The organism is Bradyrhizobium sp. WSM3983, assembly GCF_000473045.1.
Lineage (GTDB): Bacteria > Pseudomonadota > Alphaproteobacteria > Rhizobiales > Xanthobacteraceae > Bradyrhizobium.
This window is the reverse complement of sequence record NZ_AXAY01000003.1, coordinates 1-55,169: the sequence shown is the minus strand read 5'-3', so window position 1 is coordinate 55,169 and position 55,169 is coordinate 1. Positions and strand designations below refer to the sequence as shown.

General features: G+C 63.7%; 55 protein-coding genes and 1 pseudogene (1 of these 56 running past the window's edge). 35 read left to right on the top strand and 21 right to left on the bottom strand.

Annotated features, from left to right (window positions below; translation table 11 throughout):
• Together YUA_RS0105380 and YUA_RS0105375 are read left to right on the top strand one after the other, a co-directional pair.
• Nucleotides 1–40: the end of a CbtA family protein gene (locus YUA_RS0105380; protein WP_027529752.1), read on the top strand. It extends 770 nt beyond the left edge of the window; 40 of the gene's 810 nt are visible here — the last part of the coding sequence; the start codon falls outside the window, past its left edge; the stop codon is at nt 38–40.
• 449 nt (nt 41–489) lie between these two features.
• Entirely contained in the window at nt 490–1,416 is a 927-nt protein-coding gene (locus YUA_RS0105375) for a DUF1259 domain-containing protein (protein WP_027529751.1), read from the top strand.
• Between the two features lie 33 nt (nt 1,417–1,449).
• Here the strand turns inward: YUA_RS0105375 and YUA_RS0105370 are convergent, their stop codons facing one another.
• The gene (locus tag YUA_RS0105370; RefSeq protein ID WP_027529750.1) at nt 1,450–2,511 is read right to left on the bottom strand and encodes a sulfite exporter TauE/SafE family protein; all 1,062 of its coding nucleotides are present in this window, start codon (nt 2,509–2,511) and stop codon (nt 1,450–1,452) included.
• Nucleotides 2,512–2,516: 5 nt separating this feature from the next.
• The gene (locus YUA_RS0105365; protein ID WP_027529749.1) at nt 2,517–2,795 is read right to left on the bottom strand and encodes a metal/formaldehyde-sensitive transcriptional repressor; all 279 of its coding nucleotides are present in this window, start codon (nt 2,793–2,795) and stop codon (nt 2,517–2,519) included.
• A 468-nt stretch (nt 2,796–3,263) separates the two neighbouring features.
• Here YUA_RS0105365 and ilvD point away from each other — a divergent pair, with 468 nt between their 5' ends.
• Together ilvD and YUA_RS0105355 are read left to right on the top strand one after the other, a co-directional pair.
• Entirely contained in the window at nt 3,264–4,988 is a 1,725-nt protein-coding gene (ilvD, locus tag YUA_RS0105360; protein WP_027529748.1) for a dihydroxy-acid dehydratase, read from the top strand.
• Nucleotides 4,975–5,799, top strand: a complete 825-nt coding sequence (locus YUA_RS0105355) for a tetratricopeptide repeat protein (RefSeq protein WP_027529747.1) — start codon at nt 4,975–4,977, stop codon at nt 5,797–5,799. Before ilvD ends, YUA_RS0105355 begins: the two co-directional genes overlap by 14 nt.
• A gap of 60 nt (nt 5,800–5,859) precedes the next feature.
• On the opposite strand, the gene xth is transcribed toward YUA_RS0105355, so the two are convergent.
• Complete coding sequence (xth, locus tag YUA_RS0105350; RefSeq protein WP_035970529.1) at nt 5,860–6,657, bottom strand: exodeoxyribonuclease III; 798 nt, start codon at nt 6,655–6,657, stop codon at nt 5,860–5,862.
• A 135-nt stretch (nt 6,658–6,792) separates the two neighbouring features.
• On the opposite strand from xth, the gene YUA_RS0105345 reads away from it, so the two are divergent.
• Entirely contained in the window at nt 6,793–9,123 is a 2,331-nt protein-coding gene (locus tag YUA_RS0105345; protein WP_027529745.1) for an ATP-binding protein, read from the top strand.
• Nucleotides 9,124–9,502: 379 nt separating this feature from the next.
• On the top strand, nt 9,503–10,534 hold the full coding sequence (locus tag YUA_RS0105340; RefSeq protein ID WP_245285109.1) for a dienelactone hydrolase family protein: 1,032 nt from the start codon (nt 9,503–9,505) through the stop codon (nt 10,532–10,534).
• A gap of 211 nt (nt 10,535–10,745) precedes the next feature.
• Here YUA_RS0105340 and YUA_RS0105335 read toward each other — a convergent pair whose 3' ends face one another.
• Nucleotides 10,746–11,648, bottom strand: a complete 903-nt coding sequence (locus YUA_RS0105335) for a hypothetical protein (RefSeq protein WP_027529743.1) — start codon at nt 11,646–11,648, stop codon at nt 10,746–10,748.
• 352 nt (nt 11,649–12,000) lie between these two features.
• Here YUA_RS0105335 and YUA_RS47855 point away from each other — a divergent pair, with 352 nt between their 5' ends.
• Nucleotides 12,001–12,633 (top strand): site-2 protease family protein, encoded by a 633-nt coding sequence (locus tag YUA_RS47855; RefSeq protein WP_198029375.1) that lies wholly within the window; start codon nt 12,001–12,003, stop codon nt 12,631–12,633.
• Between the two features lie 104 nt (nt 12,634–12,737).
• Here the strand turns inward: YUA_RS47855 and YUA_RS0105325 are convergent, their stop codons facing one another.
• Nucleotides 12,738–13,214, bottom strand: coding sequence for an Lrp/AsnC family transcriptional regulator (locus YUA_RS0105325; RefSeq protein ID WP_027529741.1), 477 nt, complete (start codon nt 13,212–13,214; stop codon nt 12,738–12,740).
• A gap of 129 nt (nt 13,215–13,343) precedes the next feature.
• Between YUA_RS0105325 and YUA_RS0105320 the strand changes: the two genes are divergently transcribed.
• Complete coding sequence (locus YUA_RS0105320) at nt 13,344–13,577, top strand: DUF6356 family protein (RefSeq protein WP_027529740.1); 234 nt, start codon at nt 13,344–13,346, stop codon at nt 13,575–13,577.
• Nucleotides 13,578–13,932: 355 nt separating this feature from the next.
• On the opposite strand, the gene erpA is transcribed toward YUA_RS0105320, so the two are convergent.
• A complete protein-coding gene (gene erpA, locus YUA_RS0105315) occupies nt 13,933–14,262 on the bottom strand; it encodes an iron-sulfur cluster insertion protein ErpA (RefSeq protein WP_027529739.1) in 330 nt (109 codons plus the stop codon).
• A gap of 136 nt (nt 14,263–14,398) precedes the next feature.
• Between erpA and YUA_RS0105310 the strand changes: the two genes are divergently transcribed.
• The 12 genes from YUA_RS0105310 to surE all read left to right on the top strand — a co-directional run bounded on the left by YUA_RS0105310 (nt 14,399) and on the right by surE (nt 25,926).
• Nucleotides 14,399–15,607 carry a deoxyguanosinetriphosphate triphosphohydrolase gene (locus tag YUA_RS0105310; RefSeq protein ID WP_027529738.1) on the top strand — a complete coding sequence of 403 codons (1,209 nt, stop codon included), beginning with the start codon at nt 14,399–14,401 and terminating at the stop codon, nt 15,605–15,607.
• Nucleotides 15,608–15,616: 9 nt separating this feature from the next.
• Nucleotides 15,617–17,407 carry an arginine--tRNA ligase gene (gene argS / locus YUA_RS0105305; protein ID WP_027529737.1) on the top strand — a complete coding sequence of 597 codons (1,791 nt, stop codon included), beginning with the start codon at nt 15,617–15,619 and terminating at the stop codon, nt 17,405–17,407.
• A 139-nt stretch (nt 17,408–17,546) separates the two neighbouring features.
• Nucleotides 17,547–19,106 carry an SPOR domain-containing protein gene (locus YUA_RS0105300; protein WP_027529736.1) on the top strand — a complete coding sequence of 520 codons (1,560 nt, stop codon included), beginning with the start codon at nt 17,547–17,549 and terminating at the stop codon, nt 19,104–19,106.
• Nucleotides 19,107–19,449: 343 nt separating this feature from the next.
• A complete protein-coding gene (locus tag YUA_RS52510) occupies nt 19,450–19,599 on the top strand; it encodes a hypothetical protein (protein WP_156947061.1) in 150 nt (49 codons plus the stop codon).
• Entirely contained in the window at nt 19,596–20,435 is an 840-nt protein-coding gene (locus tag YUA_RS0105290; protein ID WP_027529735.1) for a ScpA family protein, read from the top strand. The genes YUA_RS52510 and YUA_RS0105290 overlap by 4 nt, the downstream gene beginning before the upstream one ends.
• Before the next feature lie 21 nt (nt 20,436–20,456).
• Complete coding sequence (scpB, locus tag YUA_RS0105285) at nt 20,457–21,209, top strand: SMC-Scp complex subunit ScpB (RefSeq protein ID WP_027529734.1); 753 nt, start codon at nt 20,457–20,459, stop codon at nt 21,207–21,209.
• Between the two features lie 168 nt (nt 21,210–21,377).
• Nucleotides 21,378–21,611, top strand: coding sequence for a twin-arginine translocase TatA/TatE family subunit (locus YUA_RS0105280; RefSeq protein ID WP_027529733.1), 234 nt, complete (start codon nt 21,378–21,380; stop codon nt 21,609–21,611).
• A gap of 88 nt (nt 21,612–21,699) precedes the next feature.
• Nucleotides 21,700–22,230, top strand: a complete 531-nt coding sequence (gene tatB, locus YUA_RS0105275) for a Sec-independent protein translocase protein TatB (RefSeq protein ID WP_027529732.1) — start codon at nt 21,700–21,702, stop codon at nt 22,228–22,230.
• Nucleotides 22,227–23,039, top strand: coding sequence for a twin-arginine translocase subunit TatC (gene tatC / locus YUA_RS0105270; protein ID WP_027529731.1), 813 nt, complete (start codon nt 22,227–22,229; stop codon nt 23,037–23,039). Before tatB ends, tatC begins: the two co-directional genes overlap by 4 nt.
• A gap of 197 nt (nt 23,040–23,236) precedes the next feature.
• Entirely contained in the window at nt 23,237–24,568 is a 1,332-nt protein-coding gene (gene serS / locus YUA_RS0105265) for a serine--tRNA ligase (protein WP_027529730.1), read from the top strand.
• Nucleotides 24,569–24,662: 94 nt separating this feature from the next.
• On the top strand, nt 24,663–25,025 hold the full coding sequence (locus tag YUA_RS0105260) for a hypothetical protein (protein ID WP_027529729.1): 363 nt from the start codon (nt 24,663–24,665) through the stop codon (nt 25,023–25,025).
• A 133-nt stretch (nt 25,026–25,158) separates the two neighbouring features.
• On the top strand, nt 25,159–25,926 hold the full coding sequence (gene surE / locus YUA_RS0105255) for a 5'/3'-nucleotidase SurE (RefSeq protein ID WP_027529728.1): 768 nt from the start codon (nt 25,159–25,161) through the stop codon (nt 25,924–25,926).
• 3 nt (nt 25,927–25,929) lie between these two features.
• Here the strand turns inward: surE and YUA_RS0105250 are convergent, their stop codons facing one another.
• Nucleotides 25,930–26,301 (bottom strand): response regulator, encoded by a 372-nt coding sequence (locus YUA_RS0105250; protein ID WP_027529727.1) that lies wholly within the window; start codon nt 26,299–26,301, stop codon nt 25,930–25,932.
• Nucleotides 26,302–26,539: 238 nt separating this feature from the next.
• Between YUA_RS0105250 and YUA_RS0105245 the strand changes: the two genes are divergently transcribed.
• Nucleotides 26,540–27,190, top strand: a complete 651-nt coding sequence (locus YUA_RS0105245; RefSeq protein WP_027529726.1) for a protein-L-isoaspartate(D-aspartate) O-methyltransferase — start codon at nt 26,540–26,542, stop codon at nt 27,188–27,190.
• A 109-nt stretch (nt 27,191–27,299) separates the two neighbouring features.
• The gene (locus tag YUA_RS0105240; protein ID WP_027529725.1) at nt 27,300–28,688 is read left to right on the top strand and encodes a LysM peptidoglycan-binding domain-containing M23 family metallopeptidase; all 1,389 of its coding nucleotides are present in this window, start codon (nt 27,300–27,302) and stop codon (nt 28,686–28,688) included.
• A gap of 153 nt (nt 28,689–28,841) precedes the next feature.
• Here the strand turns inward: YUA_RS0105240 and YUA_RS0105235 are convergent, their stop codons facing one another.
• Complete coding sequence (locus YUA_RS0105235) at nt 28,842–29,858, bottom strand: ATP-binding protein (protein WP_027529724.1); 1,017 nt, start codon at nt 29,856–29,858, stop codon at nt 28,842–28,844.
• A 179-nt stretch (nt 29,859–30,037) separates the two neighbouring features.
• Here YUA_RS0105235 and yajC point away from each other — a divergent pair, with 179 nt between their 5' ends.
• The 6 genes from yajC (at nt 30,038) to YUA_RS0105205 (ending at nt 35,689) form a co-directional block, all read left to right on the top strand.
• On the top strand, nt 30,038–30,406 hold the full coding sequence (yajC, locus tag YUA_RS0105230; RefSeq protein WP_027529723.1) for a preprotein translocase subunit YajC: 369 nt from the start codon (nt 30,038–30,040) through the stop codon (nt 30,404–30,406).
• 59 nt (nt 30,407–30,465) lie between these two features.
• Complete coding sequence (secD, locus tag YUA_RS0105225) at nt 30,466–32,064, top strand: protein translocase subunit SecD (protein WP_027529722.1); 1,599 nt, start codon at nt 30,466–30,468, stop codon at nt 32,062–32,064.
• A 10-nt stretch (nt 32,065–32,074) separates the two neighbouring features.
• On the top strand, nt 32,075–33,094 hold the full coding sequence (secF, locus tag YUA_RS0105220; RefSeq protein ID WP_027529721.1) for a protein translocase subunit SecF: 1,020 nt from the start codon (nt 32,075–32,077) through the stop codon (nt 33,092–33,094).
• Between the two features lie 61 nt (nt 33,095–33,155).
• Nucleotides 33,156–33,539, top strand: a complete 384-nt coding sequence (locus YUA_RS0105215; RefSeq protein ID WP_027529720.1) for an Mth938-like domain-containing protein — start codon at nt 33,156–33,158, stop codon at nt 33,537–33,539.
• Nucleotides 33,536–34,399, top strand: a complete 864-nt coding sequence (locus tag YUA_RS0105210; protein WP_027529719.1) for a phytoene/squalene synthase family protein — start codon at nt 33,536–33,538, stop codon at nt 34,397–34,399. The genes YUA_RS0105215 and YUA_RS0105210 overlap by 4 nt, the downstream gene beginning before the upstream one ends.
• A gap of 45 nt (nt 34,400–34,444) precedes the next feature.
• Nucleotides 34,445–35,689, top strand: coding sequence for a threonine ammonia-lyase (locus tag YUA_RS0105205; protein ID WP_027529718.1), 1,245 nt, complete (start codon nt 34,445–34,447; stop codon nt 35,687–35,689).
• Between the two features lie 12 nt (nt 35,690–35,701).
• Here the strand turns inward: YUA_RS0105205 and YUA_RS0105200 are convergent, their stop codons facing one another.
• A complete protein-coding gene (locus tag YUA_RS0105200; protein ID WP_027529717.1) occupies nt 35,702–37,243 on the bottom strand; it encodes a winged helix-turn-helix domain-containing protein in 1,542 nt (513 codons plus the stop codon).
• Nucleotides 37,244–37,369: 126 nt separating this feature from the next.
• Between YUA_RS0105200 and YUA_RS0105195 the strand changes: the two genes are divergently transcribed.
• On the top strand, nt 37,370–37,831 hold the full coding sequence (locus YUA_RS0105195; protein ID WP_027529716.1) for a cupin domain-containing protein: 462 nt from the start codon (nt 37,370–37,372) through the stop codon (nt 37,829–37,831).
• Nucleotides 37,832–37,857: 26 nt separating this feature from the next.
• On the opposite strand, the gene YUA_RS0105190 is transcribed toward YUA_RS0105195, so the two are convergent.
• From YUA_RS0105190 to YUA_RS47845, 5 genes are all read right to left on the bottom strand, one after another.
• Nucleotides 37,858–39,036 (bottom strand): aminotransferase class V-fold PLP-dependent enzyme, encoded by a 1,179-nt coding sequence (locus YUA_RS0105190; RefSeq protein WP_027529715.1) that lies wholly within the window; start codon nt 39,034–39,036, stop codon nt 37,858–37,860.
• An 85-nt stretch (nt 39,037–39,121) separates the two neighbouring features.
• Entirely contained in the window at nt 39,122–39,679 is a 558-nt protein-coding gene (locus YUA_RS0105185; protein ID WP_027529714.1) for a CAP domain-containing protein, read from the bottom strand.
• A 94-nt stretch (nt 39,680–39,773) separates the two neighbouring features.
• On the bottom strand, nt 39,774–40,868 hold the full coding sequence (locus YUA_RS0105180) for a serine/threonine protein kinase (protein ID WP_027529713.1): 1,095 nt from the start codon (nt 40,866–40,868) through the stop codon (nt 39,774–39,776).
• A gap of 7 nt (nt 40,869–40,875) precedes the next feature.
• On the bottom strand, nt 40,876–42,303 hold the full coding sequence (trmFO, locus tag YUA_RS0105175; RefSeq protein WP_027529712.1) for a methylenetetrahydrofolate--tRNA-(uracil(54)-C(5))-methyltransferase (FADH(2)-oxidizing) TrmFO: 1,428 nt from the start codon (nt 42,301–42,303) through the stop codon (nt 40,876–40,878).
• Between the two features lie 126 nt (nt 42,304–42,429).
• Nucleotides 42,430–42,582, bottom strand: a complete 153-nt coding sequence (locus YUA_RS47845; RefSeq protein ID WP_007590701.1) for a DUF1127 domain-containing protein — start codon at nt 42,580–42,582, stop codon at nt 42,430–42,432.
• Nucleotides 42,583–43,190: 608 nt separating this feature from the next.
• On the opposite strand from YUA_RS47845, the gene YUA_RS0105165 reads away from it, so the two are divergent.
• On the top strand, nt 43,191–43,517 hold the full coding sequence (locus YUA_RS0105165) for a hypothetical protein (RefSeq protein ID WP_027529711.1): 327 nt from the start codon (nt 43,191–43,193) through the stop codon (nt 43,515–43,517).
• A 100-nt stretch (nt 43,518–43,617) separates the two neighbouring features.
• Here YUA_RS0105165 and YUA_RS0105160 read toward each other — a convergent pair whose 3' ends face one another.
• Complete coding sequence (locus YUA_RS0105160; RefSeq protein WP_027529710.1) at nt 43,618–44,442, bottom strand: lytic murein transglycosylase; 825 nt, start codon at nt 44,440–44,442, stop codon at nt 43,618–43,620.
• A 144-nt stretch (nt 44,443–44,586) separates the two neighbouring features.
• Nucleotides 44,587–45,489 carry a DUF2189 domain-containing protein gene (locus YUA_RS0105155; RefSeq protein ID WP_027529709.1) on the bottom strand — a complete coding sequence of 301 codons (903 nt, stop codon included), beginning with the start codon at nt 45,487–45,489 and terminating at the stop codon, nt 44,587–44,589.
• Between the two features lie 332 nt (nt 45,490–45,821).
• Between YUA_RS0105155 and YUA_RS0105150 the strand changes: the two genes are divergently transcribed.
• Nucleotides 45,822–46,241, top strand: a complete 420-nt coding sequence (locus tag YUA_RS0105150) for a DUF3597 domain-containing protein (protein WP_027529708.1) — start codon at nt 45,822–45,824, stop codon at nt 46,239–46,241.
• 54 nt (nt 46,242–46,295) lie between these two features.
• Here the strand turns inward: YUA_RS0105150 and YUA_RS0105145 are convergent, their stop codons facing one another.
• On the bottom strand, nt 46,296–46,583 hold the full coding sequence (locus tag YUA_RS0105145; RefSeq protein ID WP_027529707.1) for a GNAT family N-acetyltransferase: 288 nt from the start codon (nt 46,581–46,583) through the stop codon (nt 46,296–46,298).
• A 104-nt stretch (nt 46,584–46,687) separates the two neighbouring features.
• On the opposite strand from YUA_RS0105145, the gene YUA_RS0105140 reads away from it, so the two are divergent.
• Entirely contained in the window at nt 46,688–47,623 is a 936-nt protein-coding gene (locus tag YUA_RS0105140; RefSeq protein WP_027529706.1) for a tetratricopeptide repeat protein, read from the top strand.
• Between the two features lie 183 nt (nt 47,624–47,806).
• Nucleotides 47,807–48,205 (top strand): SPW repeat protein, encoded by a 399-nt coding sequence (locus tag YUA_RS0105135; RefSeq protein WP_027529705.1) that lies wholly within the window; start codon nt 47,807–47,809, stop codon nt 48,203–48,205.
• A gap of 49 nt (nt 48,206–48,254) precedes the next feature.
• On the opposite strand, the gene YUA_RS0105130 is transcribed toward YUA_RS0105135, so the two are convergent.
• The 3 genes and pseudogenes from YUA_RS0105130 to YUA_RS0105120 form a co-directional block, all read right to left on the bottom strand.
• Nucleotides 48,255–48,530, bottom strand: a complete 276-nt coding sequence (locus YUA_RS0105130) for a GNAT family N-acetyltransferase (RefSeq protein ID WP_027529704.1) — start codon at nt 48,528–48,530, stop codon at nt 48,255–48,257.
• Between the two features lie 11 nt (nt 48,531–48,541).
• Nucleotides 48,542–49,058 (bottom strand): annotated as a pseudogene (locus YUA_RS43515) (DUF3828 domain-containing protein).
• A gap of 91 nt (nt 49,059–49,149) precedes the next feature.
• Complete coding sequence (locus YUA_RS0105120; protein ID WP_027529703.1) at nt 49,150–49,464, bottom strand: hypothetical protein; 315 nt, start codon at nt 49,462–49,464, stop codon at nt 49,150–49,152.
• 178 nt (nt 49,465–49,642) lie between these two features.
• On the opposite strand from YUA_RS0105120, the gene YUA_RS0105115 reads away from it, so the two are divergent.
• Nucleotides 49,643–51,250, top strand: coding sequence for an acyl-CoA synthetase (locus YUA_RS0105115; protein ID WP_027529702.1), 1,608 nt, complete (start codon nt 49,643–49,645; stop codon nt 51,248–51,250).
• Nucleotides 51,251–51,259: 9 nt separating this feature from the next.
• Nucleotides 51,260–52,120: a PCC domain-containing protein gene (locus YUA_RS0105110; protein WP_027529701.1), complete on the top strand. Its 861-nt coding sequence runs from the start codon at nt 51,260–51,262 to the stop codon at nt 52,118–52,120.
• A 254-nt stretch (nt 52,121–52,374) separates the two neighbouring features.
• Here YUA_RS0105110 and YUA_RS0105105 read toward each other — a convergent pair whose 3' ends face one another.
• On the bottom strand, nt 52,375–54,444 hold the full coding sequence (locus YUA_RS0105105) for a DUF1217 domain-containing protein (protein ID WP_027529700.1): 2,070 nt from the start codon (nt 54,442–54,444) through the stop codon (nt 52,375–52,377).
• Nucleotides 54,445–55,169: the final 725 nt, after the last annotated feature.

The window sequence follows — 55,169 nt, the reverse complement described above, 5'->3', positions numbered from 1 at the left end:
GTTCGCGCGTTTCGGCCGCGGCGCAAACCAGCGCGCTTGAGACAAGCACGCCGTCGACCGCAAGCAGTTGCTCGCGGACCGCATCAGTGAAGCTTTCATCGTAGATGGCCGGTCGCGCCGCGATGCCGACGGCGGCGAGGGCTTCGAAGACGCGAACGAAGCGGCTGTTTTGTGCGGTGGGCGGGACGGGCGCAATCGATTTCGTTCCATTTGATCGATCAAATCTTTTCGAAGGGCCACGGATTGCACGCGGTTGACAGCTTGGACCTCCGGGCTTCTATTCGAGCCATCGGGGATATGCGGTCTCCCCGCGAGGCGACATGCCCAAGCATCGCGTCCTGATCACCAAGGGCGCAGCATGTCCATTTCCTACACCTCCGTTTCGTTCGACAGAGTGGCTCATTCGCCTCGCGCGGCATGCGTCGGCGCGCACGGTTGCGAATGCCTGAGCCGAAAACGGATTCGACCTGGGGCAGGAACACCAGGAGAATGACCATGCGACTACGAACAATCTGTCACGCAGCCTTCTTGCTGGCCGCTGTCGTGGGTCCAGCATCGCTCGCCGCGCAATTCGTCGCGCCGGCGCGGGCGGAAGACGTCAATTGGCAGGCGATCGACCAAACGCTCGGCCGCAAGGCCGCCGTCTCGGATGACGTTCACCGATACGGGTTTCCGCGCAGCGATCTCTCTGTGACCCTGGACGGGGTCGCGATCAAGCCGGCGCTGGCCCTCGGCGGCTGGGTGGCGTTCAAGCCTTCCCATGGCGGCGCCATGGTCATGGGCGACCTCGTGCTGCTCGAGACCGAGATCAATCCCGTGATGGCGAAGATGATCGCGAGCGGTCTCGAGATCACAGCCGTGCACAATCATCTGCTGCGTGCGAGCCCGGCGACGTTCTACATGCATGTCGCGGGACACGGGGACCCCGTCAAGCTGGCCTCTGCGATCCACGATGCACTCGCCGAGAGCAAGACTCCGCTGACCGTTGCCGCACCGGCCAATCCGCCGCCTGCCGTCGATCTCGATACAGCCAAGCTCGACCAGATCATCGGCGCGAAGGGCCAGGCCAATGGCGGCGTCTACCAATTCAACGTCAAGCGTCGCGATCCGATCACACAGGAGGGCATGCCGCTCACACCCGTCGGGGCGATGGGCGTCGCGATCGGCATCAACTTCCAGCCAACCGGCAACGGCAAGGCTGCCATCACCGGCGACTTCGTTCTGTCGGGTGACGAGGTGAACCCGGTGATTACGGCGCTGCTGGCGAATGGCATCGAGGTGACGGCGTTGCACAGCCACATGCTGGACGAGCAGCCACGGCTGTTCTTCATGCACTTCTGGGCCAATGACGACGCGGTCAAGCTCGCCAAGGGCCTGCGTGCCGCGCTCGACAAGACTGCGAGCGCGAAAGGCTAACCGGAAAAGCAGCGGATACCGCGCCGCTGCTCGTCACGAGACCAGTTCGTGCAGACCGGTCCAGCCGGTGTACAGACCGACGAAGACGATCAGGGCTGCCGAGACATAGGGCGCGCGGTGGGCGTAGCGGCTGAAGCCGCCCCAGTGTCGTTCGACGTGCCGCAGGCTGAGCGCCGCGAGAACGCCCGCCGACACCATCGTGATCGCAAGGCCGATGCCGAAGGACAGCACCAGGACAAAGCCGAGGCTGAACTGCTTCAGCTGAATACAAAGCAGCAGTACGGTGATCGCGGCGGGACAGGGGATCAGTCCGCCGGTGAGGCCGAACAGCACGATCTGCGCCGTCGTCACGTTGCGTCCCCCAAAGCGCTTGCGGATGTCGGCGGCGTGGGCGCGCGCATGAGCGTCGTCCTCTTCGCCGAGATACATGTGGTCGTGATCGTGCTCGCTAAACAGTATCTCGATGGAGTCGCCGGCAAGTGCGATACGCGCCTTGAACGCATGCGGCTCGGGAATCTCCTCGACACTTTCGAGGTATCCATCGCAAGCGGCGAACGCGAATGTCTGGGCCGTACCGTCTTCGCGGATCGTGGTCACCTCGATGTCGCGGGCTGCGGGAAGCGCGCCGGTCTCGCTCCAGATCCGCCAGTGAGGCGGCACGTCGCCTTCGAACACCTCGATCAGCAGCGGCAAGCCGGCCAACGAGATGGGGTGCGGCTCGTCGTGGTGATGATGGTCATGCTCGTGATTCTGCTCCCGCCAGGTGCGCCAGACCATCCAGCCGGCGATGCCGATGATGATGACGGCGGACGCCAGTTGCAGATAGGCCTCGCTGCGTTCGCCGGACAATTCCTGGCCGAAAGACAATCCCGCCAGCGCGATCGCCCAGACGATGGCGGTATGGGAGATGGTCGCCGACAGGCCGAGCAGCACAGCCTGGAGCACGGTTCCCCTGATGGCGATGATGAACGCGGCCATCATGGTCTTGGAATGCCCGGGCTCGAGACCGTGCAGGGCACCGAGCAGGATCGCACTGGGCACGAACATCCATGCATGCGCGCTGCTCTGCTGGAGCAGGTGAGACAGGTCGGTCATCTCGTTCACTTCAAATAGGTTCGGACGACATCGATAAGGTCGGCGGCACCCTTGGCCTTCTCCGGATCCTGTTCGTACGCTGGATCCACGACGTGATGGCGGATGTGATCTTCCAGCAGCTCGGTGGTGAGACCGCTGATCGCGCCTTTCACGGAAGCCACCAGCATCAGCACATCAGCGCAGCCGATCTCCTGCTCGAGCGCGCGTTCAACGGCCTCGAGCTGCCCCTTGATGCGCCGGACCCGGCCGACGAGCTTCGACTTGTGCTTGATTGTATGCGACATCTTAATAAGATAGGGGGGTACCCTATATTAGTCAAGGCGGCGAGAAGGCAAACGCAAAAAGACCGCAAAATCCGAATGCTTCACAAGCTCTCGAGAAAGACGGGATTAGCAGCGTCAACGCCGACTCAGTTGGGCTTGGGCGTCATCGCCCAGAAATCGGGCGCGCCGCCTTTGTCACAAAATCTCCAGTTGTGGATTGTCATCTCCGCGAGGTAATAGAGTAGGCTTTTTCGTGTCCTCTGAGCCACGATTGTGCTCTCCCGGCAACATTCCCGTGCGATTTACCCGTTATCGCAGTCCGTTCGCATCGGCGCCGCTTTTTGGCCACACCCGAACATGAATAAAATCGTTCGAATGTTTCAGGGGCTGGGCTGGTCCCTTGCAGGCGGCAGGAAATCCCAAGGTCGATTCAAATCTTGGGTCTGATGTTCCGGGTCTGACAAGGGTTAGCCAAGGAAACTGGTCGCGATGGACGCCAAGACCAACATCAAGCAGAGGCTGCCGAGCCGTCACGTGACGGAAGGTCCGACGCGCGCGCCCCATCGCTCCTATTTCTACGCCATGGGGCTGACCACCGAGCAGATCCACCAGCCCTTCGTCGGCGTTGCCTCGTGCTGGAACGAGGCCGCTCCCTGCAACATCTCGTTGATGCGCCAGGCGCAGGCGGTGAAGAAGGGCGTCGCATCCGCCGGCGGCACGCCCCGCGAATTCTGCACCATCACCGTCACCGACGGCATCGCGATGGGCCATGACGGCATGCGCTCCTCGCTGCCGTCGCGCGAATGCATCGCCGATTCCGTCGAGCTCACCGTGCGTGGCCATGCCTATGACGCCCTCGTCGGCCTTGCGGGCTGCGACAAGTCGCTGCCCGGCATGATGATGGCAATGGTCCGCCTCAACGTGCCCTCGATCTTCATTTACGGCGGCTCGATCCTGCCCGGCAATTTCCGCGGGCAGCAGGTCACCGTGCAGGACATGTTCGAGGCGGTCGGCAAGCACTCGGTCGGCGCCATGTCGGACGAGGACCTCGACGAGATCGAGCGCGTGGCGTGCCCCTCGGCGGGCGCTTGCGGCGCGCAGTTCACCGCCAACACCATGGCGACCGTCTCGGAAGCCATCGGCCTCGCGCTGCCTTACTCGGCCGGTGCCCCGGCACCGTATGAAATCCGCGACGCCTTCTGCATGACCGCGGGCGAGAAGGTGATGGACCTGATCGCCCAAAATATCCGGCCGCGCGACATCGTCACCCGTAAGGCGCTGGAGAATGCGGCCGCCGTGGTCGCGGCCTCCGGCGGCTCGACCAATGCTGCACTGCATTTGCCTGCGATAGCGCATGAGTGCGGCATCAAGTTCGATCTGTTCGACGTCGCCGAAATCTTCAAAAAGACACCATATGTCGCGGATTTGAAGCCGGGTGGCCGTTATGTCGCCAAAGACATGTTTGAAGTAGGTGGCATACCGCTTCTGATGAAGACGCTGCTCGACAACGGATTTCTTCACGGCGACTGCATTACGGTCACCGGTCGAACGATCGCCGAAAACCTCAAAAGCGTGAAATGGAATCCGCACCAGGACGTGGTGCACCCGGCAGACAAGCCCATCACCGTCACAGGCGGTGTGGTCGGTCTGAAGGGTAATTTGGCGCCAGAAGGTGCGATCGTGAAAGTCGCGGGAATGTCCAACTTGAGGTTCACCGGTCCGGCACGTTGCTTCGACCGGGAAGAGGACGCCTTCGAGGCCGTCCAGAACCGCACGTACCGCGAAGGCGAAGTCATCGTGATCCGCTACGAGGGCCCCAAGGGCGGCCCCGGCATGCGGGAGATGCTCCAGACCACTGCGGCGCTGACCGGGCAAGGCATGGGCGGCAAGATCGCGCTCATCACCGATGGCCGCTTTTCAGGCGCCACCCGCGGCTTCTGCATCGGCCATGTCGGGCCGGAAGCTGCCATCGGCGGTCCGATCGCACTGTTGCAGGATGGCGACATCATCGAGATCGACGCCGTCGCTGGGATCCTTAACGTAAAATTGAGCGACGCCGAGCTCGCCCAGCGCAAAACCAAATGGAGCCCTCGCGCGACTAATCACACGTCGGGTGCGCTCTGGAAATATGCTCAGCAGGTTGGACCAGCGGTCGATGGGGCAGTAACCCATCCAGGCGGCGCGCACGAGAAACAGTGTTATGCGGACATCTAGGCGTGCCATCGTTGCGTTTGTGTTAGGGGCTGCCGCGTTGGCCGCGCCGGCGCTCGCCTTCGACGGCGCGCCGGTCAACCCCAAGGATGCGACCATTCCGGTCGTGACCACCTTGCCCGGTGCTGCGGGCGCGGTGCGCAAGGCGGCCCCGCCGGTCGCGACCCAGGAAACCTCGCTCAGCGCCCTGCAATATGCCGCCGAGGGCGGTCATCCCATCGCGCAGTGGAAGCTCGGCCGCATGTACGCCAGTGGCGACGGCGTGGCCCAGGATGACGTCCGCGCTTTCGAATATTTCACCCGGATCGCGAACGCGCATGCCGAGGACAGCCCGTCGGCGCCGCAGGCGCAGGTCGTGGCCAACGCCTTTGTTGCGCTCGGCCGCTACTATCTGAGCGGTATCCCGAATTCGAAGATCAAGGCCGACCCGGACCGGGCGCGGGAGATGTTCTCCTATGCCGCCTCCTATTTCGGCAATGCGGATGCCCAGTACGACCTCGCCCGGCTCTATCTGAAGACGCCGGACGCCTCGCGCGAGGATTTCCGCTACGGCGCGCGCTGGCTCGGCCTCGCCGCCCAGAAGGGCCAGCACGAGGCCCAGGCGCTGCTCGGGCAGATGCTGTTCAACGGCGACCGCCTGCCGCGACAGGCCGCGCGCGGCCTGATGTGGCTCACGCTTGCGCGTGACAGCGCCGGCACCGACGAGATCTGGATCAAGGAAAACTACAATCGCGCCTTCGCCAAGGCGTCGGACGACGACCGCGCCATGTGCCTGCAAATGCTGGAACAGTGGGTGCAGGGCCGCCACGAGTAACTTCGCTCTTGTCGGGTGGGCAAAGGCGCGAATGCGCCGTGCCCACCACCTGAATGGCGGCTACGCCGCCTCCAGATCCAGATCCGCCCACACCGGCACGTGGTCCGACGGCTTCTCCCAGGACCGCACGTAGCTGTCGATGCCGACATTGGCGAGCCGATCGCCGGCCTGCGGCGACAGCAGCAGATGGTCGATGCGCAGACCCTGGTTCTTCTGCCAGGCGCCCGCCTGGTAGTCCCAGAAGGTGTAGAGCCCGGGCTCGTCGGTGACGGCCCGCAAGGCATCGGTCAGGCCGAGGCCGAGCAGGGACTGGAAGCTCTCCCGCGTCTCCGTCTTGAACAGGGCGTCCTCGGTCCAGGCCGCGGGATTGTGGACGTCGCGGGCGTGCGGAATGACGTTGAAGTCGCCTGCGAGGATCAGCGGCTCCTCGGCCTTAAGGCGCTCCTTCGAATACTCAAGAAGCCGTGACATCCATTTGAGCTTGTAGGGATATTTCTCTGTCCCGACCGGATTGCCATTGGGCAGATAAAGACAGGCGATGCGCAAAACCCCGCGCTTGAGCGTCACCACACCCTCGAGGAAGCGGGCGTGTGCATCCTCGTCGTCGCCGGCGAGTCCCGACTTGGTCTCGTCGAATTTGAGCTTGGAGAGCAGGGCGACGCCGTTGAACGTCTTCTGCCCGTGCGTCACCACGTTGTAGCCGAGCGCCTCGATCTCCAGCCGCGGGAAGGCCTCGTCGACACATTTGATTTCCTGGAGGCAGACGATGTCCGGCTGGCACTCCTTCAGCCAGGTCAGCAGGGGGTCGATCCGCTGCCGGACCGAATTCACGTTCCAGGTGGCAACTCTGATGGGCATGTCGGCGGGCTCCGGGCAGGGGCCATGGTTAGAACAAACTGCAAACGCGCCCGTCAAGGACGCCGCAAAATCTCCCACAAAATTAACCCGGCTTAAGCCGGCCCTGGGCCATTGATACCGAAAAGGTTTTTTCGAATGGGATGGCCTCACAAATCATCACAGCCCACTGAGCCGCAAGACGGCCTGATCGGCGCGTTCCTGTACTGGCTCGGCGGCTTCGAGATCGAGGACGGCCTGACCGCCGATCTCGGCGAGCGCGAGCTGCGCCGCATCCGCGCCAAGCAGATCGACGCGGTGACACGGGCAATTCCGGTGACGATGGCCGTCACCATGCTCAATGTCGCCATCGTGCTGATCCTGTTCTGGGGCAGGGGCTGGAATGATTTCCTCGCGATCTGGGGCATGACGCTTGCCGCCACCGCCTCGCTCGCGGTGCGCGCATGGCGCCGCTCGCATCAGAACCCGCCGCAGGAGGCTTCTGCGCGCGCCGCGCGGCAGATGACGCGGCAGGCATTTTTCCTCGCTGCGATCTGGGGCACGCTGCCGCTCGCGCTGTTCAGCCGGGTCGAGCCGACCAGCCAGTTGATCCTCGCCTGCCTGATGGTCGGCATGATGTCCGGCGGGGCTTTCACGCTGTCGACCTTCCCGCGCGCCGGCCTCGTCTATCTCGCGACCGTGACCATCGCCTGCACCGCCGCGCTGTTGCTGTGCGGCACCGGGCCGTATCTGGTGACCGCGGTGTTCCTGCTGCTGTTCGCGTTCTTCATGGCGCGCAACATCGTCTCGCAAGGCAATCTGTTCCTCGGCAATCTCAAGGCCCGGCTCGAGCTCGAACGCCAGACCGAAATCATCTCGCTGCTGCTGAAGGATTTTCAGGAGAACGCCAGCGACTGGCTATGGCAGACCGATGCCGAAGGGCATCTCACCGACGTGCCGCAGCGCTTCGCCGACGTCGCGCAATTGCCGCTTCAGTTGTTGAAAGGATCGCAATTCGCCGACGTGCTCGACATGCTCTGCCCCGAAGACAAGGCGGCGGCCTACGACGTCGTTGGCCTGATGGAGCACGCCGAGCCGCTGCACGAGATGAATTTGAAGGTCGTCGCGGGCGGCGAGGCGCGGCTGTGGTCGCTGACCGCGAAGCCGGCCTATGACCGCGACGGCCAGTTTCTCGGCTATCGCGGCTTCGGCCGCGACGTCACCGAGCGCTGGCGCGCGGAGAAGGCCGAGGCCGAGAGCCGCGCGAAGTCGGATTTTCTCGCGGTGATGAGCCACGAGATCCGCACGCCCATGAACGGCGTGCTCGGGCTCGCCAGCATGCTGCTCGAAACAAAGCTCGATCCGGAGCAGCGCGAGGCGGTCACCACGATCCGCGAATCCGGCGACAACCTCCAGCGCATCCTCAACGACATCCTCGACCTTTCCAAGCTTGAGGCCGGGCGCTTCGCGTTCGAGGCGATCGACTTTGCGCCGCAGATGCTGGCCGAGACGGTCGCGACCGTGGTGCGCGCAAGCGCCAAGAGCAAGGGGCTCGCGGTCAAGGTCGAGCTTGATCCGAACCTGCCGCCGACGCTGCGTGGCGACGTCGCGCGCATCCGCCAGGTGCTGCTCAATCTCGCCTCCAACGCGGTGAAGTTCACCGACCGGGGCGAGGTGACGATCAAGGCCATCTGCCGGGCGCGCCGCGATCTGCTCGCGACCGTTGAATGGACCGTGACGGACAGCGGAATCGGCATTGCACCCGAGAAGCTCGGGCAGTTGTTCTCTGACTTCGCCCAGGCCGATGCCTCGATCAGCCGCCGCTTCGGTGGCACCGGGCTGGGCCTCGCGATCTCCCGGCGCATCATCGAGCAGATGGGGGGCACCATCGGCGTCACCTCGACGCCGGGCGAGGGCTCGACCTTCCGCTTCACGCTGGTGCTGCCGTGGAGCCAGGCGCAGATGTCCAGTCAGGATTCGGGCCGCGATGAAATCGACGAGCTCAAGGCCCGCATCGCAAGCCTCGACCGGCCGCTGAAGGTGCTGGTCGCCGAGGACGACGCTGTCAACCGTATGGTTGTGAGCAAGATGCTGGGAGCCTTCGAGGTCGAGCTCCGGGTCGTCGCCGACGGCGTCGAGGCCGTCGCGGCTGTCTCCGAAGGCGATTACGACATCGTGCTGATGGACGTGCGCATGCCCGAGATGGATGGCTTAGCCGCGACCCGGGCGATCCGCGCGGAAGGCGGGCGCTTCGGCGCCTTGCCGATCATCGCACTGACCGCAAACGCATTTCCCGAAGACGTCAAGATCTGCCGCGAGGCGGGGATGTCGGACTTCCTGGCAAAGCCGCTACGGAAGCCGGCGCTGGCCGCAGCCCTGCTGCGTGGGCTGGACGGACACGTGATGACGGAGGACGCGCCGCTCCAGCCGGAGTTGATGCCGGTCGAGGTGGAGTGGACGGATGAGGAAAGGCAGATGACCGGCGCTTAAACCGCCGATCGGATCGAGAAGCTGGTCCCGCAGCCCCAGGATGGCGTCGTGTTGGGAATTTTGCGCGGAACGAGGGCCGATGAGGTCGTCGACGAAATCGAGCTAGGACGGCGAGATCGGCATTCGCCACCATATCGCTGGGCCGTACCTGCTCCGCAAAGCAGACATTGACGTGCCGACACCCCCCGCTGAAGCCGAAATGACCCGCTGCGGTCGAGCTAACCCCGGTGCACGAATACGAATTTCGCACCGCCCGGCCGGATGCTGACAATTTGGATGCGCAGTGTTAGCTTGCACCGCCATGCGCCTTATTGCCCTGCTTCTAATCTTGTTCACTGCCTCTGCCCGCGCGGGCGACGGGCAGTTAATGAGCGCGCATATGATGTTGCCTGTCGTGATATCTGGCAACAAATTGTCGCTGGAAAGTTTCGTAATACGTCCTGATCGCCCCGGCAAATTTCCTCTCGTCGTGATCACTCACGGCCAGCCGGGCATCTTTGGCGATGAATTCTTCAGTGAAATCCTCAACCGCTCTCCGGTCGGCTACAGCAAGATGGCCGTCGCCTTTGCCCAGCGAGGATATGCAGTGGTCTCGATCATGCGTCGTGGCTATGGTCGATCCGGGGGCGGGTTCTCCGAGTATTTGCGGCAGGCCTGCGACTATCTTCCCGCTGTGCGCGTTTCCGGCGAGGATATCATTGCCGCGGTCGCTTCACTGCGTAATGAGCCCTGGGTCGACGCCGAGCACGTTGTCTTGCTCGGTCATTCTGTTGGAGGGCTCTCGGTGATGGCAGTCGCCGCACAGAACACGCCGGGGGTAGTTGGCACCGTGAACTTTGATGGCGGTTGGCACAGTTTCTCAGCACCTGGCCAACCTTGCTCGCCTGATAATTTGGTCGATACAGTAGCCGCATTGGGGCGCGCGGCCCGTGTCCCGGTGCTTTGGCTCTATGCTGAGAACGATCAATCCTACGGTCCTGACTTGGCACGGCGCATGTTCGCTGCTTACAGCGCTGGCGGTGCGCCTGCGCAGTTGCACGTGCTGCCTCCATTCGGATCGAACGGTCACGATACCGTCGCGCTCGCGCCGGCAGATACTTGGTTTCCGTTCGTTGAACCCTTCCTCGAGAAGCTAAGTCTTCCGACCAAGACCGTCATAGAGGCGCCGTTCTTCGCTGAGCTGCCAATCCCGCCGGGGGCTATCGCCCCTTGTCAGAAGGCGTTCGCGGACTACCTCTCCAATCCCGATGATGCCAAGGCCTTTGCTGTGAGCACCCGCGGCGGCTGCGGTACTGGATTTGGCCGCTTAGGCGTCGAGGCGCGCGAGCCTGCTTTGATGAAATGCAAGATCAATACGCGCGGCGGCGATTGCAGGGTCTATGCGGTTGGACAGAAGCTTGCGGGGGATTGAACCACAGTCCACTCAATCCTTAAGATGCGAAATCTTGATTTATGGCAACAATGACAATTCTGGCCCGTTGTGACGACATGCGCGGCCGCACGAACTTGATCGGTGTGGGAGTAGAGCGGACGCGGCCTTGGTCCCCTCCCGCCCCGAGTTTATGGGTACACAGCCTAGCAATCCTATCCGCCTTAGCTATGGCCAGCGATGTAACGCGCCGTCACAGTTTTCCATAGACTCGCGCGGCGACCGCCTTCAGGCGCTCGACCGAGCCGGACTCTGGATGCGGCTTGACCGGTGCGAACAGGATCGAAGCCTGCCTGCCGTTCTTCCAGACATAGATGGTGACGGCGTTGCCGTTGCCCTTGGTGCAGGAGTGCTCGCCGAACGCTTCACTGCCGAGCTCGGGGATCGCCACGTGCTTGCATACGCCCGGGCGTTTCATCATGCTGATGACCGTGTCGCGCGAGGTCGCGATCACCGCGACTGTCATGGTGTTGGCCTCGCGATCGAACATCATGCAGCTGCCGGCGCCGGTCCGCTGGACCGTCAGTGTGCTCTTGTCGAGAAAACCGTCGGCATCGGCGGCAGTGAGCCACTCGCAATTGCCGAACCGCTCGCTGCTCTTGCTCACATTGGCGATGGCAACGCGCGCGACTTGGGTGAGCGGTCCGAGCAGTGCGTCGTCGGCGCGCCGGCCGATCGGATAGACGCCGATCTGCAGAATGTAGTCGCCGGACAAGGCGACGACCGACGCCTCCTGACGCTGCACGTCGGCGGCGGTCGTCCCGCGCTGGCCTTCGTCGCCGATCCCCGCAACTGCGTTAAGCGGCATGCGCTCGCCAAGCGTCTTGACGAAGGTCGCGTACAATTCCTTGGCGCGGTCCTTGTCGGGATTGCGGAACACGGTCAACATCATCGTGTCGCCGCGCCCGCCCTGGTAGATGCAGCCGCGGCCGTCCTGATTTGAAATCAGTGACCATTTGAGCGCCGGCATAGCACCGGCGAGCTCGTCGGCGCTGATGAACGGGCAGGTTTCGGCAGCGTGCGCGGGAAGCACGGGGAGGGCTGCGATTGCAAGGAATAGAACGAGGCAACAGAACAGGCGATCGATCATGCGCATTGGATAATTTTACTACCGCTATTGGCGCCATAGCCGATGAAGATGGGCACTATTGCTTCGCCCTGCCGCCATGATGCTGGAGCCAGCGGTGCGCTGCAATCGGCAAAACCGCAATTGCCGGCGCTTTGCGCCACGGACGCTGCCTTCGATTTCAGGAGGGGGTCCGGTTTCCTAGCAAGTCCCCAGCGCGGCCAATGTTGAACCCATTGGGCACTCAGAACGTCCAAGGCGCTAGGACAATGCTTTCTGAAACAAAGCGACTGAGTAGACACCAGTCACCGAGATGCTGACCCGATCGATTCGCGCCGACCGTGTCATCTGGGCAGCTTTGATGGTGAGGAGAACACGTTCGATGCGGGAAGCAAGGACGGCCGCAGTGCATGAGCCGACGGACAGTCTGGCCCGATGGGTCGTGCTTGTCGCTTTACTTTGTCTTGCAACCGTTCTGATCTGCGTATGGGTGTTGACTCGCGACTACAGGATTCCCGCCGTCCTCGCTACATCGGCCGTCGGGCTGGCGGCCGGTATCGCGTGCCACGAATTTGGACATATGCTGTGCGCTGTGCTGCTGTCAGCTCCAGTCCAACTGGTGTCGATCGGCATCGGCCCAGTGCTATGGCGCGGCCGAATAGGCGAAACCCGATTTGAGCTGCGTGCGGTGCCTTGTGCGGGCTTCGTGCAGTGCTATCCGCAACCCATCGTCAACAGGCTTTCGAGGCTGCTCTTTCTCCTCGGCGGAGTGCTGGGGAATGTCGTGCTGATCGTCCTCGTGAGCGCGATCCGTTCGGTAGTCGTGCCGGACCCCGGGCACGATTATGTCGGTCCGATCGCATTCGTCCAATATTACTACATTATCGTGAATTTGGTGCCCTTCTGGACCACGGCGGGCGGTGTCCGGACCGGCAGCGATGGCCTGCAGCTTCTGCTGCTCGCGTGCGGGACCATGTCTGGCGCGTCCTCGCGAGATCCGAACTTTCTGGAATGAATGAAAGGGCAGCAGCCAACGGACCGCCATCTGGCCCTTATCCCAGATGCCTCTTATAGCGCGGGAGCGACAATCTAGAGGAGGCACCGTGGCCCCGCCGGATGTTACGGCTTCACCCGCTCCGGCGCATAGTCGAGCGGCAGCACCGTCGTTGACTTGATCTCTTGCATGACGAATGACGACGACACGTCCGCGAGAGTGATCCTCCCGATCAGGCGCTGGTACAGCCTGTCATAGGCGGCAACATCCGGGATGACGGCCTGCAGCAGATAATCTACATCGCCGGTCATCCGGTAGACGCCGATGATCTCGGGAATGTCGCGCACAGCGTTCGAAAACTGCTCGAGCCAGCTTGCGCTGTGCTCGGTCGTGCGCAGCGCGATGAACGCGGTCAGGCCGACGTTGATGCGGCTTGCATCGAGCAGTGTCACGCGGCTCTTGATAATGCCTTCATCTTCCAGCCGCTTGATGCGGCGCCAGCAGGCATTGCGGGAAAGTCCCGCCCGTTCGCTAAGCTCGTCCAGCGACAGGGCAGCGTCATGCTGTATCAGGTTGAGGAGTTTGCAATCCGTTTCATCCATTATCCCAATAATGCACTAAATCATCGTCCAAATTCAACCGATCTAGGACATATCGTGTGATATTTGGGACATCTTCTTGGCCCGACTCCGCTAGGGATTGCAAGCGAACCGCGCCCCCTGGAGCCCCGCATGCAATCCACCCTGCACCGGCTGTTTCTGTCCCATCCGCACAGCGTCGATGAATCCTATGGCGAGCATTTCCTGTTCGCGCTCGGCTTCGCGGCGCGCCTGTTCGGCGCTGCATTGGCGGCGCTGGTGCACGCTGTCATTCCCTGCCTGTTCGAGACCACCGCCAGCCGCATGATCCGGCAGATGCACGAGCGCATCATGCGTCGCGGCCAGACGCTGCAGCCCGCCGAGTAGCCAGCGCCGCGATCGAGAGCCCCGGACATTTCGGTGATAGTGCACTCAACTCGACAACTGAACTAGGTTGATCGCAGAGTCGGCTGATTTTGGTGGGAATAGCGTGTACCGAAATGGCGCCGCTGACGAGATTCGAATTTTCTCGAAGGGATTAGGGGTGCGGCAGGTGCTCCTTCGGGCTTCAGGTTGTGTCGGACGCGGCGCGCGAGTCTGGCCGAGCTCCCCGTCCTTGGGGGACCTCGCGATGATCATATATTATCCCTGTTTTGCCCGACGCGTCAAATGGGTTTTCGAAAAAGCCGAAGCGCGCCATCGGCTACTGTGCATGGGGTTGTTTTTCAGATTCTGAGTTGGGCTAGATCGAGAAGCTGGTCCCGCAGCCGCAGGACGCCGTCGCGTTTGGATTGTTGACGCGGAACGAGGCGCCGATCAAATCGTCGACAAAGTCCACCTGCGACCCCGCCAGAAACGGTTGGGAAGCGGAATCGACCAGTACCACCGCATTCTCCTGCTCGATGACGAGATCGTCATCGGTGCGGTCGCGGTCGATGTCGAACTTGTACTGGAAGCCGGAGCAGCCGCCGCCCTCGACCGAGATGCGCAGCATCGCGCCTGTGCCTTCGCCCTTGAGGATCTCCCCAATCCGGCGCGCGGCGCGGTCACTGATGGTCACAGCAGTCGTCATTGCTCGTCTCCGATTGGTCCGCGGTCATACCAAATTCACTTGGCAGATTCACTTGGCCAACTCATTTGGTATCCCACGTCCGGCATAGTTAAGTGCAAGGATACGCAGAATCAAATGGATAGGGACTAAATTCGTCGTGTCCGTCGGAATGGCAGCCCCCCGCGCGCCCTATGCCTGCGACCCCGATCGCAGCCGCGGCCGGCTGGTCGCAGAGCCGCCGAGCCGGACCCGGAGCCCGTTCCGGCGGGATTGCGACCGGGTGATCCATTCGACCGCGTTTCGCCGCCTGAAGTACAAGACCCAGGTATTCGTGTTCCATGAGGGTGACCACTACCGCACCCGGCTGACCCACTCGTTGGAGGTGGCGCAGATTGCCCGCGCGCTGGCGCGCCAGCTTGGGCTCGACGAAGATCTCACGGAAACCCTGGCGCTCGCCCATGATCTCGGTCATCCGCCATTCGGCCATGCCGGCGAGCGGGCGCTGGATGCCTGTCTGAAGGATTTTGGCGGCTTCGACCACAATGCCCAGGCGCTCCGCGTCGTCGGCTCGCTGGAGCACCGCTATCCCGAGTTCGACGGGCTGAACCTGACCTGGGAGTCGCTCGAGGGCATCGTCAAGCACAACGGTCCGCTGACCGATCGCAGCGGCGCGCCGGTCGGGCGCTATCGCGAGCATGGCGTCCCCGTCGGCATCGCCGACTATATCAAGACCTACGACCTCGAATTGTGGAGCTTCGCCTCGCTGGAGGCCCAGGTTGCTGCGATCGCCGATGACATCGCCTACGACGCCCACGACATCGACGACGGCCTGCGCGCCGGCCTGTTCCACCTCGACGATCTCAAGGTCATGCCGCTCACCGCAGAGATCATCGCCGAGACCTCGGCGCATTATCCCGATCTCGAAGACGTCAGGCGCGGGGCTGAGCTGGTGCGCGAGCTGATCTCGCATCTGATCGGAGCGGTGTTCGCGGAAGCCCAGAAGAACATTGCTGCTGTCAGGCCGCAATCGGCCCAGGACGTGCGCCAGCAGAGCCGGGCGCTGATCGCGTTCCCCGCCGGGGTTGCCGAGGAAGAGGCCGCCATCAAGCAATTTCTCTATGGGCACATGTACCGCCACAAGCGGGTGATGCGGGTGATGGCGGAGGCGGAACAGATCCTGTTCGATTTGTTCGCAAAGTACCTGACGTCGCCGGCCGACCTGCCGCCGGAATGGCTGGTCGGGGCGGAGGCGGACGACGAGGGCGACCGGGCGCGCCGGATCGGCAATTTCATTGCCGGAATGACCGACCGTTTCGCCCTGACCGAGCATCAGCGGCTCTTTGACTCGACCCCGGATTTGCGTTAGGCGGCGGCCATGCCCGACACATCCTCAGCATCGCATTTGTTCGCCGACGTGCTCGCACGCGTGCACGCCGCCTGCCGCGCGCTCGCGGCGGAAGCCAACTGGCCCGAGGGTATCGATTTCTCGCGCGTGGTGGTCGAACCGCCGCGTGACGCCTCCCATGGCGACATGGCGACTAACGCCGCCATGGTGCTTGCGAAAGAGGCAAAGGCAAAGCCCCGCGACCTCGCCGAGCAGATCGCCGAGCGGCTCCGCGCCGACGCGCTGATCGCCAAGGTCGACGTTGCCGGTCCCGGCTTCATCAACCTGACGCTCGAGCCCGCCGCCTGGGCGGAGGCGCTGCGGACGGTGCTGCGCGAGGGCGCCGATTACGGCCGCGTCCGCGGCGGCTCCAAGGTCAACGTCGAATTCGTCTCGGCCAATCCGACCGGACCGATGCATGTCGGCCATTGCCGTGGCGCAGTCTTCGGCGACGCGCTGGCGAGCCTGCTTCAGTTCGGCGGCCACGACGTCACCCGCGAATATTACATCAACGACGCCGGCGCGCAGGTCGACGTGCTCGCGCGTTCAGCCTTCCTGCGGTACCGCGAGGCGCTCGGCGAGGACATCGGTGCGATCCCTGAAGGCCTCTATCCCGGCGACTACCTGAAGCCGGTGGGTGCAGCGCTCGCGAAGGAGCATGGCGACAAGCTGCTCGCCATGAGCGAGGCGCAATGGCTGCCGACGGTGCGGGCCAAGGCGATCGCGATGATGATGGACGAGATCAAGGACGATCTTGCCGCCCTCAACATCCGTCACGACGTGTTCTTCTCGGAGCGCTCGCTGATCGAGACCAGCAACAACAAGGTTGCCGAGACCATCGATTTCCTGAAGGCCAAGGGCGACATCTATGAAGGTCGCCTGCCGCCGCCGAAGGGCGCGCCGGTCGAGGACTGGGAAGACCGCGAGCAGCTGCTGTTCAAGGCGACCGCCTACGGCGACGATGTCGATCGACCGCTGATCAAGTCGGATAATTCCTACACCTACTTCGCCTCCGACATCGCCTACCACAAGAACAAGTTCGACCGTGGCTTTGCGGAGATGATCGACGTCTGGGGCGCCGATCACGGCGGCTACATCAAGCGCATGCAGGCGGCAGTTAAGGCGACCACCTCCGGCAAGGGGGCGCTCGACGTCAAGATCGTCCAGCTTGTGAAGTTGCTACGCAACGGCGAGCCGGTGAAAATGTCCAAGCGGAGCGGGGACTTCGTCACCTTGCGTGAGGTGGTGGATGAAGTCGGCCAGGACGCCGTCCGCTTCATGATGCTTTACCGCAAGAACGACGCGGTGCTCGACTTCGACCTCGCCAAGGTCATGGAGCAATCGCGCGACAACCCGGTGTTTTACGTTCAATACGGCCACGCCCGCGGCCATTCGATTTTCCGCAACGCGCGGACCGAAGTGTTCCCGGAACTGCCGGAGGATTCGGGCAAGCGGATCGCCTGGCTCAGTGAGTCGGCCGTGGAACGGCTGTCCGACCCGGTGGAACTCGATCTTCTCAAGCGCCTCGCAATTTATCCGCGCACGCTGGAAGCTGCCGCAGCAGCGCACGAGCCGCACCGTATTGCCTTTTATCTCTATGACTTAGCGAGCGAATTTCACGCACTTTGGACAAAGGGGCGCGATTTGCCCTATTTACGCTTCATTATCAATAATGATGCAGATCTAACGAAGGCGCGGCTGGCCATGGTCCAGGGCGTCGTCTCCGTCCTGGCATCGGGCCTCGCCATCCTCGGCGTCCATGCTCCGGACGAGATGCGGTAGTTTGGGGCGAACTACTTAAGGGAAATTTGGGGTAACCGGCAGAAGCCGGATCGCTTAGATTTGGTTGAAAGCCTTGTGGGTCGAAAGCCGTGCCTTGGTCGAGGGGCGCGCGGCTTTCCCGAAGGGACGCATCATCACGATGGCCGATCGAAATTACGACAGACCTCTTCCTTCCGACGACTATGGTCGCGGCGCTGACCAGCATGGGAAGGCGGAAAACGATCCTTTGGCCGAGCTCGCCCGTCTGATCGGACAGACCGATCCGTTCGCAGCGCAGGGCCGCCCGGGCGCGCGGCCGGCAGCAGCGCCAGCGCCTGCGCAAACCTATCAGGACGACGATTATTCGCAGGACGACTATCAGCAGGACTACGCCGAGCAGTCCGCTGCGCCGCAGCCGGGTCCGCCCTCATGGATGCGGCGCGCCAACGTGCAACCGCAGCCGGCGCCCGAGCCTGACTACCCCGTCGCCGTGAATCCCGTTCATCCGTTGCACCGCTATTCGGCCCAGCCGGCTGCGCCGGAGCCTGAGTTTCATCAGCCGCAGGCCTATCAGGACCGCGCCCATCAGGATCAGGCTTACCAGCATCAGGCCTACCATCAGGAGCAGGCCCTGGACCAAGCCTACGAGGCGCCGTACGAGCAGCCCGATCCGGCGCGCTACGATGATGCACTCTACGGGCGGCTCGAGTCGGGCGAGCAAGATTTTCAGCGTGAGCCGGCCTATCCGGACGACCCTTACGCGTTCCAGAGCGACTATCCCGAGGCCGAACTCGACGAGCCCAGGAAGTCGCGCGGCGGCATGATGACCGTTGCTGCGATCCTCGCGCTGGCCGTGGTCGGAACTGGCGCTGCCTTTGCCTACAAGACCTATATCGGATCGCCCCGCAGTGGCGAGCCGCCGATCATCAAGGCCGACAACACGCCGACCAAGATCGTGCCGGCGCCCTCGGATTCGTCGGCCAAGGTGCCCGACCGCATGGTGAGCGGCGACGGCAGCGAGAAGATCGTGCCGCGCGAGGAAGCGCCCGTCGACGTCAACGCCAAGGCGGCTGGTCCGCGCGTGGTGTTTCCGCCGCTGAACCAGAATGCGAACCCGCCGCCGGTTGCGAGCGTGTCGCCGTCCGCCATTCCGCCGTCGAATGCCGGTCCGACCCCGAGCAACGGGACGATGCCGAACAGCGCGCCACGCTCGATCAAGACCGTGGCTGTCAAGGGCGACCAGACCGACAGCGCCGTGCCACAGGCCGCCGCACAGTCAGCGGCCAAGCCGGCCGCGCCGCCGAAGCCGGTCGCCGCACCGGCCGCGCCGCGCACGCCGCCGACCTCGGCCAATGCCAGTGCCAACCAGCCGCTCTCGCTGGCGCCGCAGGCCGCGCCGGCCGAACCGCCGCAGCGTATGGCCGCGACCAATCCGACCCAAATTGCACCTGCGCCCAGTGGCGGCGGTTACGTCGTGCAGGTCTCCTCGCAGCAGAGCGAGGATAGCGCCGCCGCGTCCTACCGGGTGCTGCAGAGCAAATATGGCAGCGTGCTCGGCGGCCGCTCGCCAGTTATCAAGCGCGTCGATCTGACCGATAAGGGCAAAGGTATCGTCTACCGCGCCTTCGCCGGACCGTATGGCTCGGCCGACGAGGCGGTGCAGGCCTGCAACAATCTGAAGTCGGCTGGCCTGCCGTCCTGCTTCGTCCAGAGGAATTAGCGGCCGTTTCCTTGACCCCCTCCCGGGGCAAGGTTAATCGGCCCTATGAGCACGCGGGCCTTCAATACCGGCGTATCCGGAACGGAACTGACCGCCGCTGAGCGGGCATTTGTCCGTGCCGGACGCCTATGCGGCGTCATTCGCCTCAGTCATAGCCTCGAGAGTTCGACCCAAGCCACAGTTCCGGCTAGGGAATTGGCTCTACCGTGCCTGACTGCCGCCTATCTTGCTGATCTCAGCATTCCCGTGGATGGCGCTGCCGACCCCGCCCATCTAGTGACGACTTCTGCAACAATGATCGCTCAGGTGATTCGCTGCGCGAGTCGAGTTCCAGGGTTTGTTAATGAGTGATGACACGTCGACGAGAAATGCGCTGGCGGGAGGCGTCACCGAGCGAATTTGCGCCATGTTCGCGGCCGGCTGCGACGCGACGCTTCACAGCAATGACAATGCGGAACTGGACGCATTGACCGTAACCACGGCATCCGCATGACCGCAGAAATCCTATCGTTTGAAACCGGGCGGCCCGCAGAGCTGGCCGAGGGCGAGCCGGCGTTGGTGGTCGACGTCGAGGGCTATGAAGGCCCGCTCGATCTCCTGCTCGCGCTGGCGCGGCAGCAGAAGGTCGATCTCGCCAAGATCTCGATCCTGGCGCTGGCCGACCAGTACCTTCACTTCATCGAAGCTGCGCGAAAGATCCGGCTCGAGCTTGCCGCCGACTATCTCGTGATGGCGGCGTGGCTGGCCTTCCTGAAGTCGCGCCTGCTGCTGCCGGAGCCGCCGAGCGCGGAGGGGCCCAGCGCCGAGGAAATGGCAACTGCGCTCGCCAACCGTCTGCGCCGCCTGGAAGCCATTCGCGAAGCCGCCAACCGGCTGATGAACAGGCCGCAGCTACAGCGGGACATCTTCCCGCGCGGCGAGCCCGAGCAGATCGCCGAGATCCGGCATCCGAAATACACGGCGACGCTGTACGACCTGCTCACGGCCTATGCCTCACAGCGCCAGTCGCGCGTGCTGGCGAGCGTGCATCTGGCCAAGCGCACCGTGTGGTCGCTCGCCGAGGCGCGCGCCACGCTGGAGCGGCTCGTCGGCAGTATCAGCGAACAGGACGATTGGGGTGTTCTCGATGATTTCCTGGTCCGTCACGTCGCCGATCCGACACAGCGCGCGACGGTGTTCGCCTCCAGCTTCGCCGCCGCGCTCGAGCTCGTGCGTGAAGGTCAGCTCGAGCTGAACCAGAAAGAGGCGTTTGCGCCCATCTATTTCCGGAAGGGGCGCCCGAAACCGGTCGTGGACGCAGCTCCTGCGCCCGACGCGCCGGTCGGTTAAGTGCAAGAAGGAGAAGCTGCCATGGCAAGCCTGGCTGAAGTGCGGGTAGAAGAGGCCGAGCCGATGGAGAACGAGTCCCAGGCACGTCCCGAAGAATTGCGGCTGCTGGAAGCGCTGCTGTTTGCTTCGAATGAACCGCTGGATACGGCGACGCTGGCCAAGCGCATGCCCGAGAGGGTCGACGTCAAGGCTGCGCTCGAGCAGCTTCAGGCCGACTACGCCTTGCGCGGCGTGAACCTCGTGCGGGTGGCCAACAAATGGACCTTCCGCACTGCCGGCGATCTTGCCTGGCTGATGACGCGCGAGAGCACCGAGACCCGCCGCCTGTCGCGTGCGGCCATCGAAGTGCTGGCGATCATCGCCTATCACCAGCCGGTGACGCGGGCCGAGATCGAGGAGATCCGCGGCGTGGTCACCTCGAAGGGCACGCTCGACGTGCTGCTGGAGACCGGCTGGATCAAGCCGCGCGGCCGTCGCAAGACGCCCGGCCGTCCGCTGACCTTTGGAACCACCGAGGATTTCCTGTCGCAGTTCACCCTGGAACAGCTCGGCGATCTGCCGGGGCTGGAGGAGCTGAAGGGCACGGGCCTGCTGGATTCGCGGCTGCCGACCGGATTCAGTGTACCGACGCCGTCGGATGACCCGCAGCTCCGCGAGGACGAGGATCCCTTGGAACCCGGTGAGGACCTCGATCTGGCGCTGGCGCCGGCGGTCGAGCCCGAAACACCGCCGGAAGGCGGCAATGAGGGCGGCGAGGGCGGAAGCGAGGAGTGATCCTTCGGCCCTTTGGCGGGCCTCCTGCGACGAGTTAACACTAGCAAGATTGCGTAGTGCCAACAGCGAATTGGCGCTGCCATGGTCCTTGTTTTTGAGGCCTGCGAAGCCTACGTTCCGGTCAAGATCGGCCGGGGTCCCGGCCATGCGCGTTTGGAGGGTTGCAGGATGGGTTCACTTAGCATTTGGCACTGGATCTTGGTGATCGCAGTGGTCCTGCTGCTGTTCGGCCGCGGCAAGATTTCGGATCTGATGGGCGACGTGGCGCAGGGCATCAAGGCCTTCAAGAAGGGCATGCAGGACGACGACAAGCCCGCCGAGAAGCAGGAGCCCTCGAAATCCATCGAGCACAATGCCGCGCCGACTGCGGCACGGTCCGACGTCGGCAGCAAGGCCGTCTGAGCCAGGAGCACGCGAGACGCGGGAAACGGCCCCGATCCTGCGCGTGAGGGATCGGGCCGGTCGTGGCTTCGCGTGAACGGAAGACGTCATGTTCGACATCGGGTGGAGTGAACTGGTTCTGATCGGGGTCGTGGCCCTGGTCGCCATTGGCCCGAAAGAGCTGCCGGGCGTGCTGCGCATGGTCGGCCAATGGATGGGCAAGGCCCGCAAGATGGCCGCCGAATTCCAGGGCCAGTTCCAGGAAGCCATGCGCGAGGCCGAAATGGCCGACCTCAAGAAGAGCTTTGACGAGGTCAAGGAAGCCGCCTCCGGCTTCACCGGCGGCGGTCTGATGACCTCGCTGCAGAAGGACGTCAGCGGCGCGCTTCGCGTCGATGCGCTCGATAAGCCGGCTGAGACGCCCGCGACGACTGCTGTTGAACCGCCAGCGACTCCGACGACACCGGAGGCCCCGACGCCTGAAACCTTCGCGGAGGCGGAAGCACATTCCGCCGTGAACGAGCCGCTCGCCATCACCCGCGAGGTCGAGCAGGCGCAGGTCACGCAGGACGCCGTTACCCAGGACGCCATTACTCAAGACACCGCGCCCGAAGCGATCAAGGACGCCAAAGCGTCATGAGCGACGCCGATATCGAGGCCAGCAAAGCCCCGCTGATGGACCATTTGATCGAGCTGCGGTCGCGGCTGATCAAGGCGCTGCTCGGATTCGGAGTGGCCTTCATCTTCTGCTTCTTCTTCGCCAAGCAGATCTACAACGTGCTGGTCTGGCCGTTCGTGTGGGTCGCTGGCGCCGACAATTCGAAATTCATCTACACGGCGCTGCTGGAATATTTCATCACCCAGCTCAAGCTCGCGCTGTTCGGTGCTGGATTCATCTCGTTCCCGATCGTCGCGACGCAGATCTACAAGTTCGTCGCGCCCGGCCTCTATAAGCACGAGAAGCAGGCCTTCCTGCCATATCTGGTCGCAACCCCGTTCTTCTTCGTGCTCGGCGCGGCGCTGGTCTATTTCGTCGTGCTGCCGATGCTGGTGCGCTTCTCGCTCGGCATGCAGCAGGCCGGCAGTGACGAGACGGCGCAGATTCAGCTCCTGCCCAAGGTCGGCGAATATTTGTCGCTGATGATGTCGTTGATCTTCGCCTTCGGCATCGCCTTCCAGCTTCCGGTGATCCTGACACTGCTCGGGCGGATCGGCATCGTCACTTCGAAGATGCTGCGCGAGAAACGGCGTTACTTCATCGTGGTCGCCTTCATCATCGCAGCCGTGCTGACGCCACCTGACGTGCTCAGTCAGTGCTCGCTCGCGATTCCCTTGCTGGCGCTCTACGAGGGCTCGATCATCGCCGTCTCGATGGTGGAGAAGAAGGCGGCAGCCTCGCAGGCGAACACCGGCACCGACGTGTCGACGCCGGCCAATCCGGCAGAGTAGGGCGGCCAAATCCACCGGCGTCATTCCCCGCGAAAGCGGGGAATCCAGTACGCCGCGGCATATCGAGGAATCACCGTCGTCTCTGGAATACTGGATCGCCCGCTTTCGCGGACGATGACAGCCATGCTAGGAGACGCACCAATGTGAACCGTTGACATACAACGTTTACCGTTTGCGCGCTTCCCAGGACCATAGCCATGCACGACATCAAATCGATCCGCGACAATCCGCAAGCCTTCGACGCCGGTCTCGCCCGGCGGGGACTGAAGCCGTTGTCGGCGTCGCTGCTCGCGATCGACGAGAGGCGGCGGGCGTCGATCCTGGCCTCGGAGCAGGCACAGGCGCGGCGTAATGCTGCGTCCAAGGAAATTGGCGACGCCAAGAAAGCCAAGGACGAGGCGCGCGCGGCCAAGCTGATGGCCGAGGTCGCCGAGCTCAAGACCACGATGCCGGAGCTCGAGGCCGCCGCGAAAGCGGCCGACGAAGAGCTGACCAAGGAGCTGTCCGCGATCCCGAACATTCCGTTCGACGAAGTGCCCGATGGCGTCGATGAGCACGGCAACGTCCAGCACCACGTGTTCGGTGCCAGGCGCAACTACGGTTTTGCGCCGAAGCTGCACGACGATCTCGGCACCGCGCTCGGCTACATGGATTTCGAGGCGGCGGCAAAACTCTCCGGCGCGCGCTTCGTTGTCCTGAAGAAGGGGCTTGCGCGCCTTGAGCGGGCGATCGGCCAGTTCATGCTCGACCTGCATACGAATGAGCACGGCTACACCGAGATCAACCCGCCCCTCTTGGTGCGCAACGAGGTGATGTTCGGCACCGGCCAGTTGCCGAAATTCGAGGACGACCAGTTCTGGGCCATCAAGGGTGAGCTGCTCACTGCGCCCGATCATGAGCGGCTGAAGACCGAGCGCCTCGGCTTGATCCCGACGGCGGAAGTCTCGCTCACCAACCTCGTGCGCGAGTCCATTCTCGACGAGAAGCAGCTGCCGATGCGGCTGACCGCGCTGACGCCGTGCTTCCGCGCCGAGGCAGGTGCTGCGGGGCGCGACACCCGCGGCATGATCCGCCAGCACCAGTTCACCAAGGTCGAGCTGGTCTCGATCACGACGCCGGAAGTGAGCAAGGACGAGCTGGAGCGGATGCTGTCCTGCGCCGAGCAGGTGCTGCAGAAGCTCGACCTGCATTATCGCGTCATGACGCTCTGTGCAGGGGATATGGGTTTTTCGTCGCAGAAAACCTATGACATCGAAGTGTGGATGCCCGGGCAGGGCGACGGCGGCATGTTCCGCGAGATCTCGAGCTGCTCGGTCTGCGGCGACTTCCAGGCGCGGCGCATGGATGCGCGCTCGCGCGGGCCCGACGGCAAGCCGCGCTTCGTGCACACGCTGAACGGCTCCGGTACCGCAGTCGGCCGCGCGCTGATCGCGGTGATGGAGACCTATCAGCAGGAGGACGGCTCGATTGCCGTTCCGAACGTGCTCCAGCCCTATTTGGGTGGGCTGAAAGTGGTCGCGCGCGAGTAAGGCGCGTTGCTTCCCAAAAACGCAGAAACGTTTGGTTGCGAAGATCGGGCGGCCGGTTATCCTGCCGTCCACCGTCAACGCGAACCGACCGTTTATGGCCTTGCACCGCGACATCTTCTGGGTCGGCCGACAATGGGCGGTGACCGGTGCCGGCATCCAGGCCGTCGATCAGCGCTTGCGTGGCGTGCTGGACATCGACATCGCGCGGCTCTGGGACGACACCCATGTGCAAAGCCGGCGAGACAAGCCGGGTGTCAATATCGAGGATTTTGACAAAGCGGTGACGGTCGCGCGCGAGCGCTTTCCAGAGACACCCGTGTCGGCCCCGTTCGTTGCGCAGCTGAAGGCGCTCGGTGTGATTGAGACAGCGGTCGTCAGCCCAGTCGTGCCCGCGATGCAGTTGCGCGCGGAGGGCAAGCTCGCGCGCTTCCTGCCGCAATGGCGCGTCCGCCGCTAAAGCGAGTGGGATCAATTGCTGCGCTGCGGCAATGAACAGGGATTACGGGTGAGGTCTGCTCTGATGCCGGTTTGCCTGATCGGTCCCAGCCGGATAAGACGGCCTGACCTCACTCCAGGAATCGACAACCGGCATGCGCATTCTCTGCACCAATGACGACGGCATCCACGCTCCCGGCCTCAAGGTCGTGGAGGAGATCGCACGCGCGCTGTCCGACGACGTCTGGGTGGTCGCGCCCGAGCTCGACCAGTCAGGCGTATCGCATTCGCTGTCGCTGAACGACCCGCTGCGCCTGCGCGAAGTCGGACCGCGGCACTTTGCGGTGCGCGGCACGCCGACCGACTGCGTCATCATGGGCGCGCGCCATATCCTCGGCGCAGAGCTCCCCGATGTCGTGCTCTCCGGCGTCAACAAGGGCCGCAACGTTGCCGAGGACGTTGTCTACTCCGGCACTATCGCCGGCGCGCTCGAAGGCACCATCCTGGGCATCCCGTCATTCGCGCTGTCGCAGGAATTCAGCGTCGAGACGCGCGAGCGGCCGCCGTGGGACACCGCGCGCAAATTCGGGCCCGACATCTTGCGCAAGGTGATCAAGGCCGGCATCCCGAAGGATACCGTCATCAACGTCAACTTCCCGTCCTGCGCGCCGGAGGACGTGCTCGGCATTCGCGTGACGCGCCAGGGCAAGCGTAATCTCGGCTTCCTCAGGATCGATGAGCGCAGGGATGGCCGCAACAATCCCTATTTCTGGATCGGTTTCGAACGTGCCGCGATGATGGACACTCCCGCAGAGGGCACTGACCTCGCGGCGCTGCGCGAGCGCTACGTCTCGGTCACGCCGCTGCGGCTCGACCGCACCAATGAAGCATTTTCCGAAGAGCTGAGCGCGACGCTAAAGTAGCAGCTAGCCGCCGCGAAGGGCGGCTTCGATGGTCTTGCCGAGCGCGTCGAGCTGAAACGGCTTCTGCAGCGCCGGCCGGTCCCGATATTGCTCGGGCAGGCCCGATGAGCCGTAGCCGGTCGCGAAGATGAAGGGGCAGCCCTTGGCTTTGATGACATCGGCGACCGGCGAGATGACCTTGCCGTTGACGTTGACGTCGAGGATGGCGATGTCGAACTCGATCGCCTGGGCGAGCCGCAGGGCCTCGGTGATATCGCCCGCTTCGGCCGCGACCTTGTAACCGAGCTCTTCGAGCATATCCGCGACCATCATCCTGATCATCACCTCGTCTTCGACGAGGAATACAGAGCGGCCCGAAGGCCCCGTCGCGGTCATTGTCGTTGAGTCCTTGCCCATTCCCGAAAACGTTCGCAGATAACACGAATCGACGCAATGCGCGTTTCGGCCAACTGCCACCTGAAAATGGCCGTGACGGCTCCTCTGTTGCAAGCCGATTTGTGGTCAAATGCTGCGCTGGAAGGTTATCATGGGTTCCTAAGCAGGAACAAGATTCTGGCTCTGGGCATCTGCGCAAAGCCATCGACCGCGACCCCACGAGACGACATAAGCAGCGATGACCTCCAATCAGTACCCGCCGGAAAAGATGATGTTTCAGCTCACGCTGAGGCGTCGCGGCATCAGCGATCAGACCGTGCTGCGGGCCATGGAGGAGGTGCCGCGCGAGCTGTTCGTCGAGGCCTGTGATCGCGACGGCGCCTATCGTGACAGCGCGCTGCCGATCGCCTGCGGACAGACCATCAGCCAGCCTTTCGTCGTCGCCTACATGACCGAGCAGCTTCAGCTCCAGAAGAGCCACCGCGTGCTCGAGATCGGCGCCGGCTCCGGCTATCAGGCCGCCGTGCTGTCGCGGCTGACGCGCGAGGTGCTGACGGTCGAGCGCTACCGCAGGCTTGCTGATGCCGCACGCGCCAGGCTCGAAAAGCTCGACTATCACAATGTCGAGGTGATGCTTGGCGACGGCCTCAATCTGCCGCCGAACATCGGCATGTTCGACCGCATCATCGTCACCGCCGCGGTGGAGCAGATTCCGGAGAATTTGATCGAGCGGCTCGAGGTCGGCGGCATCCTGATCGCGCCGGTTGGCCCGCATCAGGGCGTGCAGACGCTGATCCGTCTCAGCCGGACCGAAGCCGGGATCGACCGCAAGGAACTCGTCGAGGTCCGTTTCGTGCCCGCGCTGCCCGGCGTGGCGCGGGAGCTGTAGAACTCCGGATTGGCTGCACATCCAACATCTTATTGGGAGGGTTAAGCCGTTATTTACTCGGTGCGTGTTTACTTAAAAGACCAGTTCTGTTGCGTACGAGTGAGTAACCATGTCTGTTGTCGCCGAGTTGCTTTACTCGCGCCGCGTACCGCAGGTCGCGGTGCTGGCGCTGATTTCCTTCAGCTTCGCAGGGTGCAGTGCCGACATGCAGTCGCGGCTGTCCCAGTCGAACTTCTCCAATCCCTTCTCTGAATCGACCGGTTCGGTCCAGCAGGCCCCGCCGCCGCAGCGAGAGCTGCCGCAATATGCGCGGCCGCAGACCCAGCCCGGTTATTATCAGTCCCAGTCCTTGCCGCCGGCGGTCACCGCACCGCAATCCTATCCGGTTGCAGCGGGTGGGGGCGTCTCCGGAGGCGGTCGCGGCCTCGGCTCCTACACGCCGCCGGCCCAGCCGCGGCTTGAAGCTACCGGCACCGTGCCGCAGCGCTCGGTCGTGGCCACCCAGCCGGCTGGCGGGACCAAGATTATCGTCGGCACCAGCGACACGCTCGACGTGCTCGCGAAGCGCTATCACGTGACGCCGCAGGCGATCATGGCCGCTAACGGTTACAAGGGGCCGCGCGCGCTCTCGCCCGGCCAGCAGCTGATCATTCCGCATCCCGGTGCAACGGCCGCCGCTCCCGCACCGGTCATGGCTCCAGTTGCTGCGGCTCCCGTCATGGCGCCGAAGCCAGTTGCCGCGGTGGCCGCGCCGTCCAGCTCCCACTTCGTCAATCACGGCGACACGCTCGCCAGCATCGCGCGCAAGAACCATATCTCCGCGGCGGAGCTCGCCCGCGCCAATGGTCTCGCGCCTTCGGCCAAGCTCAAGCTCGGCACCAAGCTGACCGTGCCTGGCGCCAGGACCGCGGCGGTCGCCGCGCCGCTTGCTCCGGCGCCGGTCGCGGCGGCTCCCGTGACGGCGGCGCTGCAGCCGGTCGCGGCCGCTCCGGCACCCGCCACCAAGATGGCTGCAATCGCTACCCCGGCGCAGAGCGCGCGCCTGGCCCAGGCCACCACCAATATCGAAGAGAAGGCCACCGAGACGCCGGCGAAAGCAGCGGAGACCACCAGTTCGCTGCCGACCTTCCGCTGGCCGGTGCGCGGCAAGGTGATCACGAGCTACGGCGCCAAGACCAACGGCAAGTCCAATGACGGCATCAATGTCGCGGTGCCCGAGGGGACGCCGGTCAAGGCGGCTGAAGACGGCGTCGTCGCCTATTCCGGCAACGAATTGAAAGGTTACGGCAATCTGGTCCTGGTTCGGCACTCCAACGGCTACGTCACCGCATATGCCCATGCGAGTGAGCTGTTGGTGAAGCGCGGCGATCCTATCAAGCGCGGTCAGGTCATTGCCAAGTCGGGTCAATCCGGGGAGGTGGCGTCGCCGCAGCTCCACTTCGAGATCCGCAAGGGATCGAGCCCGGTTGACCCGCTTCAATTCCTGAACGGGGCGTGAGAGCCACTTAGCTTCCACAACCACGGTGTCGTCGCCCGGCTCGACCGGGCGCCCAGTACGCCGCGGCCTCTCGATCGACCACAATCGTCTCTGGAATACTGGATTGCCCGCTTTCGCGGGCAATGACGGTTGTGAGCTGAGTTGCAGCTCTCGCTACTTCGCCGTCAGCTTCACGCCGAGCCGTCCCGCCAGCTCCTGCACGAACTGCCAGGCGACGCGGCCCGAGCGCGAGCCGCGCGTGGTCGACCATTCCAGTGCCTCGCGCTCCAGCGTCTCGTCGTCGAGCTTGATGCCGAAATGGCTGCAATAGCCGCCCACCATGGCGAGATATTCGTCCTGGCTGCAGCGGTGAAAGCCGAGCCAGAGGCCGAAGCGATCCGACAGCGAGACTTTTTCCTCGACCGCTTCGCCGGGATTGATCGCGGTCGAGCGCTCGTTCTCGATCATCTCGCGCGCGAGCAGATGGCGGCGGTTGGAGGTGGCGTAGAGGATGACATTCTCGGGCCGGCCCTCGATGCCGCCTTCGAGCACAGCCTTGAGCGATTTGTAGGACGCATCATTGCCGTCGAAGGAGAGGTCGTCGCAGAACACGATGAAGCGGAAGGACGAGGCGCGCAGCTGCTCCATCAGCGCCGGCAGGCTCTCGATGTCCTCGCGATGGATCTCGATCAGCTTGAGCTTGTCGGCGGGTTTGCGGTCGGCATTGATGCTGGCATGCGCCGCCTTCACCAGCGACGACTTGCCCATGCCGCGCGCGCCCCAGAGCAGGGCGTTGTTGGCGGGCAGGCCGTTGGCGAAGCGCTCGGTGTTCTCCATCAGGATGTCGCGCATCCGGTCAACGCCCTTGAGCAGGAACAGTTCGACGCGGCTGACCTGCGGCACCGCAGCAAGGCGGCCGTCGGGGTGCCAGACATAGGCGTCCGCCTGTTTGAACGACTCGCGTTCGGCGGCCGGCTTGCCCTGGGCGGCAAGGTGCGCCGCAATAGTCTCGAGCGCGCGGACGATGCGCTCCTGGGAAGGGTCCGAGGCGACCTTGGGTGTGGCCTTGGTTGTGGCCTTGGAGGCTGCCTTTGAGACCGCCTTGGGGCGTTTTGCCGCGACCTCGGCGGGCTTCGTGGCAGGGGTACGGGGGCCTTTGCCGGCCGGGCTTTTGCTTGGTTTTTGGGGCATGTCCGAAGTTCCTGAGAATGCAGCCTTATCGGGCCTGACGGCCGGCCGCAAGATGACCAAATCGACAGTCTGGCAGCGTTGCAATTGGGGCAATGGCCGCTATAGTCCGCGCGAATTTGACCGAACCGGTCGCCGTAAGGGCCTGACCGGCTTCCCCCGTTTCCACGAGGATCGTCCGAATGTTCATTACTCCTGCGTATGCCCAGGCTGCGGGCGCCGGTGACACCAACAGCATGTTGATGTCGCTGCTGCCGTTCGCCCTGATCTTCGTGATCATGTACTTCCTGATTTTGCGTCCGCAGCAGAAGAAGGTGAAGGACCACGCCGAGCTCGTGAAGAACATCCGCCGCGGCGACACCGTCGTGACCTCGGGTGGCCTGGTCGGCAAGGTGACCAAAGTGGTCGATGACGACCAGATCGAGTTCGAGATTTCCGACGGTGTGCGCGTGCGCCAGATGCGGTCGATGATCTCCGGCGTGCGCGCCAAGGGCGAGCCGGCCAAGGACAGCGCGAAGGAAAGCGCCAAGGACGACGCCACGGCGAAGTGAGCGCGTCCGCGAGTCTTTATAAGTTTCCTGCAAATCTCCTGATCTGACAGGTCCAGTCGATGTTGTATTTCACGCGGTGGAGGGCGCTCGGGATTATCCTGACGGCGCTGATCGTGTGCCTTTGCGCGGTCCCGAACTTCTTCCCCGAAGCGCAGGTCAAGACCTGGCCCGCCTGGGCACAGCGCCGGCTCGTGCTCGGCCTCGATCTTCAGGGCGGTTCCTATCTGCTGCTCGAGGTCGATGCCAACTACGTCAAGAAGGAAAAGCTCGACCAGGTCCGCGACGATGTCCGCCGCTCGCTGCGCGAGGCCAAGATCGGCTACACCGGCCTCGTGACACGCGGCGACACCGTCGAGGTCCGGGTCAAGGACACCGATCTCCAGGCCGCGCTGACCAAGCTGCGTGATCTGTCGCAGCCGATTGGCGGCCTGCTCGGGTCGAGCAGCCAGCGCGACCTCGACGTCTCCGATGCCGGCGGCGGATTGATCCGCCTGGCGCTGTCGCAGCCCGCCATGGTCGAGCGCATGCGCAAGACCATCGAGCAGTCGATCCAGATCGTCGAGCGCCGCGTCAACGAGCTCGGCACTGTCGAGCCGGTGATCCAGCGCCAGGGCACTGACCGCATCCTGGTACAGGTCCCCGGCCTTCAGGATCCGACGCATCTGAAGGAGCTGCTCGGCAAGACCGCGAAGATGGAATTCCGCATGGTCGACACTTCGGTGCCACCGGACCAGGCGCAGAAGGGCGGACTGCCGCCGGACTCCGAGCTATTGATGAGCCAGAGCTCGCCGAAGGTGCCCTACGTCGTCAAGAAGCAGGTGCTGGTGTCGGGTGGCGAGCTCACCGATGCGCAGACCGGGTTTGACCAGCGCACCAACGAGCCGATCGTCTCGTTCCGCTTCAACTCCACCGGCGCCCGCAAATTCGCGCAGGCCACGCAGGAGAACGTGGGTCTGCCGTTCGCGATCGTGCTCGACAACGAGGTGATCTCGGCACCGGTGATCCGCGAGCCGATCACGGGCGGGCAGGGGCAGATCTCGGGCAATTTCACCGTCCAGTCCGCCAACGATCTGGCCGTGCTGCTGCGCGCCGGCGCGCTGCCGGCGCCGCTCACGGTGGTCGAAGAGCGCACCGTCGGTCCGGGCCTCGGCCAGGATTCGATCGAGAGGGGCGAGCTTGCGGCCTATGTCGGCTCGATCATGGTCATCGTGTTCATGCTGCTGACCTACCGGCTGTTCGGCGTGTTCGCCAACATCGCGGTGGCGATTAACGTCGCGATGATCTTCGGCCTGTTGTCGCTGCTGAACGCCACGCTGACGCTGCCCGGCATCGCCGGCATCGTGCTCACCGTCGGCATCGCGGTCGATAGCAACGTGCTGATCTACGAGCGCATTCGCGAGGAGCTGCGCGGCGGCCGCAATGCGATCTCGGCGATCGACGCCGGTTTCAAGCGGGCGCTCGCGACCATCCTTGATTCCAACATCACCACCTTCATTGCCGCTGCGGTGCTGTTCTATATCGGTACTGGTCCGGTGCGCGGCTTCGCAGTGACGCTCGGCATCGGCATCATCACCACGGTGTTCACCGCCTTCACGCTGACCCGGCTGATCGTGGCCGGGTGGGTGCGGTGGAAGCGGCCGCAGAGCGTGCCGATCTAGGAGCCTGACCGTGACACACATTGTTCTCATCGGGCTCGGCATCCTCATTGCTGTCCTCACCGTCGTCTCGGTGTTCGGCCTGCTGCCGTCGCTGCGCATCGTCCCTGATGATACGCATTTCGACTTCACGCGCTTCCGTCGCATCAGCTTCCCGATCTCGGCGGCGCTGTCGATCGTCGCCATCACGCTGTTCTTCAGCCACGGCCTGAATTTCGGCATCGACTTCCGCGGCGGCACGCTGCTGGAGGTGCGGGCCAAGTCCGGCACCGCCGACATCGCGGCGATGCGCACGACACTGGATGGCCTGCGCCTGGGCGAAGTCCAGATCCAGCAAATCGGCGGTCCCGCGGACGTCCTGATCCGTGTTGCGGAGCAGCCGGGTGGCGACGCCGCACAGCAGGAAGCCGTGCAAAAAGTCCGCACGGCGCTCGGCGATTCCTTCGAATATCGCCGCGTCGAAGTGGTCGGCCCGCGCGTCTCCGGCGAGTTGCTGGCTTTCGGCATGCTTGGCCTGATGCTCGCGATCGTCTCGATCCTGATCTATCTCTGGTTCCGGTTCGAATGGCAGTTCGCGCTCGGCGCCATGATCGCCAACGTGCACGACATCGTGCTGACCATCGGCTTCATGTCGATCAGCCAGGTCGATTTCGACCTGACCAGCATCGCCGCGCTTCTGACCATTTTGGGCTATTCGCTCAACGACACCGTCGTCATCTATGACCGCATCCGTGAAATGCTGCGGCGCTACAAGAAGATGCCGATGCCGCAGCTGCTCAACGAGTCCATCAACTCGACGCTGTCACGCTCGATCATCACCCACTTCACCGTGACCCTGGCGCTGCTGGCGCTGCTGCTGTTCGGTGGTCACGCCATCCACAGCTTCACGGCCGTCATGATGTTCGGCGTGGTGCTGGTCGGCACCTACACCTCGATCTTCATCGCAGCGCCGATCCTGATCTATCTCGGCGTCGGCGAGCATCGCGAGGATGCGAGGGAAGAGGCTCCGCCGGCGAAGAAAAATAAGGCATGATCCGAACCGCAGGCCCCTCGCATGAGTTTGCGAGGGCAGATAGCTCATTCGGACGAAGCTCATGGCCGGCGATCCCAACGCTCCCCATTTCCCGCGCTCGGCGCCGATAGAGGCCTACGGCAAGGGCGGCTTTGCCTTCGCCGGCATGTCGCATAGGGGCTCGCTGCTGTGCCTGCCTGACGCGATCTGGGCCTGGGACGTGACCGATCCCACCAGGATCGACCGCTATTCGCTGGATCGGGTTTTCGCGGCCGCCAACAGCATCGACACGCTTCTGGTTGGGACCGGAACCGGGGTCTGGTTGCCGCCGCTGGAGCTGCGCCAGGCGCTGAAGGCGGTGAGGGTGGTGCTGGACACGATGCAGACGGGCCCCGCTGTGCGCACCTATAACATCATGATCGGCGAACGGCGCCGCGTCGCGGCTGCGCTGATCGCCGTGCCATGAGCAGCGTTGCGACGCCGCCCGACACCGTGACATTCTGCGCCGATCTGGTGCGCAGCCACGACTTTCCGCGCTATGCCGCGACGCTGTTCGTGCCCGCTGCCGAGCGTCGGGCGCTGCTGGCGCTCTACGCCTTCAATGTCGAGATCGTCCGGGTCCGCGACCAGGTGAGCCAGCCCTTGCCCGGCGAGATCCGCTTTCAATGGTGGACCGATCTGTTCTCGGGCCTTGTTCACGGCAGCGCCGAGGGCAATCCGGTGGCGGCCGAGCTGCTGCGCGCGATCCGCGATTTTGACCTGCCGGTCGAGCCGTTGTCGCTGCTCGTCGACGAGCATCAGTTCGATCTCTACAACGATCCGATGCCGACCATGACGGCGCTTGAAGGCTATCTGGCGGCGACCTCTTCGGTCTTGTTCGCGCTCGCGGCGCGGATCATGGGTGAAGCTTCGGATGCGAGCGAGCACCTCGCGCGGCACGCCGGGTTGGCGCAGGGCATCGCGCAGGTGATTGCGAACCTGCCGCGGGACTCGTCCCATCGGCAATTGTTCCTGCCGCAGCAATTCCTGACCAGCCATGGCTGCGGCATCGAGGATGTGTTCGCCGGCAAACAGACGCCCAGTCTGAATGCCGTGCTGGATCAGCTCATGGGCGAAGCCCGACATCATCTGGCGACGGCCTCGTCGCTGCTGGCGCAGCTGCCGCCGTCGGCGCGGGCTGCGTTCCTGCCGCTGAGCCAGGCACGGGCCGATCTCGATCGCCTGTCGCGGCCGAGGCGCAATCCCTTCGCGCCGCAGCCGGCGTCGCGGCTGCGCACGCTGTGGACGCTGTGGCGGGCTTCACGATCCCGGGAATTTACCAAATAGCGGTTGGCTTATCGCCCGGGCCGGCCAAATGCTCTATGCTGTCCCATGGCTGAATTGTCCCCAACCGTATCCCCCGATCTGAGCGGCTTTCCGGTCGCGCTTGGCGACATTCAAACGGCTGCCGAGACGATCCGCGGCGCTGTCGTCGAGACGCCCTGTAGCTATAGCCGCACTTTGAGCAGCATCTGTGGCTGCGACCTCTGGCTCAAATTCGAAAACCTCCAGTTCACGTCCTCGTTCAAGGAACGTGGTGCGCTGAACCGGCTCACGGCGCTGACGCCGGAAGAGCGTGCGCGCGGCGTGGTCGCCATGTCGGCGGGAAACCACGCGCAGGGCGTGGCCTATCACGCCAAGCGCCTCGGCATTCCCGCCACCATCGTCATGCCCGTGGGCACACCGATGGTGAAGGTCGAGAACACCAGGCATCATGGCGCCGAAGTGGTCATCACTGGCGCGACGCTGGAGGAGGCGGCTGCGTTTGCGCGAAGCCACGGCGAAGCCCGCGGCATGATCTTCATCCATCCCTATGACGATCCGCTGGTCATTGCGGGGCAGGGCACCGTCGGGCTGGAGATGCTCAACGCGGTGCCGGATCTCGATACGCTGGTCGTCCCGATCGGCGGCGGTGGGCTGATCAGTGGCATCGCCATTGCGGCGAAATCGCTGAAGCCGTCATTGCGGGTCGTGGGCGTCGAGGCCTGGCTCTATCCCTCGATGTACAACGCCATCCATGGCGGCAATCTGCCGGCGCGCGGCGATACGCTCGCCGAAGGCATCGCGGTCAAATCGCCGGGCAAGATCACCACGGAGATCGTGCGCTATCTGGTCGACGACATTGCGCTGGTCAACGAAGCCGAGCTCGAGCGCGCGGTCGCAACCCTGATCTCGATCGAGAAGACGGTCGTCGAGGGCGCCGGCGCCGCAGGCCTCGCGGCGATCATGTCCGATCCCTCGCGCTTCGCTGGCGAGAAGGTCGGGCTGGTGCTGAGCGGCGGCAACATCGACACAAGGCTGATCGCCTCGGTGCTGACGCGCGAGCTCGCGCGCGAGGGGCGGTTGACTCAGCTCTCGCTCGATATTCCTGACAGGCCGGGCCAGTTGGCTGCGGTCGCCGCGCTGCTCGCGGAAGCCGGCGCCAACATCATCGAGGTCTCGCACCAGCGGACCTTCTCGGATTTGCCGGCCAAGGCGACATTGCTTCAGCTCGTCATCGAGACCCGCGACAGCGCGCATCTCGACGAGGTCATGGCGAAGCTCAGCGCCTCCGGACTGAGCGCGCGCTGCACCTGAGCGGGTGTAAGCTTACTCCGGCAGCCCCGCGCTGCGAAGCGCCTCGCCAAGCGACGCTGCCAGCGCCGGAGCGCAATTGACGCCCTGGAACTGACGGCCGTAGCGGAAGGTCGGGTGTAACTCCAGCACTCGGGCCGCGGTCGTTCTCGCCTCCTGCAATCGGCCTAGCTTTGCGAGCGCTGCGGCCAGTTGCACGTGGGTAATGCTGTGGCGGGGATTGGCCTGAACGGCGCGGTAAGCGGCGCGACAAGCCTCCTCGTACCGGCCGCGGTGGAAATGCCCGATCGCCTGCGCATCGAAGGCGGCGAAGGTCCAGGAGTCGAACGGGCTGAGCCGCATGCCGCGCTCGCTCCATTCGATGGCGCGGTCGGCATCGCCGCCCCAGCCGAGCATGACGCTGCCGAGGATGTAGGTCAGCGCCGACGACGGGCTGATCGCAAGCGCAGCGTCGAGGGCGGTGAAGGCGGCGGAGCGATCGTGTCCATCCATGCCAATGGAAAAGCCTGCCAGCGTGAGGGCAATCGCATCATCCTGCCCGTGGGCAATGGCCGAACGTGCGTGTCGGATCGAGTCTGCCCGGCTGGCCTCCCGCAAGCCAGCGCGAAGGAACAGGCAATGATGGCACATCGCAGCATTGCCGTGCGCCAGTGCATAGGAGGGCTCGAGCGCGATCGCACGTTCGAGCAATACCAGCGCCTGCGTCACCTGCTCCGGCATGCCGGAATCAACATCCGACTGGGCACGCAGGACGAGGTCATAGGCATCGAGGCTATCGGGTCGCTTACGTTTGACCCTGTTGATTTCGGCGCGGCGCAGGCTTGGTGCGATGGCGCCGACGACCGACATGGCAATGTCGTCCTGAAGCGCGAAAATATCTGCGGACTGGCGGTCGTAGCGCTCGGCCCATACATGCATGCCGGTCGACGCGTCGATCAGCTGCCCCGTAATGCGCGCATTGCCGCCGGTCCTCCGGATGCTGCCTTCCAGCACGTAGCGCACACCGAGCTCGCGGCCGACCTGTTTCATGTCGACCGCTCGGCCCTTGTACGTGAATGTGGAATTTCGCGCGATCACGAACAGCCAGTTGATGCGGGACAGGCCGGTGATGATGTCATCGACCATTCCGTCGGCAAAATAGTCCTGCTCTGCATCGGCGCCCAGGTTCGCAAAGGGCAACACCGCGATTGATGGTCTGTCGGGCAACGTCAGCGATGGCGCGGATAACCGGTCCGTGTCGGATGCCGTGACCGCCGGACCGACATAGCGATAGCCGCGTCGTGGCAGTGTCTCGATCCATTGTGCCTCTGCGGAGGCGTCCGCCAGCGTGCGCCGGACAGCCGCAATCTGGACAGTGAGGTTACTGTCTTCAATCGCCTGGGCGGGCCATGCCGCCTCGATCAGGGCATCCTTGGATACCGGCATGCCGGCGCGCTGCACCAGCAGGCCCAGCAGCAGCACTGCGCGCCGGCCGAGCGGGGTCGGCTCGGCCCCGCGGAAAAGAATCCCTGCATCGGCGTCGAGGCGGAAGGGACCAAATTCAAGGATCGCGGCCATCGCCAAAGAAGGCACATTTCGCAGGTTTTTTGCAATGTTTTCCGCACTCCTTCGCTACTCCCGGGGGCAGGCGGACCATGATGGTGCCGTTGCCGCGCAATGCAGCGACCAGTCATGGAGGATCACATGAACGCAAAGCCGCTCATCCGCAGACCCGGCGAAACCAAGGGGGTGATGCTGCGCGGCCAGCCGATGGCCTTTCTGGTGACGGGGGAGGACACCCGGCACACCAGCATGTTCGATTGGACGATTCCGGCCGGGTTCGCTACGGGCCGGCACGTTCATCGTGTGCAGGAAGAGACCTTCTACATGCTTGAAGGCGAATGCGAGTGGCACGTCGGCGAAGAGGTTGTCCGGGCCACGCCGGGGACCTACCTCTTCATTCCTCCGGGCGTTCCCCACAACATCACCAATGTCAGCGACAAGCCCGCCCGCGTGCTCATGACGGTTTCTCCGCCGGGGCACGAGCGTTATTTCGAGGAGTTGGCCAAGTTGACCGCCAGCGGACCGCCGGATGCGAAAGCCATCAGCGAGTTGCGCGCCCGCTTCGACACCGACCAGTTGTCGGCATTGACGACAAGAGCCTAGGTCCACGCCGTGGGTCCGGCGCCATGCTATCGCGGCGCCAGACCCGCGAGGAGGGCGATCAGCCGATCGATCTCGGCGTCCGTGTTGTAATAATGCGGAGATGCCCGCACCAGGGGTGGCAGCGCGCGGACTTCGGCATCGATACGGGTGCTCGACGGATCCGAGGCGCCGATGGTGATGCCGGCTGCGGCGGCGCTGCTGACGATCGCGTCCGCCTCACGGCCCTCCATCGTGAAGCTGACGATCGCGCCCGGCGCACGGCCGAGGTCGCGAATGGTGATGCCGCTGATGGCGCCGAGGCCGTTGCGGAGACGGTCCGCCAGCAGGCGGCAGCGCTGCTCGATCGGGCCGAGGCCGATTGCAAGGGCGTAATCGATGGCAGCGCCGAGCCCGAGCCGGGCGGCGTAATTGTTCTCCCAGGTCTCGAACCGACGGGCATCGTCACGAAGCTGATAGTGGTCCCGCGAGACCCAGGGCGCCGCGAAATGGTCGATCATCGGCGGCTCAAGCTGCTGCAGCAACGACCGGCGGACGTAAAGGAAGCCGGTGCCGCGCGGGCCGCGCAGGAATTTGCGGCCCGTGGCGGACAGCATGTCACAGCCGATCGTTTCGACGTCGACCTGCATCTGGCCGACCGCCTGGCAGGCATCAAGCAAATAGGGGATGCCGCGTGCGCGCGCGATCCTGCCGACAGCCGCGGCGGGATTGACCAGCCCGCCATTCGTCGGAACCCAGGTCATGGCGATGAGCTTCACCCGGTCATCGATCATGCGTGCGAGCGCCTCGACGTCGAGCTCGCCGCTGGCATCGCTCGGCACAATGTCGATGACCGCGCCGGTGCGCTTGGCAACCTGAAGAAAGGCGACATAGTTGGTGGCGTATTCCGCCTCGGCGGTCAGGGTCCGGTCGCCGGCGCGAAACGGCAGCGCATAGAACGCCATCTGCCAGGCGACTGTCGCGTTCTCCATAAGCGCGATCTCGTCCGGCGCGGCATTCAGCAAGCGCGCCACCGAGCCGTAGACCGCGTCAAGCCGGTCGGACTCGCGGTCGGCGGCGGCATAGCCTCCGATCTCGCTCTCCAGATCGATATGACGCTTCATCGCCGCGACGACGGCCGTGGGCATCAGAGACGCTCCCGCGTTGTGAAGGTACGCCAGCCGAGAGGCGGCCGGAGTGTCGGCACGTATCCGATCGATGTCGATCACGCGCATCTCTCCTTCTCGCGATCCTGCGAAATGGATTAGACGCGCCGAACGAGGTGAGCAAGCGAGGAACAGGCCCGGCTTTGTCTCAGATGCAGAGGCCGAGCAGCTTGACATGGCAATTGCTGGATTTGGGCTTGCTGGCGGGCGCGACCTCGCGTTTCACGACCACCAGCGGCTCACTGTCCTTCTTGCGCTTGCCCGGCTTCGGCTCGTAGTCGCCGGCGATCACCATCGCCCAATAGGTGCGCTTGCCGCTGGCGTTCCTCGCGCTCGCAATGCCAACGCGGGAGGCGTTGTGCAGCAGCAGGTTCTTGCGGTGACCCGAGGATTCGATCCACTGACCGAGCGTCTTCTCGAAGTTGTCGTAGCCATAGGCAATGTTCTCGGCAGCGCGGCCCGCGCCAGACGGGGCAACGCGCCTGTTGAACGGGCCGAGGGCGTCGTGGCTGAGATCGTCCTTGGCCGCCATCGCGCGCGCCTGGTCCATCGCGATGCGGTCGAGCGTTGTGTCGCGTACGACGCGGCCCTCACGGTGTTTCAGCCGGAAGCCGGAGATCTGTTCGGCAGGGGACTCCGCGGCCATCACCGGCGCGGCCGCCAGCAGCATGAGACCTGCGATCAGCAGGGCCGCGCGGCGCCTCATGGTCCCCCAGCGATCCATCGTTCCCCAAGCCAGTGCAATCCCCGGCTTCTCCCCCGGCATTGTGGACGCTTCATGGCGCAGCGCGCCCCTTAGTCTAACTGGTGGGCAGGTCCGCCTCGAAGTTGAAGCGGTCGCGCAGGTTCTTGCGCTGCTCCAGGATGTCCTTGAGGAAGGCGCGGTCCTGGTCGTTCTTCATCATCGGCTCGATCAGGTCGAGCTGGTTCATGGCGACCAGTTGCAGGATCTCGGTGCGCGGCTTGCCGCTGGTGTCGCGCGGCAGCGCATGGACGACCTGGATATGTTCCGGCGGCTTCGGCCCCTTCGCAGCGGTGAGCTCGTTGCGGAGCTGGTCCTCGAGCGCGGCCTGATCCGCTTCCACGAACGCATAGAGCCCGACGCCGGAGCGGCGGTCGGCAAAGGCGACGATGGCGGTGTCGCGCACCGCGGGGTTCTGTCGGATCAGCGCAGCCAGCACCGGCGCGTCATTGACGAGGCGGCGGCCGCCGCCCTCGCGGTCGGTGAAGTTGAATAGGCCGCGCGTGATGGCGCGATAGACCTTTTTGCCGGTGGCGAGCCACAGGCTCGCGGCGAAGGACTTCTTCGCCAGCATCTTTCGCTCGCGCGGCGTCAGCGCCTCGGGTGCGTAGGAGCGCTTGTGCTTGAGCAGATGGCGGAGGTCTTCGTAGGCGAGGATGCGATAGAGCCGGCCACGCCGGTTGAAGCAGGCGGCGAGCTGGAAGTCGGTCACATAGGCAAGGCCGTCACGGCCGACCAGCCAGTTTTGCTCCTTGGCGAGATCGTTGTGGCAGATCCCGGCGCGGCGCAGGCGGCGCAGTGCTGCCTTGGCCGATTGGAAATAGGCGAGATCGCCATGAGGCTTTGCCAGATGCAGCGCGACGCCGTCCACGAAGCCGCGCACCAGAGCGCGGCGGCCAGCCCATAGCAGTTCGGGGCCGACGTTGAGGCCCTTGGCGAGCGCCAACGCATGCTTCTCGCGGGCGAACAGATGGCGCGCGAGGAGGAACGACCACCACGGGACTTCATCGAGCCGGCGCAGCACCGCGTCGACCTCGCCGCTGTCAGCGCGGAAGCGGCCGCGCTCGACGGTCGAGAACACGTCGCGCTTGAGCAGCACGCCCTCGGTCCAGCGCGCCGAGAGCACCGCGGCGTCGTCTTTCGGGAGACTCATCGAAAACTCACGCGGCTGCGGCAATGCGCAAATGATCGGCGATCCAGCGATCGAGGTCGGCGAGCGCCAAGGCACTCATCGCCTGCTTCTTGGCCACCGTTTTCTCGTTGCCGCGCAGACGCGTGCCGTCGGGCTTTTTCGTCGGTGCGGTCGCGAGCGGCGGGAACAAGCCGAAATTGATGTTCATCGGCTGGAACGAGCGCGTGCCCGGCTCGATGATCTCGATATGGCCGCCGGTGATGTGGCCGAGCAGGGATCCGAGCGCCGTGGTGCCCGGCGGGCTCGCCAGGGTTGCGCCGCGCGCGTCGGCTGCGGCATAGAGGCCGGCGATCAGGCCGACGCTGGCGGACTCCACATAGCCTTCGCAGCCCGTCATCTGACCGGCAAAGCGCAACCGCGGCTGCGCGCGCAGGCGCAACTGGCCGTCGAGCAGTTTTGGCGAATTGAGGAAGGTGTTGCGATGCAGGCCGCCGAGGCGGGCAAATTCGGCCTTCTCCAGCCCCGGAATGGTGCGGAAGATGCGCTGCTGCTCACCATATTTCAGCTTGGTCTGGAAGCCGACGATGTTGTAGAGCGTGCCGAGCTTGTTGTCCTGGCGCAGCTGCACGATTGCATAGGCCTTCGTCGCGGGATCGTGCGGATTGGTGAGGCCGACCGGCTTCATCGGGCCGTGGCGCAGCGTCTCGGGGCCGCGCTCCGCCATCACCTCGATCGGCAGGCAGCCGTCGAAATAGGGCGTGTTGGTCTCCCACTCCTTGAACTCGGTCTTCTCGCCTGAGATCAACGCGGCGACGAAGCCGTCATACTGCTCCTTGGTCATGGGGCAGTTGATGTAGTCGGCACCGGTGCCGCCGGGGCCGACCTTGTCGTAGCGCGACTGGAACCAGGCCACCGACATGTCGATGGATTCCCGATGCACAATCGGCGCAATCGCATCGAAGAAGGCGAGCGCGTTCTCGTCGGTCAGCTCGCGGATAGCGTCGGCCAAAGGCGCGGAGGTGAGGGGGCCAGTCGCAACGATCACGTTGCTCCAGTCGGCCGGCGGCAGGCCTGCGATCTCGCCGCGGGCGATCTCGATCAGCGGATGGTCGTTCAGCGCCTTGGTGACGGCGGCCGAGAAGCCGTCGCGGTCGACGGCGAGCGCGCCGCCGGCAGGGACCTGGTTGGCATCGGCCGCGCGCATGATCAGCGAACCGAGGCGGCGCATCTCGGCATGGAGCAGGCCGACCGCGTTGTTGGCAGCGTCGTCCGAGCGGAATGAATTGGAGCAGACGAGCTCGGCGAGCCCGTCGGTGCGGTGCGCCTCGGTCATGCGGTCCGGCCGCATCTCGTGCAGCACCACGGGTACGCCTGATTTTGCCACCTGCCAGGCGGCTTCGGAACCGGCAAGGCCGGCGCCGATGACGTGCACAATATTGGATAGGGGTCCTGTCATGGGGCGGACAGGTAGCGCTTTTCCGCGGTCAGTGGAATCGCCGAGATCGAGTTTTCTGCCACCGGATGCGACAACGCCCGCACGAGGCGGGCGCTATCGGTTCGTCCGGTTAAGGGCTGAACGATATCAGCCCTGATACTGACCGGCGGCAACGCGCGGGATGTCCGAGCGATCGAGGCCGATGTCGGCCAGTTCGCGATCGCTGAGCTGGGACAGCTCGGCAACATTGCGCTGATAGTCCCGGAAAGCCTGGATCATGCGGATGAGCGAGAGCAGCATTGGTAGTCTCCTGTAGTTCGATTCAGCCCTTGCCCGGGCGTCATCGTTGAAATGAATATAGGTGAGAGTGGTGCACTGCGAAAGTTCCGATGTTGCGATGCAGCTAAGCGAAGAACGCATGGCATCGGTAAGAGACGATTAACCTGTCGGCGGTCCTGCCCAACAGCTAGGCGAAACTCGTCGTGATATGCAATAAATGCCCGCAAAATCACGGATTTACCGATCTGGTTTGCAGTTCCGTTCGTCCCGGGAATTAGTTACATTCCCGTGACCTTCAAGACCTCTCGACAGCTTGTAGGCCCAAGTCGGGCATGCGCGAATCGCATGAATTGTTGTTTATAAATATGAATATAAATTCATCTTTTCTGTCCGGAGTGAGGGAAGGCCAAAAGGCGCCAAGCAGGTCTCAGCAGCTCGCAGTGAGATGGGACCGTCAGGCTTGTGGACCCCATTCCAAGGTGCGCCGCACACACGCTGAGCGTGCAGGTGCGGATTACAAAGTTGTAATGAAAATCAGAAATTTCGCATGCGGCTCTGCGCAGCACGCAACATCACGCAATTCTCGCGGGAAATTTATTGCGGCAAGTTGCCGCGTCGGCAGCAAAGTCATGTTGCAGATTCCGGCAATGTCGCTGGGTCTGTCGCAAGAACAAGAGAAGGAAAGTAACATCATGACGAAGTTACTCGGGGTTATCGCAATTGCCGCCGTCGCATTCGCCGTCGCTCCGGCCCAGGCCGCCAAGCACAGCGTGGGTGGCTGCAGCGGGGCCAATCTGGAAAAGACGGAGGCCGCGATCGAGAACATGGCTGACGGCGACATCAAGTTCGTCGCCGAGAAGGAGATCACGGCTGCGCAGGACGCGATGCTCAACGGCAAAATGGGTGCGTGCGGCATGCACCTGAACAAGGCGATGCAAGCCACCATGGGCAAGTAAACGGGCAAGTAAACGGGCAAGTAAAGGGTAGGTAAACGCAATCCAAGAGAGGGCCGGTCGCGAGGCGATCGGCCCTACGCGTTTTGTGTCCAGGCGTGCCTTAAGGGGCGTGGGCGAGTTGGGTGGCAAAATAGGCCACCGTCTTGGAATAGACCTCGCTCTTGTTCCACTGCTGGAGCACCGCGAAGTTCGGGCTGCCCGGCTGCCAGTCCTTGCCCTTCTGCCAGCCATAACCGGCGAGATAGTTGGCGGTGGAGGCGAGCACGTCGGGCGCGTTGTGCAGCAGGTCGCGCTTGCCGTTGCCGTCGAAATCGACGGCATATTTCATCCAGGATGACGGCATGAACTGGGTCTGGCCGAGCTCGCCGGCCCAGGCGCCCTTCATGTCGGCTGGCGCAAGATCGCCGCGCTGGACGATGCGCAGCGCATCCATCAACTCGGCGCGAAACTGGTCGGCGCGCCGGCAATCATAGGCCAGCGTCGCCAGCGAGCGGATCGTCGCGAACTTGCCGGTGTTGACGCCGAAATCTGTCTCAAGACCCCAGATCGCGACCAGCACCTCGCCCGGCACGCCATAGGTTTGCTCGATGCGCGACAGCACCGAGCCGTACTGCTTCATCATGTTGGAGCCGCGTGTCATCCGCGGTGGCACCATGCGACCGGAAAACTCTTCGAAGGTCTGGGTGAAGACCTTTTGCGATTTGTCACGGTTCAGCACGCTTTGGTCCAGGGTCACGCCGGCAAGTCCGGCGGTGATGGCCTGCTGCGAGATGCCCTTGGCCGCGGCCTCGGCTTTGAAGTCGGCGAGCCAGGCGTCGAAATTGCCCGAGCCGCAGGCGACCGCAGCGAGCGCGGGTTCGGCGGACAGGATTGACGCTGAGAGGGCGAAGGCTGCGAGAGCGAGACGAGAAATCGTCAGGGTCATTCGAGTAAATTGATTCCGTGAAGTGGCATGACCGGCGCCGGCAATGTCGATTGTAACCGCGGCCAAAGCAAGGCGTATGACAGCAGCCGATCCCGCCCGGGACCCGGACGGGATCGGCTGCAACGAGATCGTCAGGCGTCCATCCTACTCCCTATTCCGCCACGGGAAGAGATTGGCGGGGAAATCGGCCGCCGGCTTGCGCGGACGCTGCGGCGGGGGCGGCACCGGCCGCGCGCCGGGCTCGGAGACGATGACCTTGCGGTAGAGATGCCAGGTGGCGTGGCCGAGCAGGGGGATGACGACGGCAAGCCCGAGGAATGCGGGGATCGTTCCGAGCACCAGCAGCACCGCCACGATCAGGCCCCAGGCCGCCATCGGCACCGGGTTTTTGGCGACGACGCGCAGTGAGGTGACCATCGCTTCCAGAGCGCCGGCATGGCGGTCGAGCATCAGCGGGAATGATACGGCACTGATGCAGAGCGCGGCGAGCGCAAACAGGAAGCCCGCGCCGCAGCCGATCACGATCAGCCACCAGCCCTGCGACGTCATCAGCACGCGCGTCACGAAGTCCGAGATTCCCGTCACGCCCTCGTAGCCGAACGCCGCGACATAGATCGCCTGCGCGGTCGCGACCCAGGTCACGAACAATGCGAGCAGCAGCGTGCCGAGGCCGAGCATGGCACCGAAGGAGGGCGAGCGCAGCACGTCCATGGCATCCCAGGCGCTGGCCTCTTCATAGCGTTCGCGACGGCTCGAGAGCTCATAGAGGCCGAGTGCTGCGAACGGTCCGATCAGGGCGAAGCCCGCGGCCAGCGGAAACAACAGCGGTATCACCGAATAGCCCATTGCGACGCGCGCGATCACGAGGCCGAGCACCGGATAGATCACGCAGAGGACGATGGCGTGGCTCGGAACCGCCTTGAAGTCTTCCCAGCCGCGCTTGAGCGCGTCGTGCAGGTCGGAAAGTTGGATGGTTCGGATTACCGGTCCAGCCGCATCTGCGGTCTGGCCCACCGTGGGGACATTGCCCTGGTAGAACGTGGCCATGGTCGCTAGCTCCCTTGCCATGCAGCCGAATTCGGCGCCGGCAACGGCGCAAGCGGCCGCTCTTCTGACTTGCGCGAGTCCAACCCGACGCGAATTCCGGATGGCATCGCGCGCTGAGCGACAAACGTACGCCCATTTCCGAGTCCTGTCCCTCACGCTTGGGTGAATTTCGATGCCGCAATGCAACCTCGATGACGTCATCCGGTCGTCATTTCGCCGCAGATAAGCTGATGCTGTTTGTGGTTCGCGGAACTTCGCGGGCGCAACGACGTAACTTCGTCTATAAGTGCCCACTCAGGGCCTTCCAACGGGATCCTTTTCGGGGAGCAGACATGAGCATTTTCGGGAAAATCATGGGCGCAATCTTCGGCAGCCATCCGGCTTCCGCTGCGCCCGCCGGCGGCGCACCCGCGAGCAGCGCGCCTGCGCCTGCAGGGGCCGCACCGAGCGGATCGGCACCAGCGTCTGCGCCGGCTGCCGCGCCTGCGGCAACGGTAGATGTTGCTGCGATCGTCGACGCGGCCGTCGCCGCGCACAAGGGCGAGAAGCTGGAATGGCGAACCTCGATCGTCGACCTCATGAAGGCGCTCGACGTCGATTCGAGTCTTGCCGCGCGCAAGGATCTCGCCAAGGAGCTTGGCTACACCGGCGACACGAACGACTCAGCCAGCATGAACGTCTGGCTGCACAAGCAGGTGATGTCCAAGCTCGCCGCCAATGGCGGCAAGCTGCCGCCTGAAATCAGGCACTGACCGACGAGCATCGGTCGACGCCAGGGGGCCCGCGATCTCGCGGGCCCTTTTGCGTTAGGCAACGAGATCCGCATCCTCGGGATGCTTGTCGAGATAATCGACGACGAAGCCGCAGCCCGCGATCACCTTATTGCCGTCGCGGCGGATCAGATCGAGCGCACCCTTGATCAACTCGGACGCAATGCCGCGACCGCGCAGTGCGCGCGGCGTCTCGGTGTGGGTGATGATGATAGCCGACGGCGTCAGCCGGTAATTGGCGAAGGCGAGCTCATGACCGGCCTCTTGGCCGACATCAAGCTCGAAGCGGCTCCTGTCCTTGTTGTCACGTACCGATGCCGCCATCCCTGATCCTTCCGAAGCGATGCTTATTCCCTGATCTAGGCGCCTGAACCCTGCCTTGCCAAGGTACGACCAAGGGAGGTTGCCGCAGGGGAGATATCTGCAAAATGCGTGTCCCGCTCAGCCTCATAGCCTTGCTCGTCGTAGGCGTCTTGACAGCGCCCGTCCCGGCCGCAGCCGAAGGCGGTCCGGCCTGGGAGGCCTGTGTGGGACTGGCCAGCACGCCGGACGAGCGGGTGAAGGCCTGCTCGACCGTGATCGATACCACGAGCGAGACCGGCCCGAGGCTCGCCGGCGCCTATTGCAACCGCGGGCATGGCTTGACCGAGAAGCGCGAACTCGATGCGGCGCTGTCCGACCTCGACGAAGCGGTGCGCCTCGATCCGACCTACGCCTGCGCCTTCAACAATCGCGGCCGCGTCTACAGCTTCAAGCACGACTATGATCGCGCCATTGCCGAGTACGACCAGGCCATCAAGCTCGATCCGTCGCTGGCGATGGCCTACAGCAACCGCGGCGAGTCTCGCTACAACAAGGGCGACATCGACGGCGCCCTTGCCGATTTCGACGCCGCGATCAAGCGCGATCCCAGCTATGCCATGGCCTATGCCAATCGCGGCTACGTCTATGCCCGCAAGCACGACACCGCGCATGCGCTCGCCGACTACACCATGCGGATCAAGCTCGCGCCCGATCTGCTCGCTTATATCGACCGCGGCAACGTCTATCGCGACAGCGAGCAGCTCGACCGCGCCGCCGCCGACTATGGCGAGGCGATCCGCGTCGCACCGACCGATGCGCGCGGCTGGCGTAATCGCGGCATGATCCGGCTTTACCTCGGCGACAACAAGGGCGGCCTCGCCGATTACGACAAGGCCCTGCTATACGATCCGACCGACGTGCTCTCCTGGAACAATCGCGGCCAGGCCAGGATGCGGCTCGGCGACAAGCAGGGTGCGATTGCCGATTTCAAGAAGGCGCTGGAATTGAAACCGGGCCTGCCGACGGCGCGCGATGCGCTCCAGAAGCTGGGCGCGCTGTAGCGCCGAAAGAGTTAGCATCGCGCCGCGACTCCAAATAATCCTCAAGGCCGCTCTTGCAAGTTCCAAGGTGGTTCCCACGTCCTTCATCAGGACATACGCCCGAATGCGGCCGGCGGGTCGCTAGACATTCGGAGTGTCATGGTCGCCAGCCGCTGACGTATGCCTCTTTTGTAGGAGGGTACGATGTCGGACTTTGGTTTCTTGAATACTCATCGAACATGGGAAGATTGGTGCGGCATGCTGCTCGGCGCCCTGATCGCCGCCTCGCCATGGTTTCCCATCCACGACGAAGCGGTGACGGCCGGACATCAGATGGTCGTCTTGAACACGGTCGCCATCGGCTTGGTCGTATTTGGCCTTAGCCAGCTCGAATATGTAGCGTTGCAGCGGTGGCAAGAGGTGACGACGATCGTCGTCGGACTGTGGCTCATCGCCTCGCCCTATGCCCTCGGCTATTCCGGTGAAGGCTTTCTCCGCCTCTACCACACGAGTCTCGGCGCGGTGGTGGTGCTGCTCGGGGTGCTCCAGCTCTGGCAGGACTGGGATCTGAGCGACCAGGATATGCTGAGGCACGGTCAATAAGCCGTAGATATCGGCAGGCCCGCCAGGTACGGGCGGCGGGCCTGTGCTCTCATCTCTTCACAAGATCCGCATAGTCCGGATGCTTCTCGATCCACGCCTTCACGAACGGGCATTGCGGGATCAGCTTCAGGCCGCTAGCGCGGACCTGGTCGAGCGCGCCTTGCACCAGTTTTGAGCCGACGCCTTTGCCGCCGAGTTCCTTCGGCACATCGGTATGCTCGAACGTGATGACATTGCCGTCGAGCTTGTAATGCTCGGTCGCGAGGTGGCCCTCCACCTCGAGTTCGTAGCGGTGATGCGCCCTGTTGTTGATGACGTCGCTCATGATGTCTCCGGTCAGCTCTTCAGCGCATCCGTCAGCACCTTGCGGATCGACCAGGCCTCGCCGTCGGAGGAGCCCTTGATGTCGTCGATCTTCCAGCTGTTGGCCTCGCGCACGAAGTCGTAACGCACGATCTGGTCGGCGGGTTTGCGGTCGTTGCGGTGGCCGGTGATGGTCACCGCGAGCCTCGCCTTGTCGGCCTCCGCCTTCTCCGCGTCAACCTTGAACGACTTCACGTCGGGTTCCTGCGAATTGGTGACAGGATCGAAATCGATCGGCCCGACGTCGCCCTTCGGCGTATGCGCGTCCGCTTTGGCCCACAGCGCGATCAGTGCCTTGGAGAGATATTTTGCTTTGGCCGCCTTGTTTTCGGTGACGAAGGCGGCGCCGCCATCGCCCTTGCCCTTGGCAGCGCGGGTGTAAATCGCAGTCAGAATGGCCTGCGGGGTCGTTGGGGGCCGGCGCCTGAGCGAAGGCGGGCGTGATGGCTGCGAAGAGAGAGGCGGCGATGAGGCTGCGGCGGGTGAGCATGGATCGTCCCTGAGATGATGGCACGCGACGATAGGCCGGAATGGCCATGTCGGCGAGGTATCTCAGTAGACCGGCACAACAGCCGTTCGGTTCAATCCGCCGCCTTGGCGAGCCGCGAATCTTCCGGCTGTTGTTGCGGGCGGAGGCAGCCCTGGCAGATGACCAGCGAGCGATTGACCTTGGCGTCCTGCTCGGCGTCGATGCCGTCGCGCTCGGGCCGGGCAGCCATGCGAGTTGCGCGCGCGGGCTCGGGAATGGAACGCTGCCGATCGGGATCCTCTCCGGCGCCATCCCAGGCGTAGCGCGCGGGCCTGAAGGCTGGATCGGAGGTGAGATGCGCTTGCGGGGCCACAGCACACCCGGTCAGCGCCAGCGTGAGCAGGAAAACGACGGGCGCTTTGACCATGATGCGGCACTCTGTATGCGAGAACTGATGCAGGTTGCGCCGATCATGTTTAAAATTCCTTGAACGCGCGCATGGATGACACCCGGTTAGCGGCCTTGCGAGGCCGCTCTTGATGACGATAAATGGGCCGCAATAATCGGACGGCGAGCGCGCCGTCTGCCGTCGAAGAGGAAGCCCCATGCAGCCGCTCCGCATGTCCCGCCGCGTCATGAATCTCGCTTATATGTTGACCCAGAATGCGCGGCGGCATGGATCGCGCCCAGGTTTCGTCTGGGGTGACAAATCCTGGACCTGGCGCGAGATCGATGCGCAGGTCTCCGCGCTGGCGGCGGCACTTGCCGCGCGCGGAATCGTCAAGGGCGACCGCATCCTCGTCCATTCCAAGAATGGCGACGAGATGTTCTTCTCGATGTTTGCGGCGTTCCGGCTCGGCGCGGTCTGGGTGCCCACCAATTTCCGCCTGATGCCCGACGAGGTGGCCTACCTCGCGCAGGCCTCCGGCGCGAAGGCGTTTCTGTGCCATGTCGATTTTCCCGAGCACGCGGCGGCTGTGAACGGCGGCGCGCTGGAATTCACCTGGAGCATCGACGGCAAGGCCTCGTTCGGCGAGAGGTCGGTGGCCGACGCTGTCGCCTCGCAGGCAGGTCAAGTGGTCGAGAACGTTGCCGTCGAGCACGACGATCCCTGCTGGTTCTTCTTCACCTCGGGCACGACGGGCCGCTCCAAGGCTGCGGTGCTGACACACGGCCAGATGGGCTTTGTCGTCACCAATCATCTCGCTGACCTCACGCCTGGTGTGACGGAGGCCGATGCGTCGCTGGTGGTGGCGCCGCTGTCGCATGGCGCCGGCGTGCATCAGCTGGTGCAGACCGCGCGCGGCGTCTGCACCGTGCTGCTGCCGACCGAGAAGTTCGACATCGACGAGGCGTTCCGCCTGATCGCTGCGCATCGGGTATGCAATCTCTTCACGGTGCCGACGATTTTGAAGATGATGGTCGAGCATCCCGCCGCCGACAAATACGATCATTCCTCGCTGCGCCACGTCATCTATGCCGGCGCGCCGATGTATCGCGAGGACCAGAAGGCGGCGCTGAAGAAGCTCGGCAAGATCATCGTGCAGTATTTTGGTCTCGGCGAGGTCACCGGCAACATCACCGTGCTGCCGGCGGCGCTGCACGATCCCGAGGACGGCCCTCATGCGAAAATCGGCACCTGCGGCTTTGAGCGCACCGGCATGCAGGTCTCGATCCAGGACGACGAGGGCCGCGAGCTCAAGGCCAACCAGAGCGGTGAGATCTGCGTGATCGGGCCCGCCGTGCTCGCCGGCTACTACGATAATCCCGAAGCCAATGCGAAGGCGTTCCGCAACGGCTGGTTCCGCACCGGCGATCTCGGGCATATGGACGAGGAGGGGTTTGTCTACATCACGGGCCGCGCCTCAGACATGTACATCTCCGGCGGCTCCAACATCTATCCGCGCGAGATCGAGGAGAAGATCTTGACGCATCCTGCGGTCGGTGAGGTCGCCGTGCTCGGCGTGCCCGATGCGACCTGGGGCGAGGTGGGAATCGCCGTCTGCGTTGCGCGCGACGGCGCGAAGCCCGTGAGCGAAGCCGAGATGGCGGCATTCCTGCTGCCGAAGGTACCGCGCTACAAGATGCCGAAGCGGTTCTTCTTCTGGGAGGCGCTGCCGAAATCCGGCTATGGCAAGGTGCCGAAGCGCATGGTGCGCGACGAGCTCGAGGCGCGCGGGCTGCTCGATCTCGACAAGACCAAGACGGGCTGAGCGCGGGTCATGCGGAGTATCAAGCAGCCGGGCGCGCCCGTCACTGAGCGCATCCAATGGGTGGAAGCGAGGGGGCGCGCCTTCGCGTTCACGCTTCAAGCGGGGCTGCCGCTGCTCGAAGCAGCGCGGCGCGGTTTCGCGGCGGAAGGTTTTGCCGGCGGCGTGCTGAATTTCGGCCACGGCGCGCTCGGTTCGTTCGGTTACGTGATGCCGGCGCTGTCGAAGACCGGCGCGAACGCGGCCTTCTACAGCGATACGTACCGGCCCGCGGGCGTGACGCGCACCAGGCTCGGCAGCATGACGCTCGGCATGCGCGACGGTGCGCCGTTCTTTCATTGCCACGGGCTGTGGACCGAGGCGGACGGCAAGGCGAGCGGCGGCCACATGCTGCCGGACGAGACTGTCGTCGCCGAGCCGTTCGAGGTTCAGGCCTTCGGCATCGATGGCGCGATGTTCACGGCGGAGCCCGACCCCGAGACCAATTTCCAGCTGTTCGGGCCGGTCGCCGCCGCGAGCACCGGCGCGCGCACGGCCAGCCGCTCCTTTGCGCTGCGGCTGCGGCCCAACCAGGATTTTGCCGGTTGCCTCGAAGCCTTTTGCAAGGCTCATGGCATTGCGCGCGCAAAAATCCATGGCGGCGTCGGTTCGACCATCGGCGCGCGTTTCACCCATGGCGGCGTGACCGACCCGTTTGCCACGGAGCTCGCGATAACCGCCGGGACGATTGCGCCTGCCACGTCCGGCGTGCCGGAGGCTGCGCTCGACGTCGCCCTGATCGACTACACCGGCGGCATCGCCGAGGGCCGCCTGGTCCGCGGCGACAATCCCGTGCTGATGACGATGGAGCTGGTACTGGAGGTCTTGGAGTAGCCTCCGCCCCCGCAATGGCGCGGAAGGCCAATCGGACGATCAACCTGCCTGCGCCGCGCGGAAATCGCTCGACGGGCCAGGCCGGCCGACGCGGCTTGATGTGGCTTTGGCCGAAGGCTTCATCGTTCTTCATTCGAGCCGTGAGAGGACATGCCTCAGCATTCTCACGGCACGTCGTCTGCAAGGCGCCACGATCCATCCGCATCAACCGTCAGGCCTTCCTGTTGTGCCGTCGCAGCGGATACGTCGAGCCATCACCACGGGCTGGCGCGCATTTTTGCCATGGCCAAATATGTCGATTCACTGAAGCCTGATGTCCCTGAACTCGATCCCTGAAAGAGGTCGAGCACGGGCGAGTAGGTCTGACTGGCGTTCTTCGCGTCATACATGGCCGAGAAGCGGCTCAGCAGCTTCGCAACTTTCGTGGGATCCCCGAGATCTCTAAGATTGAGGTATTTTTCCACGATCTTGGCTTGCTGATCGATCTGCATTGAAGCCATCTGGTCAGGCAAATCGTAGGTGGTCCTGAACACCTCCGAAAGAGCCTTGTCGGCAAGGATGTCATAGGCGGAGGTGATTTCCCCGGCCTTGCGCTGGAAATACAGCGCAAGGCGGACTCCGGGATTCGTATCGCCCTGCTGCTGCTCCAGGCTTTGCTCGAGATAGTTCTTTTGCGTTGCCAGGAATTGATCGCGCTTTTGCGGACCGATCATCGGAAGACGCGCGACGTTGCCCTTGCTGTCAAAATTGAACGATGCTGCGATCTCGGCAAAGCGAGGATCGCTCTCCGTGTTTGCGAAGCTCTTGGGATCGTTCAGATCAGAGGCGAAGATCTTCTTCAGATAGGCGGTGGTCACTTTCGCGGGGTCCAGACCCTTGGCGACCAGAATGAAGTCGACCATCTTCTTGTTTGCGAGCAGGTCGGAAACGCTGCTGATGTCGCCGATCGATTGTTGATAGTCCGTCGCGTCCTTCTGCGCTTGAGCCTTGACTTTCGCCTGGTCCTGCTTGCTTGCAGATTTCAGTTTCGCAATAACGTAATCCTTCGCAATATCGAGGACTTCCGCCGAATCCTGCGCCGCCAGGGGCGTCGTCAGATTGCCTTTTGCGTCAAAGTTGAACGCGCGCGCGAGCTTGACGTATCGATCGTCCTTGAGCGTATAGACGTAGCTCTTGGGATCGTTGAGGTCGCTTTCAAGGACAGCCTTCACAGTGGACTGCGAGACTTGTGTGGGATCGAGGCCGACGGCCGCCAGTGCAAAATTATACGCGCCCGGCGTGGACACGAGCGTCTGGAGTGACGTCACATTGGGGATGAATTTTCTGAATTGCCCGATGACCAGGGCTTCCTGCAACGGGCTTGCCGCCGCATAGACGGCCGACTTGCTGTCGTCAAAGCTCTGGGTCGTGCTGGTGAGATTTGCGGCAGTCTGCGCAGGTGTCCCCGGTGGAAGCGATCCGTCGGCGGAAAACTCGAACGCGCCGGCCAGATTCATGAACCGTCCGGACGTCGTGATGGCGTCGTTGGTGCTGGAGATGCTGCTCACGGCCGACTGCAGGCGATATCTTTCGACCAATATCTGCACATTCAGCTGATTGACGTCGGCGCCGGGCTGCGACAGTTGCGCCGTGTAGTCGGCGATCTTCGAACTGGCGTCGGTTGCATCTGATTTGGCTTGCGCAAGCTGGGCGTTCAGGCCATTCAGCTGAGACGAGAACGTGACGTTGACGTAGCTGTTCGGATCGGATGGATCGCTGGACAGGACCTGCTTGATCGTGTCACGCGGCCATTTGCTTTGATCGATCCCGAATGCCGAGGCGACGTAGTTGCGAAGGCGATCGTCGTTGAGAAGCTGGTCGGCACTGGTCACGCTGCCGATCGTGGCGTTGTAGTAGCTCGTATCGGCGGCGACGGCATCGACATTGCTCTTCATGGCCGCCGTGTACAGGTCGATGATATCGTCGGTCTGGTCGCCCGATTGCGCAACCTTCGTTTCACCGCCACCGAAGGAAAATGCCGCGGCAAAATCGCGGTAGCGCTTGTCGATCAGCGTGTTGGCAAAGCTCTTTGCGTCCGAGAGATTGCTTTGCAGCACTTTTTTCATGAAAGCCTTGGCATAGGCCATGTCTTCCAGGCCATAGGCTTTCGTGACGTAATGATACAGGCGATAGTCGTTCATCAGATCGTCAACGGTGTGCACCTTGCCGATGTTGGCTTTGTAATAGGCGGCATCGCGCGATACGTCCGATTGCTGCGCCACCCGCGTCAGGGTCTGTGCGAGATTGCGCGCGACGTAGCTATAGCCAAAATAGGTGGACACCATGGGGAATTCCTGACGGCTCGGCGGTCCTGGACGTCCGTCAATCATTGCCGGGTCGCAAGGCAGGGGCTGGCCTCATGCCAGCACAGAAACATTGTTACAATTCATTACTGCGATTCTGGGCGACAACCTTAGGTGTCGCTTTGCGTCCAAGTGCCGCATCGTTTGGATCTCTCCGGCAAGCCTCCCGCAAGCAAGACGTGCGTAAGCTTCATCGTCCCATTGGCATCTGCAATTGCGGACACGCTTTCAGTCCTCGCGGCACGTCGGTGCCCGAGCTTTGCGGCACTTGCCGCCGTCGAAGTTGACGAGGGCGCAGGGAAGGCCGGGTGCCGGCTGGCACCCGCGGTCCACTGTGCGAAGATGCGCTACGAAGAGCTGCACAGCGGCATACAGGTGAAGCCAAACATCCGGCCTTCCCGCGCAGTGGTTTGACGGCTTATGTCGCGCTCTTGTGTCCGGAAAATCTGCCAGAATGTGCGAACGGGCGGTTCTGACCAACCGCCCGTCGCTGGATCTGAGCCCGTTCGTGCTCGAAGGCCTTGAGCCTGTCGGGGAGCGAGGGACAGATCCGGTGTCTTCCTCAACCCGAACAGTTGCATGGGCTTTGAGCCCGAACCGAGCAAGGAAGGGAGTGGATGATGGCACAAAACGATGTCGTTGTCGCCGGTATCGACGTGGCCAAGGACAAGGTGGATGTGTGCGTTCGCTCATTGTCGCAACGGCAG

Coding starts and splice junctions, on each gene's coding strand:
- yajC (WP_027529723.1), top strand. CDS start 30,038: ATGTTCATTACTCCTGCGTATGCCCAGGCTGCGGGCGCCGGTGACACC.
- YUA_RS0105120 (WP_027529703.1), bottom strand. CDS start 49,464: ATGGTCAAAGCGCCCGTCGTTTTCCTGCTCACGCTGGCGCTGACCGGG.
- YUA_RS0105375 (WP_027529751.1), top strand. CDS start 490: ATGACCATGCGACTACGAACAATCTGTCACGCAGCCTTCTTGCTGGCC.
- YUA_RS0105250 (WP_027529727.1), bottom strand. CDS start 26,301: ATGACCGCGACGGGGCCTTCGGGCCGCTCTGTATTCCTCGTCGAAGAC.
- YUA_RS0105150 (WP_027529708.1), top strand. CDS start 45,822: ATGAGCATTTTCGGGAAAATCATGGGCGCAATCTTCGGCAGCCATCCG.
- YUA_RS0105105 (WP_027529700.1), bottom strand. CDS start 54,444: ATGGTGTCCACCTATTTTGGCTATAGCTACGTCGCGCGCAATCTCGCA.
- trmFO (WP_027529712.1), bottom strand. CDS start 42,303: ATGACAGGACCCCTATCCAATATTGTGCACGTCATCGGCGCCGGCCTT.
- YUA_RS0105290 (WP_027529735.1), top strand. CDS start 19,596: ATGACCGCAGAAATCCTATCGTTTGAAACCGGGCGGCCCGCAGAGCTG.
- YUA_RS0105160 (WP_027529710.1), bottom strand. CDS start 44,442: ATGACCCTGACGATTTCTCGTCTCGCTCTCGCAGCCTTCGCCCTCTCA.
- YUA_RS52510 (WP_156947061.1), top strand. CDS start 19,450: ATGAGTGATGACACGTCGACGAGAAATGCGCTGGCGGGAGGCGTCACC.
- YUA_RS0105155 (WP_027529709.1), bottom strand. CDS start 45,489: ATGGCCACGTTCTACCAGGGCAATGTCCCCACGGTGGGCCAGACCGCA.
- YUA_RS0105370 (WP_027529750.1), bottom strand. CDS start 2,511: ATGACCGACCTGTCTCACCTGCTCCAGCAGAGCAGCGCGCATGCATGG.
- YUA_RS0105245 (WP_027529726.1), top strand. CDS start 26,540: ATGACCTCCAATCAGTACCCGCCGGAAAAGATGATGTTTCAGCTCACG.
- YUA_RS0105205 (WP_027529718.1), top strand. CDS start 34,445: ATGGCTGAATTGTCCCCAACCGTATCCCCCGATCTGAGCGGCTTTCCG.
- tatC (WP_027529731.1), top strand. CDS start 22,227: ATGAGCGACGCCGATATCGAGGCCAGCAAAGCCCCGCTGATGGACCAT.
- YUA_RS0105185 (WP_027529714.1), bottom strand. CDS start 39,679: ATGAGGCGCCGCGCGGCCCTGCTGATCGCAGGTCTCATGCTGCTGGCG.
- YUA_RS0105365 (WP_027529749.1), bottom strand. CDS start 2,795: ATGTCGCATACAATCAAGCACAAGTCGAAGCTCGTCGGCCGGGTCCGG.
- YUA_RS0105135 (WP_027529705.1), top strand. CDS start 47,807: ATGTCGGACTTTGGTTTCTTGAATACTCATCGAACATGGGAAGATTGG.
- YUA_RS0105130 (WP_027529704.1), bottom strand. CDS start 48,530: ATGAGCGACGTCATCAACAACAGGGCGCATCACCGCTACGAACTCGAG.
- YUA_RS0105110 (WP_027529701.1), top strand. CDS start 51,260: ATGCGGAGTATCAAGCAGCCGGGCGCGCCCGTCACTGAGCGCATCCAA.
- erpA (WP_027529739.1), bottom strand. CDS start 14,262: ATGACGACTGCTGTGACCATCAGTGACCGCGCCGCGCGCCGGATTGGG.
- YUA_RS47845 (WP_007590701.1), bottom strand. CDS start 42,582: ATGCTGCTCTCGCTCATCCGCATGATCCAGGCTTTCCGGGACTATCAG.
- YUA_RS0105180 (WP_027529713.1), bottom strand. CDS start 40,868: ATGAGTCTCCCGAAAGACGACGCCGCGGTGCTCTCGGCGCGCTGGACC.
- scpB (WP_027529734.1), top strand. CDS start 20,457: ATGGCAAGCCTGGCTGAAGTGCGGGTAGAAGAGGCCGAGCCGATGGAG.
- YUA_RS0105140 (WP_027529706.1), top strand. CDS start 46,688: ATGCGTGTCCCGCTCAGCCTCATAGCCTTGCTCGTCGTAGGCGTCTTG.
- YUA_RS47855 (WP_198029375.1), top strand. CDS start 12,001: ATGCGGGAAGCAAGGACGGCCGCAGTGCATGAGCCGACGGACAGTCTG.
- YUA_RS0105335 (WP_027529743.1), bottom strand. CDS start 11,648: ATGCGCATGATCGATCGCCTGTTCTGTTGCCTCGTTCTATTCCTTGCA.
- YUA_RS0105235 (WP_027529724.1), bottom strand. CDS start 29,858: ATGCCCCAAAAACCAAGCAAAAGCCCGGCCGGCAAAGGCCCCCGTACC.
- YUA_RS0105345 (WP_027529745.1), top strand. CDS start 6,793: ATGGGATGGCCTCACAAATCATCACAGCCCACTGAGCCGCAAGACGGC.
- YUA_RS0105200 (WP_027529717.1), bottom strand. CDS start 37,243: ATGGCCGCGATCCTTGAATTTGGTCCCTTCCGCCTCGACGCCGATGCA.
- YUA_RS0105240 (WP_027529725.1), top strand. CDS start 27,300: ATGTCTGTTGTCGCCGAGTTGCTTTACTCGCGCCGCGTACCGCAGGTC.
- YUA_RS0105280 (WP_027529733.1), top strand. CDS start 21,378: ATGGGTTCACTTAGCATTTGGCACTGGATCTTGGTGATCGCAGTGGTC.
- YUA_RS0105340 (WP_245285109.1), top strand. CDS start 9,503: ATGATGTTGCCTGTCGTGATATCTGGCAACAAATTGTCGCTGGAAAGT.
- secD (WP_027529722.1), top strand. CDS start 30,466: ATGTTGTATTTCACGCGGTGGAGGGCGCTCGGGATTATCCTGACGGCG.
- YUA_RS0105355 (WP_027529747.1), top strand. CDS start 4,975: ATGCGGACATCTAGGCGTGCCATCGTTGCGTTTGTGTTAGGGGCTGCC.
- YUA_RS0105165 (WP_027529711.1), top strand. CDS start 43,191: ATGTTGCAGATTCCGGCAATGTCGCTGGGTCTGTCGCAAGAACAAGAG.
- surE (WP_027529728.1), top strand. CDS start 25,159: ATGCGCATTCTCTGCACCAATGACGACGGCATCCACGCTCCCGGCCTC.
- YUA_RS0105215 (WP_027529720.1), top strand. CDS start 33,156: ATGGCCGGCGATCCCAACGCTCCCCATTTCCCGCGCTCGGCGCCGATA.
- YUA_RS0105325 (WP_027529741.1), bottom strand. CDS start 13,214: ATGGATGAAACGGATTGCAAACTCCTCAACCTGATACAGCATGACGCT.
- YUA_RS0105195 (WP_027529716.1), top strand. CDS start 37,370: ATGAACGCAAAGCCGCTCATCCGCAGACCCGGCGAAACCAAGGGGGTG.
- xth (WP_035970529.1), bottom strand. CDS start 6,657: ATGCCCATCAGAGTTGCCACCTGGAACGTGAATTCGGTCCGGCAGCGG.
- YUA_RS0105145 (WP_027529707.1), bottom strand. CDS start 46,583: ATGGCGGCATCGGTACGTGACAACAAGGACAGGAGCCGCTTCGAGCTT.
- serS (WP_027529730.1), top strand. CDS start 23,237: ATGCACGACATCAAATCGATCCGCGACAATCCGCAAGCCTTCGACGCC.
- YUA_RS0105320 (WP_027529740.1), top strand. CDS start 13,344: ATGCAATCCACCCTGCACCGGCTGTTTCTGTCCCATCCGCACAGCGTC.
- YUA_RS0105115 (WP_027529702.1), top strand. CDS start 49,643: ATGCAGCCGCTCCGCATGTCCCGCCGCGTCATGAATCTCGCTTATATG.
- ilvD (WP_027529748.1), top strand. CDS start 3,264: ATGGACGCCAAGACCAACATCAAGCAGAGGCTGCCGAGCCGTCACGTG.
- tatB (WP_027529732.1), top strand. CDS start 21,700: ATGTTCGACATCGGGTGGAGTGAACTGGTTCTGATCGGGGTCGTGGCC.
- argS (WP_027529737.1), top strand. CDS start 15,617: ATGCCCGACACATCCTCAGCATCGCATTTGTTCGCCGACGTGCTCGCA.
- YUA_RS0105210 (WP_027529719.1), top strand. CDS start 33,536: ATGAGCAGCGTTGCGACGCCGCCCGACACCGTGACATTCTGCGCCGAT.
- YUA_RS0105260 (WP_027529729.1), top strand. CDS start 24,663: ATGGCCTTGCACCGCGACATCTTCTGGGTCGGCCGACAATGGGCGGTG.
- YUA_RS0105300 (WP_027529736.1), top strand. CDS start 17,547: ATGGCCGATCGAAATTACGACAGACCTCTTCCTTCCGACGACTATGGT.